The following is a 57,443-nucleotide window of genomic DNA, read 5'->3' on the forward strand; positions in this document are numbered from 1 at the left end:
TCCGACTGCTTTTGCAATTTGTTTAAATGTTTCTGTCATTTCTGCAAAGTGATCGTTATTGCTTGTTGATGGATCGAACATAACTGTAGGAGCGATTTGCTCTAATTCGTTTTTAATTGCTTTACCACGGAATGAAGCTGTGATAATTAAATCTGGTTTTAGACGGCTGATTTCCTCTAAGTTTGGTTGTTGACGAGTCCCAACATCTACAACATCCTTACTCGGTTTTGTTTCTGTATTTACCCATTTATTATAATTCTTAATGTCTGCCATCCCTACTGGCTGAACACCAAGTGCTAATAAGTCTTCTGAATATACCCACTCAAGTACAACAACTTTTTTCGCTGGTTTATCTAACTTCGTTTCCCCTTCAGCGTGTTTAATTGTTATAGCTTGATTTTTATTGTCCGCTTTTGTTTCTTTTTTCTCCTCTTTTTGCTGCCCGCATCCAACAGCGAATAGAAGAACTACTATGAAAATACTGAGAATTCTCTTCATCTTCTGCCCCCAAATAAAATGTTTTATTTGCAATATGTACGATAATGAAAATCGTTATCAATTACAACAACCAAATCATACTATGAGGGTATTTTAAGTGTCAATATTTTTTAAAAATTTCGACTAAGAATAACGATTTATACGGATTTTAATATATCATATTGAAATGCATACGTGTATCAAGGTTGAAGGAGCTGAAATTCCTTTCATGAGGAAGGCGAAAGTACAAGCGAAAGGAGAGCGTATTGCATGTAATATTTATTAGAATGTAAGGAAAAAACTTTGTTTATAAAAGGTTTATCCTAGAGCGGGTAGTTGATAAGGAAAATAAAAACTGATTTTTATTAGAAGGATATTTTTAATTAGTGGGTTGTACTTAAAAGATTGAACACGGGGGAGGGGTCAACATGTCTTTATGGAGTAATAATGCAAATGGATATTGTGGATGTAATAATCAAAATGGTTTACATGTTGATTCGTGCTGTTTTAGTTGCGATGGGACAGTTCCTAAGATTGGTCCAACAGGTCCAACGGGAGTAACGGGAGCAACAGGAACGACAGGTGACACAGGAGCGACAGGTGACACGGGAGCAACGGGAGTAACGGGAGCAACAGGAACGACAGGTGACACAGGAGCGACAGGTGACACGGGAGCAACGGGAGCAACGGGAGCAACGGGAGTAACGGGAGCAACAGGTCCAACAGGTCCAACGGGAGTAACAGGAGCAACGGGAGCAACAGGTCCAACGGGAGCAACAGGAGCAACAGGAGCAACGGGGGCAATGGGAGTAACGGGAGTAACGGGAGCAACGGGAGCAACAGGAGCAACAGGAGCAACGGGGGCAACGGGAGTAACGGGAGCGACAGGAGATACAGGAGCAACGGGAGTAACAGGTACAAGTATAACTGCGACGTATGCATTTGCGAATAATACATCGGGTACGGCAATATCAGTATTACTCGGTGGGACAAATGTCCCACTTCCAAATAATCAGAATATCGGTCCAGGAATTACAGTTTCGGGAGGGAACACAGTATTTACGGCCGCAAATGCGGGGAATTATTATATTTCATATACAATTAATATAACAGCTTCATTATTAGTTAGTTCGCGAATTACAATTAATGGGGCACCGCTTGCTGGGACTATCAACTCTCCTGCGTTAGCAACGACTTCATTTAGTGCAACGATTATTACGACTCTTGCAGCGGGGAGTGCAATTAGTTTACAGTTGTTTGGATTGTTAGCTGTTGCAACATTATCAACGACTACACCTGGTGCAGTTTTAACGATTATAAGATTAAGCTAATTAACGATAACTCTCTTATTCTTTTAAAATTAAGAGAGTTTATACATATAATAAGAAGTTAATGAAGTAAAGCATAGTTATATGAAAGTCAGAATATTATGATTGTAACGCTGTTCTGACTATAATATAATGAAAACAATCATCATGAATGAACATTCATTTATTTTAACAAGTATTGGAAGGGGGAATGAGAGTGGAAAAACCTTGGTTGCAGAGTTATCCAGAGGAAATCCCAGGGACGATTTCATATGATATTCAGCCACTTCATGGATATTTAGAGAAAATGGCTTCTCGTTATCCAGAAAAGAAAGCGCTTCACTTTTTAGGTAAAGATGTTACATTTTCAGATTTCCATGACAAGGTGAAGAAATTTGCAAATTACCTTCAAAGGCTTGGTGTTGAAAAAGGTGATAGAGTTGCGATTATGCTACCAAATTGTCCGCAATCTGTAATAGGTTATTATGGTACATTGCTTGCGGGGGGAATTGTCGTACAAACGAATCCTCTTTATACAGAAAGAGAGCTTGAGTATCAACTTCATGACTCAGGGGCAAAAGTTATTCTTTGTCTTGATTTGGTGTTTCCTAGAGTTACTAACGTTCAAAAGGCTACAAGGCTTGAGCACATTATCGTAACTCGTATTGCAGATTTTTTACCTTTCCCTAAAAATTTACTTTATCCATTTGTACAAAAAAAGCAAACAAATCTTGTTGTGAATGTGTCGGAAAGCGAAACAATTCATCTATGGAAATCAGTAGAAAGGGAAAGTAATGCTGGTGTTGAAGTTCCCTGTGATCCTGAAAACGATCTGGCTCTTTTGCAGTATACAGGTGGAACGACAGGATTTCCAAAAGGGGTTATGTTAACGCATAAAAATCTCGTTTCGAACACTTTAATGGGAGCGCATTGGTTATATAATTGTAAAGAAGGAGAAGAAGTGATTCTTGGTGTTCTTCCGTTTTTTCATGTGTACGGCATGACAGCTGTAATGAATTTGAGTATTATGCAAGGATATAAAATGGTTCTTATTCCAAAGTTTGATATGAAAATGGTTTTTGAAGCAATTAAGAAGCATAAAGTTACACTATTTCCAGGAGCACCAACTATTTATATTGCTCTTTTAAATAGCCCTCTTTTAAAAGAATACGATATTTCGTCTATTCAGGCTTGTATTAGTGGCTCTGCACCACTTCCGGTAGAAGTACAGGAAGAATTTGAGAGAGTTACAGGTGGTAAATTAGTAGAAGGTTATGGATTAACGGAGTCATCACCAGTTACACATGGGAATTTCTTGTGGGAAAAACGTGTGCCAGGAAGTATTGGTGTGCCATGGCCAGATACGGAGGCAATCATTATGTCACTTGAAACAGGAGAGGCATTACCTCCAGGTGAAATTGGTGAAATTGTTGTAAAGGGTCCGCAAATCATGAAAGGCTATTGGAATAAACCAGAGGAAACGGCAGCAGTACTGCAAGATGGCTGGCTCCATACAGGTGATGTAGGATACATGGATGAGGATGGATTTTTCTATGTGAAAGATCGTAAGAAAGATATGATTGTTGCTAGTGGTTTTAACGTATACCCTCGTGAAGTAGAAGAGGTATTATATGAATGTGAAAAGGTGCAAGAAGTAGTAACAATCGGTGTTCCTGATCCGTATCGAGGAGAAACTGTAAAAGCTTTTGTTGTTTTGAAAGAAGGCGCCGAATGTACTGAAGAAGAATTAGATCAGTTTGCACGTAAATATTTAGCAGCTTACAAAGTTCCGAAAGTATATGAGTTTCGAAGTGAGTTGCCAAAGACGACAGTCGGAAAAATTTTACGTCGTGTCCTAATAGATGAAGAGAAGAGAAAGAATGAGGATGAGCAAACGGGCTAAGGCCCTTTCTTTTTGAAAAAATAGGATTGACACTTTTCTAAATAGTCAGTATTATAAGAATATGAATGACTATTCATTCAGTCATCTTCTTGAAGGGGACAGTAAAGTGAAGAAAAATAGACCGAAATACAATCAAATTATTGATGCAGCAGTCATTGTGATTGCGGAGAATGGATACCATCAAGCGCAAGTTTCTAAAATTGCAAAGCAAGCTGGGGTAGCTGATGGCACGATTTATTTATATTTTAAAAATAAAGAAGATATATTAATATCCTTATTCCAAGAGAAGATGGGAGAATTTGTTGAAACAATTCGTCAAAAAACAGCAGGAATTGAAAGCGCTGTAGCGAAGTTATTCATGTTGGTAGAAACGCACTTCTTGCTGTTGTCGCAAAATGATCCTCTTGCTATTGTTACGCAATTAGAGCTAAGACAGTCCAATCAAGACTTGCGCCTTAAAATAAATGAAGTATTAAAGGGCTACTTACAAGTTATGGATGAGATTTTAGAAACAGGTATAAAGCAAGGTGAATTCCAGGCGGATTTAAATGTTCGCGTGGCAAGACAAATGATCTTTGGAACAGTGGATGAAGTTGTGACCAATTGGGTAATGAGCGATCATAAGTATGATCTGGTCGCACTTTCGAAAACGGTACATGGGCTACTTAGTGCAGCTTGTGGTTATCGTCAATAATGGGAGGGATCATGTTGAAATTCCTATCTGTAAAAGTTGAAGACCATATTGCGGTGGCGACGCTAAATCATGCGCCAGCTAATGCAATGTCTTCACAAGTTATGCATGACGTTACTGAATTAATCGATCAAGTGGAAAAGGATGATAACATTCGTGTTGTTGTTCTACATGGTGAAGGGCGTTTCTTCTCAGCAGGAGCAGATATTAAAGAATTTACATCTGTTACTGAAGCGAAGCAAGCGACAGAATTAGCACAGCTTGGACAAGTTACGTTTGAGCGTGTTGAAAAATGTTCAAAACCAGTTATTGCGGCAATTCATGGAGCGGCACTTGGCGGCGGCCTGGAGTTTGCTATGTCTTGCCACATGCGCTTTGTAACTGAAAGTACAAAGCTTGGTTTACCTGAATTAACACTTGGATTAATTCCTGGTTTTGCAGGTACACAGCGTTTACCGCGTTATGTTGGTAAAGCGAAAGCTTGTGAAATGATGTTAACAAGTACACCAATTACTGGTGCAGAAGCATTACAATGGGGGCTTGTTAACGGGGTATTTTCTGAGGAATCTATTTTAGAAGATACGCTTAAAATTGCAAAACAGATTGCTGGAAAAAGTCCAGCAACAACTCGTGCTGTGCTAGAGTTATTACAAACGACAAAATCTTCTCATTATTATGAAGGTGTACAGCGTGAATCACAGATTTTTGGTGAAGTGTTTACGAGTGAAGATGGAAGAGAAGGTGTAGCAGCGTTTTTAGAAAAACGTAAGCCTTCATTTAGTGGTAGGTAGTCCAATTATTTTTTTAATATAAATTAACAGAATTTTAAAATTGATAGAATCTTTCTGAAAAACAAGGGGGTAAATGGAATGAACATCTACGTACTCATGAAACGAACATTTGATACAGAAGAAAAAATCGTAATTAAAAACGGTGCAATTTATGATGGCGAAGCGGAATTCATCATCAACCCTTACGACGAATATGCGATTGAAGAAGCAATTCAAGTAAGAGATGCACAAGGTGGAGAGGTTACTGTTGTAACAGTTGGTGGCGAGGATAGTGAGAAAGAACTTCGTACTGCGTTAGCGATGGGCTGCGATAAAGCGGTATTAATCAATATTGAAGATGATGTTGAAAATGGTGATCAGTTCACGACAGCAAAAGTACTTGCTGAATATTTAAAAGATAAAGAAGTAGATTTAATTTTAGGCGGGAACGTTGCAATTGACGGTGCATCTGGACAAGTTGGTCCACGCGTGGCTGAAGCGTTAAACATTCCATACGTAACGACAATTACAAAGCTTGAAATTGACGGTACAAATGTGAAGATTGAACGTGATGTTGAAGGAGATACAGAAGTAATTGAAACATCATTACCAGTTTTAGTAACAGCACAACAAGGTTTAAATGAACCGCGTTATCCATCACTTCCAGGTATTATGAAAGCGAAGAAAAAGCCACTAGAAGAAGTAGAATTAGATGATTTAGATTTAGAAGAAGATGATGTGGAAGCAAAAACAAAAACAATTGAAATCTATTTGCCTCCGAAGAAAGATGCAGGAAAAGTGTTACAAGGCGAGCTGCAAGATCAAGTAAAAGAACTTGTATCGTTGCTCCATACAGAAGCGAAAGTAATCTAATAAAATACGAAATTATATATGCAGGAGGGAAAATCTATGGCTCGTAAAGTATTAGTAATGGGTGAAGTTCGTGATGGATCGCTACGTAACGTTTCATTTGAAGCGGTAGCAGCAGCAAAAACAATTGCAGAAGGCGGTGAAGTGGTAGGTCTTCTAGTTGGAGACAGCGTTGCCTCTTTTGCAAATGAATTGATTCATTACGGTGCAGATCGCGTTGTGACAGTTGAAAATGATAAATTAAAATCATATACGTCTGATGGTTATGCACAAGCGTTTTTAGCTGTATATGCTGAAGAAAATCCAGAAGGTATTGTATTTGGACATACAGCACTTGGTAAAGATTTATCACCAAAATTAGCAGCGAAGCTTGAAGCTGGTTTAGTTTCTGACGTAACTGCTTTAGAAGTTGAAGGTGGAAATGTTATCTTCACTCGTCCAATTTACTCTGGTAAAGCGTTCGAGAAGAAGATTGTAACAGACGGTATATTATTTGCGACAGTACGTCCAAATAACATTGCAACTCTTGAAAAAGATGAGTCTCGCAGCGGTGATGTATCTTCTATTACAGTTGATGTAAAAGATTTACGTACAATCATTCAAGATGTCGTCCGTAAAACTGCAGAAGGTGTTGATCTTTCTGAAGCGAAAGTTATTATTGCAGGTGGACGCGGTGTGAAGAGTGAAGAAGGATTTAAACCATTAAAAGAGTTAGCTGACGTGCTAGGCGGCGCTGTTGGGGCATCTCGTGGTGCTTGTGACGCTGAGTATTGTGATTACTCATTACAAATCGGTCAAACTGGTAAAGTTGTTACGCCAGACCTATACATTGCGTGCGGTATCTCTGGTGCGATTCAGCATTTAGCTGGTATGTCTAACTCAAAAATAATTGTTGCGATTAATAAAGATCCAGAAGCAAGTATCTTCAAAGTAGCTGACTATGGTATTGTTGGTGACCTATTTGAAGTTGTACCTCTTTTAACAGAAGAATTTAAAAAGTTAAAAGTGCATTCATGATTTGATTACCCTTGAGTTCTAAGTGAAGTACCCCTATATATAGAAAAAGGTGAGGGATCCCCTGTCTCTCACCTTTTTAGTATTTAATCCATATTTTTATATAGTATAAAGGAACATTTTTTTGTTACAATACATAACGATACATAATATTCGCCACGTATATAAGTTAATGTTATACTCTTGGTAGAATATACTTGAAGGAGGAAATAAAATGGCAATTGTAAATGCAAATGACCAAAGCTTCGCAGCTGAAACTGGCGAAGGTGTTGTATTATTAGATTTCTGGGCACCTTGGTGTGGACCTTGTAAAATGATCGCTCCTGTATTAGAAGAAATCGATGCAGAGTTAGGCGAGAAAGTAAAAGTAGTAAAAGTAGACGTTGATGAGAACCAAGAAACTGCTCGTCAATTCGAAGTAATGAGTATTCCAGCTCTTTTCGTATTAAAAGACGGTAAAGTAGTTGATCAAGCGTTAGGTTATAAACCGAAAGAAGCGTTAGTAGAATTAGTTGCTAAACACTTCTAAAATAAAGAAGCTACCATTTGGTAGCTTTTTTTATTTTCTTTTTTATAACCTTTCCGTTACAATAAAAGAACGTATGTTGGGTGTTTTGGCATAGTATGTTTTCATGTGAAAATAAAAATGCTAAGCATGTAGAAATGGAGGGTGACGAGTGCACGAACATTTGAAAGAGAAGTTGGCTATTTTACCAGATCAACCTGGTTGTTATTTAATGAAAGATAAGCAAGGAACGGTTATATATGTCGGTAAGGCAAAAGTACTAAAAAATCGTGTGCGCTCGTACTTTACTGGTTCGCATGATGGGAAAACCCTTCGACTTGTAGGAGAAATTGTTGACTTTGAATATATCGTAACCTCCTCAAATTTGGAGGCTCTTATTTTAGAGTTAAATTTAATTAAAAAATATGATCCAAAATATAATATTCAATTAAAAGATGATAAAACATATCCTTTCATTAAAATTACAGCTGAAAAACAGCCGCGCTTACTCATTACGCGAAATGTAAAAAAGGATAAAGGAAAGTATTTTGGTCCTTATCCAAATGCGCAATCAGCTCATGAAACAAAGAAATTATTAGATCGTATGTATCCGCTTCGTAAATGCTCAAATATGCCAGATAAAGTTTGCTTATATTATCATATGGGCCAATGTTTAGCACCTTGTGTGAAAGAAGTAACGGAAGAACAAAACAAAGAAATTGTAGATGAAATTATTAAGTTTTTAAATGGTGGACATAAAGAAGTTCGATCAGAATTAGAAACAAAGATGTATGAGGCTTCAGAGAAACTAGAATTTGAACGGGCGAAAGAGTTGCGCGATCAAATTGCTCATATTGATGCAATTATGGAAAAACAAAAAATGATTATGAGTGATTTAGTGGATCGTGACGTGTTTGGATATGCGGTTGATAAAGGATGGATGTGTGTTCAAGTTTTCTTTGTTAGAAAAGGAAAGTTAATTGAGCGTGATGTTTCTATGTTTCCAATATATGATGAACCAGAAGAGGGATTTTTAACGTTTATCGGTCAATTTTATGAAAACAGTAGTCACTTTAAACCGAAGGAAATTGTCGTTCCAGGAAGTATAGATTCAGAATTAGTAGAGCGCTTTTTAGAAGTTGAAGCGACACAGCCGAAACGTGGTAAGAAAAAAGACCTTGTAGAATTAGCAAATAAAAACGCAAAAATTGCACTAGAAGAGAAATTTTACTTAATTGAACGTGATGAAGAGCGGACGGTTAAAGCCATTGATAATTTAGGGAAGCAGCTTGGCATTGAAACCCCATATCGTATTGAAGCGTTTGATAACTCGAATATTCAAGGGACAAATCCCGTTTCCGCAATGATTGCTTTTATCGATGGGAAACCAGCAAAGAAAGAATATCGGAAATATAAAATTAAAACGGTTCAAGGTCCTGATGATTACGAATCTATGAGGGAAGTTGTAAGACGCCGTTATACGAGGGCGCTTAAAGAGAATTTACCTTTACCAGATTTAATCATTATTGATGGTGGAAAAGGCCACCTGGCCGCTACGAGTGATGTTCTGGAGAATGAACTCGGATTATATATTCCAATGGCAGGACTTGTAAAAGATGACAAACATAAAACATCACATTTAATCATTGGAGATCCGCCTGAACCTGTGATGCTTGAGAGGAATAGCCAAGAATTTTATTTATTGCAACGCATTCAAGATGAAGTGCATAGATTTGCAATTACATTCCATCGCCAGTTGCACGGGAAATCGATCATTCAATCAGCGTTGGATGATATTCCAGGAATCGGCGATAAACGAAAAAAGGTATTGTTAAAACATTTTGGCTCGTTAAAAAAGATGAAAGAAGCTTCCATAGCTGAATTTGTCGAAGCAGGTATGCCGAAAAATGTTGCAGAGACGATATATACTTATTTAACAGATAAGAAGACGTTGTAGTTTACAACGTCTTCTGTTTTTTGGTATAATTTCTGAAGATTTAAAATAAACGCATCTGAATGAATATACAAAAAAGTCAACTAAACTTATCTGTCTAGTTGACTGTAGGTAGATGCTACGCTTCAATGAGATCTTTAATATCCCATTTAACAAGAAATGTAATAGAGTCTGAACGTTTCTTTTGTTCTTCGTAGGACTCTGCAACGACGTTTCTTTGTCTTTGAATTTGCTCGGCGATAAATCCAGCTTCTAATTGATAAGAAGAATGTCTCTTTTGTTTTTGACGCTCAGTAATAAGTGTACCCTTAAGTTGGAATTGCATTTCACGACGTTTATGTTCAACGATGCTTAAAGTGCCCCAACCAGCTTTTTCAAAAAACTGAATGACTTCTTCAATTGTTTCTAGCGGATATTTTCTTGCAAGGTTTCTGCCGGACCAGTATAAAATACCGTCTAAATCGTTACCAATTAAATCAGTTAGTAATTCTTCACGTAGCAATTCATAAGCGAAGGCGTTCAATGAAACATCTTCTAAAGATGTTATATCGATTGTATTTTTGCTCACAATATTCCCCTCTTTCTATAGGGATTATTATATAACATTTTTCATTTATAAAAACAGATTTTTCTTTAGGGAAATCTGAATATCTAAGAAGAAAAAAAGAATTGGCAAATTATATGCAAATTATGTATACGTTTTCTTGACGCTTCGACAAAAATAGGGGTAAAATGAACTTGTTATCAAATTATGCTGAAATATTTCGAATAATTTTTTCAGTTTTTCTTATGCCAATAGTGAAAAAACATTATTGTTGTAAATTAATCTGAAAACAGCAGTCAAACATTCAAGGGGGTAATGGGGACATGAAAGGCCGCGAGTATACGTTTCGTAAGTGGCACTCATTAATGGGGGTCATCCCGGTTGGTGTCTTTTTGACGCAACATCTAATTGTAAACAACTTTGCAACAAGAGGAGCAGAGGCTTTTAACAAAGCTGCAGGCTTTATGGAGCTCCTTCCATTCCGGTATGCGCTAGAAATTTTCATCATCTTTTTACCTATACTGTACCATGCTATATATGGCTTATATATTGCATTTACAGCTAAGAACAATGCGGTATCTTACGGTTATTTCCGTAACTGGATGTTCGTCTTCCAACGAATTTCAGGTATCGTTACGCTGATCTTCATTTCTTGGCACGTCTGGGAAACTCGTATTCAAGCAATGTTAGGTAAAGAGGTAAACTATGATATGATGGCAGATATTTTAAACAACCCATTTATGTTTGGTTTCTATTTAGTTGGTGTTGTTTCAACAATTTTCCACTTTGCAAATGGACTATGGACATTCTGCATAAGCTGGGGAATTACAGTATCTCCACGTTCACAAAGAATCTCTACTTATGTAACATTAGCTATTTTCTTAGGTCTATCTTATGTAGGTGTGAGTGCATTATTAGCGTTCATCGATCCACAGCTAGCAAACCAGTAAGGAGTGGGAGAGCATGAAAGGGAAACTTATAGTAGTCGGCGGTGGCTTGGCCGGCTTAATGGCAACGATTAAAGCGGCAGAAGCAGGAGTAAATGTTGAACTATTTTCTTTAGTACCAGTAAAACGTTCACATTCTGTATGTGCCCAAGGTGGAATTAACGGTGCCGTAAATACGAAAGGTGAAGGGGATTCTCCATGGATCCACTTTGACGATACAATTTATGGTGGGGACTTCTTAGCGAACCAACCGCCAGTTAAAGCGATGTGTGAAGCAGCACCAGGTATTATTCATTTAATGGACCGCATGGGTGTTATGTTCAACCGTACGGAAGAAGGACTTCTTGATTTCCGTCGCTTTGGTGGAACACAACATCACCGTACAGCATTTGCTGGCGCAACAACTGGCCAACAATTACTATATGCATTAGATGAGCAAGTACGTCGTCATGAAGTAGCAGGACTTGTAACGAAATACGAAGGTTGGGATTTCTTACGAGCTGTTGTTGATGATGAAGGTGTGTGCCGAGGAATCGTCGCACAAGACTTACAAACTATGGAGATTAAAAGTTTCCAAGCTGATGCCGTGATTATGGCAACAGGGGGCCCTGGTATCATCTTTGGAAAATCAACTAACTCTATTATCAATACAGGTACAGCAGCATCTGCTGTATATCAACAAGGTGCATATTATGCGAACGGTGAGTTCATTCAAATCCATCCAACGGCAATTCCTGGAGACGATAAGTTACGTCTTATGAGTGAATCTGCACGTGGTGAAGGTGGGCGTGTTTGGACATATAAAGATGGTAAGCCATGGTACTTCTTAGAAGAAAAATATCCAGCTTACGGAAACCTTGTACCTCGTGATATTGCAACGCGTGAAATCTTTGATGTTTGCGTAGAGCAAAAACTAGGTATTAACGGTGAAAACATGGTATATCTAGATCTTTCTCATAAAGATCCGAAAGAGCTAGATATTAAACTTGGTGGAATTATTGAAATCTATGAGAAGTTTACAGGTGATGATCCTCGTAAACTACCAATGAAAATCTTCCCAGCGGTTCACTATTCAATGGGCGGACTATGGGTTGATTACAAACAGATGACAAGTATTCCAGGTTTATTTGCAGCAGGTGAGTGTGATTATTCTATGCACGGTGGTAACCGCCTTGGTGCGAACTCACTATTATCAGCAATTTACGGTGGTATGGTAGCAGGACCAAACGCAATTGAGTATATGAAAGGTCTTTCTAAATCATCTGATGCTGTTTCATCTACTGTATATGAGCAAAATGAATTAATCGAAACAGAGAAATTTAACAATATTTTAACGCTTGATGGTAATGAAAATGCATATGTTCTTCATAAAGAGCTTGGAGAATGGATGACAGATAACGTTACAGTAGTTCGTGAAAATAAAAAATTACTAGAAACAGATGCAAAAATTGAAGAGTTAATGGCTCGTTACAAACGTATTAACATTAACGATACTGCAAGATGGAGCAACCAAGGTGCTTCGTTTACACGCCAACTTGCAAATATGTTTGAGTTAGCACGTGTTATTACAATTGGGGCATATAACCGTAATGAAAGCCGCGGAGCTCATTACAAACCAGAATTCCCAAATCGTGATGATGCAAACTTCTTAAAAACTACGATGGCGAAATTTGAAGGAGAAGGAAATGCACCAGCATTCCATTACGAAGAAGTGGATGTTTCATTAATTAAACCACGTAAACGTGACTATTCTTCAAAACACGATGTAGCTGCTAAGGATGAAGAGAAGGGGGATAAACAACATGTCTGAGAAAACAATCCGCCTCATCATTACGAGACAAGATGGACCAGATGCACAAGAATTTGACCAAGAGTTTGAAATTCCGTATCGTCCAAATATGAATATTATTTCAGCGTTGATGGAAATTCGTCGTAATCCTGTTGATTCAAAAGGGAACCAAACGACTCCGATTGCATGGGATATGAACTGTTTAGAGGAAGTATGTGGTGCTTGTTCGATGGTGATTAACGGAAAACCACGTCAATCATGTACAGCTCTTATTGACCAGTTAGAACAACCAATTCGCTTAAAGCCGATGAAGACATTCCCAGTTGTACGTGACTTACAAGTTGATCGTAGCCGTATGTTTAACGCGTTAAAACGTGTTAAAGCTTGGATTCCAATCGATGGTACGTATGACCTAGGACCAGGACCAAGGATGCCAGAGAAAAAGCGCCAATGGGCATATGAACTTTCAAAATGTATGACATGTGGTGTTTGCTTAGAGTCATGTCCGAACGTAAACAGTAAATCTGATTTTATTGGACCAGCACCACTTTCACAAGCGCGTTTATTTAACTCGCATCCAACTGGTGAAATGCATAAAGCAGATCGCTTACGTGCAATTATGGGTGATGGAGGACTTGCAAACTGTGGTAACTCTCAAAACTGTGTGCAATCATGTCCGAAAGGTATTCCATTAACAACTTCAATTGCAGCATTAAACCGTGATACAACAATTCAATCGTTCAAAGATTTCTTTGGTAGCGACAATAACTATTAATAAATATTGCCTCTTCATGTTGAAGAGGCAATATTTATAACTTTATTTTTCTGTTTATTCTGTTTATCCCGCATTAACGGGCAGTAAAACTCCCACCCAAAAATTCAGGTGGAGCAAAGAAGCTAGGTGGGAGATCAACTGCCCGTAAACGCCCGATTGGTTCAACTAATAATCAGTGGGGGATGAACAAAACCCCCACTGATTAAAGTTTCACTTTATTTTAAGGGCGAAAAGGAGAGGTAGCAATGAAGAGGATTTCTTATATTGAAGACTTTGAGCAATGGGAAAGTGGTTTTTCATTTTATAATCCTGTCAAAGTTCGTTTTGGTGAAGTAGATATGTTTGGGCATGTAAATAATGTCGTTGCTTTTACGTATTTTGAAGAAGCACGTATCGCATTGTTTAAAGAACTTGGATTTATGCAAGAATGGACACATGAATCATCAGAGACGATGATAGTCGTCGCAGATCTACAATGCAATTTTATTAAACAACTTTATTTTGATGAGCAGTTGAAAGTATATGTAAAGGCAGGAACGGTTGGAAATTCCTCATTAGATTTACACTACATGGTCAAAAATACAGAAGGGGAAGTTTGTTTAGTTGGACGCGGTATGATGGTGCAAGCATCGAAGAAAACGGGAAGAGGCGAACCATGGCCTGAAGAATGGAAGGAGAAATTACTACAATAATAGAAGAGAAGACAAAAAATAAGAGAGCAAATCGCTCTCTTATTTTTTGTCTTCCATCGCTTCTTCTAATGTTAAATGATGCTTATATATGTATGTGGCATATGGATTACCAACGTAGCGTAAGTGCCACGGTTCGTATGAATACTCTGTCGTCTTCGTTTTATCCTCTAAATAACGAATGACAAATCCGAATTCATGGGCATGTTTTGCGACCCATTTTCCTTCTGCTGTCTCTCCGAAGATTGGTTCTAATTGAAATTTAGCAGATTTTGAGCTAATATCCATTGCTAGACCGGTTTGATGTTCACTTGTTCCAGGAATTGCACTGACTGAATTAGCTTCAGCTTTCCCTTGGCGTCTAACGTATGTATCATGCAATGATTTTTGGCGTTTGTATGAACGATAACCAGATACAGCTGTAAGTTCAAGTCCTTCTTTCTTTGCTGATTTGAACATATTTTCAAGCGCGTCTGCAGCATCTTTGCGTAGTAGTGTTTTTTCTTTATCTTTTGGACTAGTAAACGGTACGTTTGGTCTTGTTAAGTCTTCAGGTATGTATCCGTCTGGTAGTTTTCGATGTTTATTAACTAAGACAAGATTAGACTTTGGATTTGTTACAACTGAAAAATTATTGTCTAGTTTCTTTGCATTATTATTAGCTTTTGGAAAAGCAGGAATCTCTTCTTTTTGATGGTTACTATGTTTTTGACTTTCGACAGCCTTCGCCTCGTTTTGTAGTGGTGATTTAGAACCAAAGTAAGCGAAAGATGTGATACCGATTACAATAGTAGCGGCAGAAACAATTATTATCTTTTTCATAATGCCTTGTAATCACAGTCCTTTCTTAATAAAATATGTATCGTTTTTATTATAAGTCTAGTTTATTGAAAAAGAAATGTAAGAGTCATAACGTAATAGAAATGCAAAGAAAATGTCGTAAAATGTCAAAAAATGTGTGAAATTGTAGTATTTTTTTCATATAATTCATTTCTTATCTTTCATGAAATTAATTTATTGTGTAATATATACATATAAGAAGATGTAACGATTATCAAGAATAAAGGACTTCTTGTATAGACTAGGAGTGAATGGGAATGGATTTTGCAACAATTATTGGAATCATTTTAGGAGTAGTGGCGGTAGTAGTAGGAATGGTCGTCAAGGGTGCTGACATAATGGCCTTAATGAATCCTGCCGCGGCACTAATTATTTTTGTCGGTACATTTGCTGCAGTATGTATTGCATTTCCGATGAATCAACTAAAAAGATTTCCAAAATTATTTAAAGTTCTTTTTGGTTCAAATAAAAAAGATTTAAGCCATGAACAGTTACTAGAGTTATTTGTTCATTGGACTTCTGAGAGTAGAAAATACGGTATTTTGTCTTTAGAACAACAATTAGATAAAATCGAAGACGAGTTTCTTTTACGTGGTATGAAATTTGTGATTGATGGCGTATCCGCAGAAGATTTAGAACAAATTTTAGAAGCTGAATTAGAAGCAATTGAAGAAAGGCATGCAAAAGGAGCGGCAATTTTTTCTCAAGCTGGTACATATGCACCGACATTAGGGGTTTTAGGTGCTGTTATTGGTCTTGTAGCTGCACTTGGAAATTTAACTGATATTGAAAAGTTAGGACATGCTATTTCAGGTGCATTTATTGCAACGATTTTCGGTATCTTTTCAGGTTACGTGTTATGGCATCCATTTGCAAATAAATTAAAGCAAAAGTCTGCCGCTGAATTAGAGAAGAAACGTTTAATTATTGATTGTTTATTAATGTTACAAGAAGGTACATATCCATTTATTATGAAAAACCGCATTTTAGGTGCGCTTTCTGCAACTGAGCGTAAAAAGCTAGAAAAAGGAGCGGAAAAAAATGCGGAGTAGGAAGAATAGAAGAAGTAAAAAGAAAAAGCATGAAGAACACATTGATGAAACGTGGTTAATTCCGTATGCTGATATGCTAACGCTATTGTTTGCATTGTTTATAGTTTTATTTGCAATGAGTAGTATAGATGCTGCGAAATTTAAACAGATGGCAGTAGCTTTTCATAGTGAACTAGCAGGTGGAACAGGAAATAAAGAGTTTTTAAGTGATCAAAAGCCAAATGATGAAAAAGAATTATCAGCAAGTAGCCTTGAGGTGGAACAAGCAAGAAAACAAGAAGAAGCTGGAGCCGAAGAAAAAAAAGAAATGGCTGAGTTAAAAGCATTACAAAAAAAGATTGATCAATATATTAATGAGAACCAATTATCCTCTGCTTTCCAAACCAAATTAACTGAAAAGGGATTAATGGTGACAATACTAGAGAATGTGCTGTTTGATTCGGGGAAAGCCGATGTGAAATTAGAATCTTTAGGGATTGCAAAAGAGCTGTCTAACTTGCTTGTTTCAGCGTCACCTCGTGAAATTACAGTATCTGGTCATACGGATAATGTCCCGATTGCCAATGCGCAGTTTGCATCGAATTGGGAATTAAGTACGCAGCGTGCAGTTAATTTTATGCAGGTATTACTCCAAAATAAAGAATTACAACCAGAAAAATTTAGTACAATTGGTTACGGAGAATACCGTTCAATTGCTCCGAACGATACACAAGAAGGAAAGGCAAAGAATAGACGTGTGGAAGTGTTTATCTTGCCTTTAACAGATAATGGAAAATAAAAGAGGATGGCGAAAGCCATCCTCTTTTATTTTCCATCAAATGATTTTAAGTTGTCGCGACGGATTTTATCTTTTTCTGCATCTGATTTTTTGAAATTATAGTCATATAAAGCGCCTTCCCAATCACCGTACATTGGATTAGGGAAAATGATGAATTTCTCACCAAATTGTGCTTTTGATTCTTCCACTGTTTGATTACGATCGTTTACAGATTTTCCATCAAAACCAGTGAAATCAGATAAGTTATCGCCGAAGAATAAAACAATATCATGTGTTTGAGAAACGAGTTCACGGCGTTTTTCTTTTCCTTTTTCTTTCGGGTCTTGTAGTAATATATGTTCTTTCGTTGCTTGAGGAGCACCTACGCGCTCAAGGTTTTTAATAGTTGCATCTAGTTGGTTCGTTTTACGATTTGAGATGTAGTAAATATCTACACCTTTAGACTCTGTATATTTTAAGAAATCAATTGCGCCTGGAAGGGCTTCAGCTTCAGCCTTATTAATCCAATCGTCCCATTTGTAAGGATAGCCTTTTCCTGTTTTTACGCTCATAGCTTGATGAGGACTGTTATCTAAAACAGTTTCATCTAAATCAAGTACGATAGCAGGTTTTTTTTCTGTGCCTTTTGCAAGAGTTGCATCAAGCTTCAATTGACCGATATTGTACCCTTGGTAGTAAAGTGCTTTCGTTTCACCAGCTGTTTGATACCATAAATCAGCCATTAATTGCTGTTCTGTTAATTTTACTTTTTCTTCTTTTGCCACTGTTTTCTCTGGTGTTCCTGAACATGCTACAAGCGATGTAGATAGAACCGCTACAGATAATAAAGTGGTAATACCCCTCTTCATCTTCATATGTATCCTCCTTGATGTTAGAAAATCATCTTATATTATATATTAAAATATAAAAATTTTTTTATGAACATTTGCATATTGTCTTTTGTATATATAGTAGTTTGTCCTATAGTAGATAAGGTGAATAAAAAAGATGTGATACACAGTAAGTAGTTGAAGAAAAGGAATGTATGTAAGAAGATGGAATAAGGTTACTATATGTTGTTTTAAACAATCATATTATGAAAGTGAGAATGCTATTGAAGGGGAGGATATATACATTGAGTTTACAAATTCAAAACTTAACAAAAATATTCGGAGAATCTAAAGCAGTTAATGGTTTGCAAATCTCGTTACCGAAAGGTGAAGTGTTAGGGTTACTTGGCCGAAATGGTGCAGGGAAAACAACGACAATTAAAATGTTACTAGGTTTATTAACGCCAAATGAAGGTTCTATTACGTGGGATGGAAAATCATTTGGTGATAGCGGGGTAACAATTGGATATTTACCAGAAGAAAGAGGACTATATACAAAAAGTAGAGTAATAGATCAGTTGCGATATTTTGGTAGATTAGAAGGAATGACGAAAAAAGAAGTAGATCTTGCAATTGATCACTGGTTAGAGCGCTTAGCAATCCCAGAATATAAATTCAAAACAGCAGGAGAACTTTCGAAAGGGAACCAGCAAAAAATTCAATTGATTGCTGCTCTTCTTCATGATCCAGAACTTCTTATTTTGGATGAACCATTTAGCGGACTTGATCCAGTTAATGCTGGAATGTTGGCTAGTATTATTGGAGAACAAGTACAGAGCGGGAAGACAATTATTTTATCTAGTCACCGTATGGAGCAAGTAGAGGCTTTTTGCCAACATGTATGTATTTTAAAAAAAGGTGAAGCAGTCGTAGAAGGACAATTAAGTGATATTAAGAAAGAATACGGTTTTCGTAATTTAACAATCGAAGATACAAAAGAGAATGAAAAAGGATTAGAAGCTATACATGTTCCATATGAAAAACAACAAGGCCTTCTTTATGTGAAAGTACAAGGTGATGCAGAAGCTCTAAAGATTTTGCAACAATTGCAAGAACAAGGTGTTGGTTTACGACAATTTAAAATGTTAGAGCCGACGTTAAACGAAATCTTTGTAGAGAGGGCGAAATAAAGATGCGTAAATTTTCTCATGTATTTTCATTTTATTTTAAAGAAGCATTTTTATCTAAAAAATCATTAATTACGAGTGCGATTTTATTTTTAGTGGTGTTTGGGATTTTTGCATTTAATCATTTTACTTCAGGTGATGATAAAAATAAGGATAAAGATAAAATTGCAGTTGTAGTAGAGAGCTCCACATACAAAGTACAAAAAGAAGAGCTAAATAAGCTATTGCCATCAGCAAAAATAACGGTTGGTTCAAAGGATGATTTTGATAAACTGCATAAGCAAGTAGAAGAAGGCGATTTAGATGGTCTATTCCATGTGACGGAAAAGGATGGGGCTCCAGCGGTTACATATATGTATAATGGATTTCCAAGCCAAGCAACTTCTGCAATTATGGCAGGCTATTTAAAACAACAATATACGATGGTGACGATTGCAAAAAATAATGTTTCACCAGAAATTGCGCAGCAATTACAAGCAGAAATTCAAGTGAAGCAAGAAGCGATAAAAGATCGTACATCTTCTTTCGGAATTGCGTATTTCTTTACATTTGCTTTGTATATGTTTATTGTAGCTTTCGGAAATACAATCGCAATGAATATTGCATCTGAAAAGGCGTCACGTGTAATGGAAGTAATGCTTCCGAAAGTAAAGCCACTTACGATGATGTATGCGAAAATTTTAGCGGTTGTTTCAACGGCGTTATTGCAACTTGTAATATTAGCGTGTGGTTACCTTATTCCTTATTTGCTAGGTTGGGTCGATTTAGAAAGTGCCTCATTATTTGGTGTTCCAATTGACTTTACAAAATTAGATGCAAAGGTTATAAGCATGTTTCTTGTCTATTTCATTACGGGATATTTACTTTATGCGATGATGTACGCTGCGGCTGGAGCTGTTGTGTCTAAGACGGAGGATTTACAAGCCGTATCTTTCCCGGTAATGATTTTGATCATGGCTGCATTCTTCATTAGTATTAAATCATTAAGTGATCCGAATAGTACCATTGTTGTTGTAAGCTCGTATGTTCCGTTTTTCACACCGATGGTCACCTTCTCTCGGATTGTAGCCGGTGAAGCAGGTATGTTAGAGATTACGATAACATTAGTAATATTATTGGCGACAATTGGTATATTAAATGCTGTTACAAGTCGTATCTATGTAAACGGAGTAATGAATTACTCAGACAAAGTGAAATTCAAAGATTTAGCGAAGTTTATAAAGCGTCAATAAGGAGAGAAAAGCATGGTTTTCTAATGGAATCATGCTTTTTCTTTATGTATAAATTAAAAATAGTATATAATGATAAGAGTCGTCTTTTAATAGAATGAATAAAAAGGAGGGTGTGCAGATGGGAATTAGTAGTCGTTTTACAGTAGGTGTTCATATGTTAACGTTACTTGCGATAGATCGAAACTCTCGCTGTACCTCTGAATGGATTGCTGGTAGTGTGAATACAAATCCAGTTGTGATTCGTCGCATTACAGGAATGTTGAAGAGAGCAGGACTTGTTGATGTACAAGCTGGTAAAGGTGGTACGACACTTGCTCGTGATTTAGAAGAAATTACATTACTTGATGTATATAAAGCAGTGGAAGTTGTAGAAGAAGGACATCTATTTTCCTTCCATGAAAATCCCAACATTGAATGTCCAGTAGGAGCTAATATTCAATCAGTATTAGAAATTATTTTAATGCAAGCGCAAGAAGCGATGGAAAACGTACTTGCAAATGTAACGGTAGAGCAATTAGTTACAAATTTAAAATCGAAAATTAAAGAATAAAAAAGCGAGCATCCTCATAGTGAGGGCTCGCCTTTTTTTATTCAGAAATATTGAAAATTCTATTTTTCAGTATTTAAAATGAATTTACCAACAATAGCTGCTACGATACCACCAAGAATTGGTGCAACGATGAATACCCATAGTTGAGAAAGTGCTTCTCCGCCAGCGAATAAAGCTGGTGCGATACTACGAGCCGGGTTAACAGATGTTCCAGTTAAAGGAATACCTAATAAGTGAACTAAAACTAATGTAAAACCAATTACTAATCCAGCTAGAGAAGAACTTCCTTTTTTACCTGTTACAGCAACGATAACTAAAATGAATACGAAAGTTAAAATGAATTCAACTAGAAATGCTCCAGATAAACCAAGAGTTCCAAAACCATTTTGTCCTAAATTATCTAAAGGTGTTTTAGCAGAGCGTAAAATTGTTACTAACGTTGCAGTTCCTAATAAACCACCTAAAATTTGAGCTAATACATAATAACAAAGTTCCATAGCGTTCATTCTTTTGTTGATGAACATAGCTACTGATACCGCTGGGTTAATGTGACATCCAGAAATTGTTCCGATGCTATATGCCATAGCCACAATAGATAGACCGAAAGCCATAGCGATTCCTAATGTTCCAATTCCTTCAATTCCGCCACCAATGACAGCTACTCCAGTTCCGAATAATACAAGTACAAATGTACCAATAAATTCAGCGATTGCTTTTTTTAACATAATTTACCTCCTAATATTGCGCATGAAACGTATTATAACATAGGTTTTAGTATAAACAGCTAATGAAATACTATTCTGATAAGGCGAAATAGAGGGACAATAAAAATAGATATGGTTCTATGAAGAAGAACCATATCTATTTTTATGCCGATTTTTTTTGCTTAATAACTGGAACAGAACGGTTTAAAACGCTATTTACGACCATTCCTAACATGATAATAATCATCCCAATCAGTGACAGACCACTAGGGAATGAACCATTTAAGAAAATAATCTCACCAAGCACGGTAAAGACCATCGTTCCAGCTTGTGTTGCTTCAACAGCTCCAAGTAAAGCAAGATTGTCTTTTGCTAAATCAGTAGCAAAGAAAAATGTCATCGTCGCAATAACTCCAGAACATAGTGCTAACAAAAATCCTTGAAGCATTTGAGTTGATGATGGAATACCAGTAGTGGAAAATCCGTATATACCAAGTAAAAGCGTTATAGGAAGACTTCCAATTGCCATTCCTAATACACGTTGGAATGTATCAAGGCGCCCACCAACAAGTTCCATCATTTTTCGGTTGCCGAAGGGATATAAGAAAGCTGCTAAAACGACAGGTAAAAAGCCTGAAATGAACTGATTCATTGTAATGTGGCCTGCTGCAGTCGCTTGCATACAAATTACACCAAGTAAAATAAATAAAGCGACGTATAAACTGCGTAGTGGAATTTTTCCACGTACAAGTTTTGTACCTGATTGCGTTTCTATTTTAATGAAAAATAATGGTGATAAAAGCAAACCTGCTAATATAGTAACTTGCCAAGTTCCAGCAACGAGCCAAGCTGGAGAGAAGACAGCGGCGAAACTTAATAAAGAATAGAAACCAATCCCTGCAACGGAACCCCATCCGATCCATGCAAATGGATGTTTCTTTAACTCTACCCATAACCCCCTTAAGTTTTTGCGAAATAAAACGATAAGGAATAAAATAGGGAGAGCAAATAAAAAGCGGAAGGAAGCTGTCCAAGCCCAGCTTGTTCCAGATACATTCATCGCTCTATTAATAATAAAAGTTGCAGAAAAGAAGGCGGATGATAAAAGGCCTAATAATATTGCACGCATGAAGTGTAACACTCCTTTCGGAATTAAATAATTATGTATAGTATGATATACTTTAAATTAATAAAAGTAAACTATTTTATATTTTAAGGTGGTTTTATAGATGAAAGAAAATGAGGACATACAAACAAAAGAAGTGATTCAGCAAGTAGGTCAGTTATTACGACAAATTCGAAATGAACAAAAACTAAGTTTAGAAGAATTAGCCCAAAAGACGGGTGTGAGTAAATTAACGCTGGGAAAAATCGAAAGAGGAGAAACGAATCCGACGTTAGCTGTCATTTGGAAAATAACAAAAGGGTTATCAATTCCTTTATCGAGATTGATGGTTGTTGGAGAACCAGTAGCTGTTGCGCGCTGCGGAGAAGGGTTTGCAGTAGATGTAGGACAAGCATGGCACTTAGAAACGATGTTCCGTTACACGAAAGAAACGGGGATGGAAATGCACCGAGCATGTTTGAGAGCGAATAGTATATATGAACCTGAAGCTCATCATGAAGGAGCAATTGAGCTTGTAACAGTAATGAAAGGGAAAGTTTCTATTCAAGTTGAGAACGATGTGTACGAACTTAATGAGTTTGATTCCATTCAATTTGAAGCGAATAAGAAACATAGTTATAAAAATCAAGAGGATGAAGTGGCGGTATTACATTTAACGATGAAATATTCTTCATGAAAAAACGCCTATAGAAAAAGATTCTATAGGCGTTTTTTTCAATTTGTATGTTCTGTTTAAGTATAGTGAAAAGAATATTGTGAGTCAGGATAATATTAGTAAGAACGTGGCATAAGTAATAAACAAATAAAATAAACTAAAAACCCCGTCCCAAAACATAAAACAGCAATGACCCAAAGTATGCGAATGAGAGTAGAGCTAATATCAAAATATTCTCCTAAACCACCACATATACCAAATACCATTTTATCAGTTTCCGATTTACATAATCTTTTTGACATATAACGATCAACTCCTTTTTTATATGAAGCTACATACTTTTATTCTATATGGAAATTTATGAGAAGACTATGAGGTTGTATTACATTTTTTTAGAGAAACGATCATATTAATTGTCTTAATTTTCAGCTGATATTAAAATTATAGTAAGAGGTATGAGGCGATTTTTAATAAAGGGTGGGGAAATAGAGATGACAGTATATTGGTTGACTAATGTAATGGTTGAATCAAGGTATGCATATGAAGAAGGGGAAATTTCACGAACAGAAACAGAATTATGTAGTTTACTCATTGAAGATGGACGAATTAAAAAAATTATAGAAGGGATTGTTCAAGAGGAAGGGGTGGTAACTCTTGATGCCAATCGCTTATTAATTTTACCGTCCTTCGAAGAGATGCATATTCATATTGATAAAACATATTATAGTGGGCCTTGGAAAGCTTGTATGCCAGCAGAAAATATTTTCACACGTTTTAATGAAGAAAAAAGGATTTTGCCAAAGCAATTAGCAACTGCTCAAGACAGGGCGGAAAATATGCTAGAGTTATTGCTTCGAAATGGTGCAACGAATATTAGAACGCATTGTAATGTGGATCCGGTTATTGGACTTCGTAATTTAGAGGCAACGTTAGCGGCATTAGAAACATATAAAAATCGATTGTCTGGTAGAATAGTTGCATTTCCGCAACATGGATTATTGCGCAGTAATTCTGTACAACTTGTAAAAGATGCGATGCGTATGGGTGCGAATCTAGTCGGTGGAGTGGATCCAGCTACAGTGGATAATGATATCGAAAAATCATTACATACAATTATGGATATCGCAGTAGAATTTAATGCGGATGTTGATCTTCATTTGCATGATGCGAATAATCTGGGGACGTTTACGATGAAGAGGTTGGCAAGTCTAACAGAAGAAGCTGGATGGCAAGGGCGTGTAACAATTAGTCATGCGCTTGGACTTGGTGGTGTTACGGATAAAGAAGCTGAAGAAGTGGCAGAAAGACTAGCAGCCTTGAAGATTGATATTACTTCAACCGTGCCAATTGGTAAACAAGTAATCCCAATTCCGTTATTAGATAAAAAAGGTGTTAAAGTTTCATTAGGAAATGATAGTATTACAGATCATTGGTCGCCGTTTGGAACTGGCGATATGCTTCAAAAGGCAAATCGATTAGCAGAGCGTTTTGGATGGAGTGACGAAAGGTCTTTAGGAAAAGCCCTTCGCTTTATTACGGGAGGAAAAGAAACGTTAAACAATGAAGGGAAGCGAGCATGGCCGAATGTAGGAGATGAAGCGAGTTTTATTTTGACGAATGCAACATGTACAGCTGAAGCGGTAGCGCGTCAAACAGAGAAGCGTTTAGTCGTGCATAAAGGAAATATTGTTGTTGGAAGCTTAAATGAGGTGGAATTAAATAATCTTGTGTAGAAGAATTGTTTAAATGCCTTGAGGAGAGTTCTAATTGAGAATATAGAACTCTTCTTTTTTGTTATTACAATATATTTTTTATAGGAAAGCTAGAAGGGATGAAAATTTTGGATAATCAACATAACCAAAATCATATTATGGGAACTTTGCAATGGTTTATTTTTTTATTAGCAAACTCAATCGCACTACCAATTGTCGTTGGCGGATTATTTCATCTTACGACGGAAGAAGTGTTTTATTTAATGCAACGTACGTTTTTCGTAGTTGGTATATCTTCTTTTTTACAAGGATGGCTTGGACATAAACTGCCTATTGCGGATGGACCAGCTGGATCTTGGGTTGGTGTATTTACCGTACTTGCTTATGCTACCGTAGGGCAGGATCAATTACATAGTACATTGCAAATTTTAGAATTAGGAATGATAATCTCCGGTGTTATTTTAATAGGATTAGGTGTAACTGGTTTTATAGGACGTATTTTATTTTTATTTACGCCAGTTGTGACAGGAACGTTTTTACTTTTATTATGTTTACAATTAAGTGGTGTATTTTTAAAAGGAATGCTAGGAATTACAGCTACTATTTCTCAAATCGATGGATTTACAGCGATAATTGCGTTTAGTATATTTTTGTTCGTTATTATACTATCTAATTTTGGAAAAGGCTTTGTCAAAAGTTATGCAGTTTTAATAGGATTAATTAGCGGGTGGATTATTTTTCTTATTGCAGGAAAAGTGACGATTCCATCTCAAGTAACTCATTTTGTGCAACTTCCACATATATTTGCTTGGGGACTTCCAAAATGGAATACAGGTATGGCTGTATCAAGTTTCGTTATGGTATGTATTTTAGTTTCTAATACAGTGGCAGCTATTATAGCGATCAATCAAGCTACCATTCAAAAAGGGACCATTGAACAGAAACAGTTGAAGGATGGTACGTGGGTTGGAGGGATTTCACATATCATTTCTTCTGTATTTTCAACTGTAGGTGTCGTTCCGTTACCAGCGACGGCAGGATTTATACGCTTAACAAAACAAAAATATATACGATCGTTCTTAATGGCATGTGCGTTACTAGTCATAATGTCTCTTTTTCCAAGTATTATTCGTTACTTAGCGTCTTTACCATCCGCTGTCGCATCTGCAGTTTTAATGGCTTCGTTCGTACAGTTAATTGGAATTGGATTTAATAATATAAAACAAGTGGAGCTCAGCGAAAGGAATGTAACGATTTTAGGAGTTGCAGTATTATTTGGCAGCGGCGTTATGTTTTTACCGTCTGGAGCACTCCAATCATTGCCGTCTGTTATGCAATATATATTCGGGAATGGTTTATTTGTAGGTACAGTTGTAAGTATATTGCTAGAACAAATATGGCGTACTGGAAAGTAAGTGGATAAAAAGAGTATCCGCACTGTATAAAAGTCTAAAATAACATAGGAAATAAAGCCCATTTTCATTCACCACCTGCACATTTCGTTCATACAATATCTTGACTAAATAAACACCCAACTTACACATATACAGCTCTGGCTTAAGCAAGGAGGGTTATACCAGTTGAAGGAAAAAGCGTATCAATCTAAACCGTTACTCACAAAGAGAGAAAGAGAAGTATTTGAATTACTCGTTCAAGATAAAACGACGAAGGAAATTGCAGGTGAACTTTTTATAAGTGAAAAAACAGTACGCAATCACATTTCAAATGTGATGTGTAGTGTTTGCAAAAAATTGATTGTTAAAGGTTTAGAACGATTACTTGGAGAATCTATACTTTAGCAACTTTGTAGTAAGTAAAATTTAAAATTAATCAAACAATGATTAATTTCTTTTAAAGATACCGATAGTATAAGTATCTATACACCATGAAAAATAGTTACTATATGAAAATAATATAGTAATTTTAAGCGAAAATATGTAAAATAAATCCTAAGTTATGATACAATTTTGTTGTACATATAAATAATTTAGGAAATGGTGTTATATGAAAAGAGAGAGGATACATTCGTTTTATGCTTTTCATGGGACAGCAGAGAGTTGTTCAATTAATATTTTAGGGGACAAAAAGTTTGAAATAGGTACTCCTAGAGATGATCACTGGCTAGGACAAGGAATTTATTTTTTTAGGGAAGATTTACAACAAGCTTTTATATGGGCAAAGAATAAAGTTAGAAACCATGGGAAGTATCGTAATCAAAAACCAACCGTTATCGAAACAAGAGTGAGTATAGAGGAGTCTAAATTTTTAAATTTGGATACAAGAGACGGTATGGAAGAACTTGAAGAATTTATAGAATATCTCAAGAGTGAAAAAGTGCTTGTTGAAGCCGAATGGTCTGATGACCTTCCAGCTAAGATTAGATGTTTTGTTTTATCTTTATTACCGGAAGAAATTTGGATGATTCAGAGGACATTTAATGTGGAACGCTCTAAATATAAAGATTCCACTGTGTTGAAGAGTATGGACATAGGTCTACAAGGTGTTCAACTATGTGTAAGAAATCATGATGCTATTTTAACTGATAGTATGAGTTTAATACCTATGGATACGACTGGTATCCATAGAAAGAAACGTAAGAGCCCGAGGGCTTTTGGAGCTTGATAAGAGAAAAGGAGGAATTGTAATGAAATTCTCTTTGGACAAAAAAAAGGCGGCTGAATTAGCGAAACAATTAGGTTTGAAATTGAACTTTGAATCAGAAGAATCAGGAATTAAAATTAAAAAGAATGAAGTTGAAGAAATACTTGATTTTAATGATTTTTTTCCTGAATTAGAGGGTGATTTTAATAGCTTTGTTACTAAAGATCAAGGTGTTCTAAAGGACGTCCAAAATAAAATCTTAGTACATTCAGTTAAGGTAACTGAATCTAAAGTGAGTTTACCTAAAAACTCTAAAAGAATCGCACAAAATTTCGGGAATGCAGCATAAAAGGAGTAATAAATTATGAATGCAGTTTTACAATTCAGAGATTATCATGTATTAGAATCTCAATATAAATCTAATCCGTTTAGTGAGTATGAAGAGGAAAATACGCACCCTAATATATCCTATAAGGTAGATACTAACCCTAGTAATATAAACCAAGCAGTAGTAAGAGTGGGAATTGAACTAGGTGACAAAAAATTAAAAGAGACAAGTTTTTATGTGAAAGCTAAAGTTGCAGGTGTATTTGAGATTGCTGATGTAGAGACAGAAATGTCAGACGATCAAGTTATCTCTTTTTATAAAGTTAATGCTATAGCGATCTTGTTCCCTTATCTAAGAAGTCTAATATCTGATTTGACGAGTAAAGGTAGCGATTCACCTATAATATTTCCAACACTTAACATAGCTTCACTAATTAGTGAAGGAATGGCTCATGAAGAAGAGTAATATCTACATATCAAATATGAATAGTATAGTAAAGCAATGAGGGTATAGTTTGTGATCTTCATTGTTTTTATTTTGTATAAAACATCTTTATAACCTTAAAAAAGCGAAGGGTAGTCCTAGTATGTTAAGTGCATATATTGGTGATGAGGTGATGGTTCATGACATCAAAAATATCCCCACTTAAACTAGGCAATGAAATATACGGTACGATAAAAATTGAAGTAGCGTTTCTGGAAGCTTTAGAATTATATTTTATAAAACAGCAAGACAAAAAAACTCCTAGTTAATCAGGAGTTTTTTGTTTTACTGAAGAGAATAACATAATAGTAATGGTTATTCAGTTTTATAGATCCATACATACTCTTCGCCTATATAGGCATCCCAATATTTCCATTGCCAAGCCGGGGGAGGTGTATCTTGATAATATAATTGATAAAAGATATTTAACCACTTTAGGGAATAATGGTTAATTTTTAAAGAATGGTATAACGTACTGGGAATCGAAAAAGCCTCCTGATACCCACCACTACCTTTACTTGAATGGTGGTAAATATGAAAATATTCATCTAGAGATAACTTTTTTAAATCTACATTGTAGAAAAGGAATCCATAGTTTTTGGCTGTTTCAAAAAAATCGATAAGGGATTTGACGTCTGGATATTTTTTTGTTTTTATTCCATTGCTTAATGTGATAAGTTTCATTTGCTTAGTACCTCCTAAAAAAGAAGAAAATTGTATTCTAACAATCACCCCATATGAAGTTACGAAAATAAAGAAGTCATTATATTTAATGATTGATTAGTACAATTAATTGATTATAGATTGTCACGTATCGATTACCAATTAGAATTGTATGTTCTGGAGATCCGTAAAAAACATTTTTACTTCCGTACTTCTTACTCAGGGAATGAACAATTTCTTGCATAGTTTGCGTTAGGTCATCTTGATTGTATGAAATACCAGCTTCTTGAAACATGTCTTCAATAGAGTCAATGTAATCATCCCCAATAAAAGTGCCACCATCTTCAAATTGGATGTGTATCCAATCTATATAACTTTCAACCACTTGTACCAGTTCTTTTTTCATGTATATTCAGCTCCTTAATTAGAAAAAAGAGAACCTCTTTTTATAAAGGTTCTCCTTTTTTTGTAAATTTATTCATATTTATAAAACTAATTCATAATAATGAATAAAGGGTAGACAAGTTGTTCATAATGAGAGTAGGAAAATTATTGAGATTGCTGATAAAGTTCTAAACCTTTCTCGATATGAGACAAAAAGTAATTTGCTAATTCTGGGGTTTCATCATGAGTTTTTTGTAATACTTGGCATAATCGTCGTAAACGAAAATCAAGTTCATGGTTTTGGGAATCTGTTTCCTGGGTGAGAGTAGGGAACAGATTCAGTTCTTTTTGTATGTGTTCTAGAAATGTAAGTGAAACAGTATCAGTTTTCATTGTTTCTAAATTACTGAGGTAGCCTGGTGAAACATGTAATGTTGCTGCAAGCTCATTTAATGTAATTCCTTTGTGCTTTCGCAATGTTCGAATGGTTTGCCCGAGATGTTGTAACAAGTAAATGCCTCCCTTAGATTTTTTAAACAAATGTTATATTTTTAAAAGTATATGCAGTAGGGAAAGAAAACAGACTTTTTATAAATGACTTTTATGAAAATGAAATAGTGGAAGGAGTGAGGTTTTTGAAAGATACAGAAGCGATGGGGTATATTGTAATGGGAGTAAGTAGGATGGGATATGGATTAGATGTTATATTTCAGGTGATGGATCTAGCTCAATTGGTGTTAAATCAAACATTAAAAGAAGAGTTGTGGAATGAAGATGTATTAGAGGTAGTTGGAAAATTAGTACATGAAATAGAGATAAATGAAGACGAGTTAAGATCTGAAATGTACTGGAGTTTTGATATTCACACAGAAAGCGAAGCGGGTATCATTTATAAAAAATTTATGGATTTAAGAAAGAACGAATCAAAGTTAACGAGATAACAATAGTGAGATTATGTAAACGGGATTTAGCTTGGAGGAGAGCTAAATCCTTTTTTGTTTTTAATATTACTTTTGTGTAGTTATATCTGTTATATGACATTCATAAAATTGTTAGAGACAGGAGGTGAGGTGGAATATGACAAGGTGGATTAATGTTCAAGAAGCGATGAAGATTTTAGAAGAAAACTATATAAAGGTAAGTTATAAAACATTTACAGATTGGCTTCGGAAGTTAGAAATTGCAGCAGTTCCATCAGATAATCGGAAGGAGGGATGGAGTATTCGTGAAGAAGATTTATTTGAGTTTATTGATAAGAAACGTCCAGGATTACGTCAAATTTTGCAGGAATATCAGCATCTCATTCAAGATATAACCGATGTAAAACAACAAGTACAAGCTATATTTCATAATAAGAAAGAAGGAGAAGCCGAATACATGGAAGGAAGAGAAAATAAAACAAATAATCATATTGATTTTTTATATGACATGTTGCACATGATGAATGAGGAGATAGAAGAATTAAAGATACAGAATCAATTGATGAAAGAAACATATGAACAAGCCGCAGGAGAATATAATTCATTACAAAAAAAAATGAAAAAACTTGATGCAGTTATTAGAAAAAGAAAACAACCAAACAGTATAGTTAAAGATATGATTCAGAATTTAGATGAAGGAACATTTCGCGGATTATTAAAAGCGAAATTTAAACGGCTTTTTCCTGAGCGTACATACCCGTTTAAAGAGGAAGAGGAACTACAAGTGTATCAAGAGTTTTGTAACCTGGTATTTCCAAAAGAAGATAAACATCTGGGGATAGTAAAGAAAGGAGATGAGTATATTTATCTACGAACAGGTGAGAGCTCTACACAAGTGAATCGTCTTTATAATAAAGTAATTGAAAAGCTATTGAAGGATATGTAAAAGAGAGCCATTTTAGAAAGTAGGCTCTCTTTTTATATAAGATAGTATTCATTTTTATAAAATTATTTCACATAAATGAATAAAGGGTATTTGTTTGGTAATAATGACCATTAAATGATTATTCCTTTTGAAATAATATTAATCCTTGTTCAATATGAGAAATAAAATAATTGGCTAACTCGGGATTAGTATCATGTAGTGTTTTTAGTAGTTCGCACATGCGATCTAAACGAAAATGTAATTCATGGTGAGGAGAAGTTGTGTGATTTAGTGAAGGGAATAAATCGAATTCTTCATTGAGTTTTGAAAGTAATGTTAAAGAGATAGTATCTGTCTTTTGAGTTTCAAGGTTACTTAAATATCCGGGTGAGACTTCTATTTGTTCGGCAAATGTTTGCAGAGAAATCCCTTTTTGTTTTCGTAAATTGCGAATGGTTTGTCCTAATTGAGTAATCAATATTAATTCCTCCAATGTTATTTATTTTGAAAGGAGATGAATCTAATGACTGTACAAAAGAAACTGCAACTTAGATCTGTTTCATATATTCATGATCCTGAAGCGGCACAAAAATGGTTTCAATTATATGTTGAACTTTTAGTAGAAGTGATGAAACAAAATGATTCTATGGACAAGCTAGATTAGCATATATTGTAAGCACAACAAAATGGAAGGACTGGTTGTATTGAAAAAGACAGTTGCCTATTATCGTAGTTCTTCTAAAAAGCAAGAACACTCTGTTAGGATGCAGCAATATTATGCAAAGGCATATTGCAGAGATCACTATATGAAACTGGATTACGAATACAAAGATCCATATGTATCAGCTCGAATTGTACATATGAATCAACGTTCAGGTTTGCGAAATTTAATGGAAGCCATTCGAAATGACGAAATTGAACATTTAATTTTATATAAGAGAGATCGGTTAGCAAGAAACGTAATTGAATATATGGAAATTTACGAACTCCTTCAAGAGAAACAGATAAAAGTTCATTTCACGACTGTTGGAGAACCTGAACTGGAATACACACCTATGAACCGTTATTTAGAAGTTATTATGGCTGGATTTGCACAACATGAAGGTGAACAAATTAATAAACGGTTTGATGCGATGCGTCAGAGTAAGTTTGATGCAGGAAAAGCAGTGAGTCGGCTTCCGTATGGTTTCGAAAATAATAAAAAAACAAAAGAAATTGAAATGATACAAGATGAAATTGATATTGTGATGTTTATTTTTAATGAATTTTTGGATGATACATGTACATCTTTGCAACAAATAAAAGATAGTTTGGATGCGAAAGGCTTTAAGAAACGAAAAGGAACTCCTTGGGCACTGCAAGATATTAGACGTACACTGGAAAATTCATTTTATATGGGTGTGTACAGTATTCGATTGAAAGGAGTTCAACAAGAACAACAGTTAGAAGGTACGATACCAATTGAACCGCATCAATGGGAAGCAGCACAAGAAAAACTAAATCGAATATTAAATAAGCGTGGTTCTACACAAATGAAAAAGGAATTTGTTAAGGATGATATTCTGTATCGTCTGGAAGGACTCCTGCAATGTTCCTATTGCAAGAAACAATTAGAGGGTGTTGTCAAACGGCGAGGAGATATATTTTTAATAGGGTATCAATGCAAAGAACATGGGTTGTACATTGATAAGGAATATATCGAACAAAAAGCGTTTGAACAGATGAAATGTTTTTTTCTCAATTTGAGAGAAAAGGATTTTGATTGTTTATTTCAGCGCTACTATAAAAAAAATGTAAAAGAAATGGAGCGAATTATACAGGCGCATGCACAACGTTTAGATAAAAAGAAAAAAACAGTACACACAAAAGTACAAAGGTGGTTAACGGAAAAGAAAGATAACAAGTTGCACAAAGAGTTACTTGGTTCTTATCAGCATTTTCAGGATCATAAATGTGAAAAAGAAGAGTTAGAATTAAAGCTTAATGTATTAAAAAAAATACCTAGTGTATTGAAAGATTTGCAAGATAATATTGATGAGAAATTGGCATTAGATTCTTTACCAGGTTATAAAGGTGTGGAGTTGTTTCAAGATTTGATTTTTACTGTAATTGTAGATAAGCACGGTTATGAAATTATTTTTAAACATCCATTTTTACATTATCAAGAGGTGCATACATGTGAGGACAGTTCGTGATGTTTTAGAGAAAGGGAAAAAGGGTGCTTTTTATGCTAGGGTTTCATCCGATCGTCAAACGATCGCTGCCCAAAGACATCATGTATATGAGTTTATCAAAAATTATGAATGTGAAATCGTGGAGGAGTACGTAGACCATGGGAAATCAGCATTTAAAAAGAGATTAATACAACGTCCGCAGATGATGGCGTTATTGCGAGATGTGGAACAAGGAAAATATGATTTCGTGATTACGTATGCGGATGATCGTCTGGCGCGATCTGAAATTGAACATGCACAAATTCGATTACTTATGAAGGGAGTAGATACAGATGTTATATTAACGAGTACGGCAGAACTCTATACAGAACGTGATATTATTACACAATTAATTAGAGAAGGTGGAACTCGTTATGAAGTAGAAAGAATTAGTGCTCGTACAAAAGATGCATATAACCAAAGAACTGACTATGGTGAATGGATGGGAGGACCGGTTCCGTTTGGGTATGAGCAGGATGAAAAAACAAAAAAGTTTTCCATTTTGAAAGACGAAAGAGAAATTGTATTAAAGATATATCAGCTATATCAAAGTGGGGAAGGCTTTGCAGATATTGCAAAAAAATTAAATGAACAAAAGGAAAAAACGAATACTATGGTTTGGAGGAAAGAAAGGGTAAAACAAATTTTGACCAATCCAATCTATGCAGGATATGTTACATCTGGGAGATTAAAATCTGGATCAGGAAATAGTATTGAAGACTTATCAAAATGGAAGATGGCGCAATGTAAAGAAATTCCGCCTATTATGACCCAAGAAGAGTGGTTCGCTACTTTTCATTTGTTTGAGAAAAAAAGAAATAAAGAATTACCTCCTAAACAATTTAAAACAGAATATGTTCTACGCGATTTAATTTATTGTAAAAAATGTGATAATCCTCTTTTACCTAAAAATCAAGAAACTACAGGGGGCAATGGCAAGAAGTATGGAATGAAAAAATATATGTGTTCAAATAAAACGTGTAAGACCTGGTTTCCAACAGAAGAGCTACATACATTAGTTTTTGACAGTGTTATGAAAGAGGTTACAGATAAAGTCATTTCCAAATCCCAAACAGAACTTATGTATGAGATTGAACAAGGTTTAGAAAAAGATATAAAGCGGATTCAAAAAGAAATTCAACGCTTGAAACAACAGGTGAATGATTCCCTTGTTTGGATTAAAGATGCAGAAAGAGAAATAGATGAGTTATATAACCGAAAGAAAAGATTAGTGGAAGCCGATCCGGAAATTGACCCATTATTAGATGTAATGCTTGATTACCGTGTGCATTTGTTGCATGAAATTAAGGGGTCAGAAGAATTGATTGCAAAAAAAGAAGCAGAAGTGAAACGTATTGAAGAAGTAGATTCAAATCAAAGAGTTTTAGAGAAAAATGTATTACAGGCATTCCAAATAGAATTTGCTAATATACAAACAGATGTTAAAAAAGTTCGTCAATTTTTAGTGTACTTGATTGATAAAATTATAATTGATCAGAATGGGAACACAGAATATATTTTAAAAATAAATTTAGAACAATAAAAAGCAACTCGAATATTGGAGCTGCTTTTTATTGTTCTCTAATATCAAAAATATGGACAAGTCACATTTAGTATCTAGAAATATGCTAGTTTCAAAGAATGAATTTTTCTCGGTGAAAAGGTGAAGGTATTATAACAAGGAAAAAGTTTGTTCGGTAAAAGAGTAGTAATGGTATACCACTACTACTTCTTTACCGAGTGATTTTTTTAAAAAGTAGGACAAGATTCCGTTATATATAAGGTTTGTCCTTTTACTTGTAAATAAAGAATATTCAGGATATTCCTTTCTCGGTGTAAGGGTGAATATGTCTTTTGGTCATTCGGCACTGAGGTGAAATATAAATTGATTAATTTTCAAAGTTTGATAGCGAATTTTGAAATAGGAACAGTATTAATGTTGGAGAAACAAGAATCTGGTGGGGGGAATTAAGCATCATTAAAGAGAATTTTCTTATTTAAATTAATTATGGTTGTTATGTAATATGTGTGTTATGAAGCATTTATTTTTACAAGGTTCATATAAAGCTTGTTATTTTATCTGTGTCATATTTAATTAGTTATGTTAAAAAGTAAATAGAATAACTACCCCTAAAAAAATAGCCATTGATATATCGATGGCTATTTTTTAGTATTCGTATTTTAAAATGTATTAAGCGCTAGGCATCGGTGTTGGGGTTGCGTTTATACCTTCTTTCTTATATTGCTTGTCGATGTATTCACGAATTTCTAAAGTAGAGGCTCCATTTTGTTTCATTAAAACGGCTTGAAAAGCAATATCTACACAAGCAGCTTGACTCATTGCATGTGATTCCCATGTAACTTCACCGTTCTCTTTAATTTCACGGATAAAACAATCTTTATTGCTTTTATGGTCGGAGTTTTCGTCACACCCACAGTAACAAGGAATCCATTTTAATAGTTCGGTGTCTTTTCCTACCATTCCATAAATTTGAGAGACTTGTCCATTTGTGGTTGACGATAAAAAAGAAGGCAGAGTTTCTATATTAGCTGTTGTTTCTAGAGTATCACCTTTAAAATGTTCACCTTTATTTTTTTGTTCTTGTAACTGATTTTGTGTTTTGTCTTTCTTAACAGGTGATGAATCATTAATGGAACTACACCCTATTAATAGGCTTGCTAATAAAACTACAGGTATGATCTTTGACATCATACTGTCTCCTCTCTGTAGAAATTCCTTTATAGGTAATGCTTCGATTCACATATTGTTATTATATTAATTCGTTTTTGTTCTCGTTAACAACATAAACAAAGTAATCATACAAAAAGCAATTAAAGCTAAAAATGGGATTGTGATAAAACCTAGCCAATTAATGTAATCAACATTACAAGGGACACCTTGAACGCATGGGTTTATCTCTGAAAAACCAGGGATTTTTTGTATTGCGTAGTGATACAGTGAAATACTTCCACCAATAATAGAAATCGGTAATACATATTTTTTAATGTTCTTTTCATTATAGAACGTGGCAATGCCTAAAATAATACAAAGTGGATACATCATAATTCGTTGGAACCAACACAATTCACATGGTATGAATCCAAGAATCTCACTAAAAAATAGACTGCCCAGTGTAGCAATCATTGAAACAATCCATGCCATATATAAGGTGTAATTACGCCATTCAAAATTTTTTTTTGTTGTATTCATTATTTCTTTTCCTTCAATGCTTTTTCAATTAAATTTTTGATTTGTTCATAATCATAAGGATCAGATAACATTGTTCCATTTACAACAATGCTCGGTGTTTGTTCTACACCGTAGTCTTGTGTTAGTTTCTCATCTTTGTTCACTTCTTCTTGTTCTGTTTGTTTTTTCAAATCTTCTTCGAGTTGAGTAGTATTAATACTTGGTGTATATGTTTTTGCAATTTCTAATAGTTTTTCGGGAGTAATCCATGGAGCATCGTGATTTTCTGGCTGTGCGTTAAATAATTCTTTATGGAAGCTCCAATATGCTTGTGGGTCTTGTTTATAAACAGATTCAGCAGCTAAAGCAGACAATTTAGATTCTGTTCCGTGGAACAAAACATTTACATATGAAAATTTAACTTTCCCTGTATCGATATAGTCTTTTTGGAGCTGAGGGAAGATACGTTCACCCCATGCTTTACAAGCAGGACACTTAAAGTCGCCAAACTCAATAACAGAGACTGGTGCATCTTCTTTTCCTAAAGTAGGTTGCTTACCTATTGAAGGTAAATTTTTTATCACTTTATTTGTAGCAACTTTTTCTTCTTTATTTAAGACGACGAAAGCTGTAACTGCAGCGAAAATGATTAATGTGGTAATTAACAATAATTTCATGTGAGAGCCTTGTTTTTTCTTCATGTAAACACCTCGAATTTTTAGAGTTTAATAGGAACATAATAAGAAGCTTTTTAGTTATCGAATTCGTTTAATATCACGGATGATATCTTCATATGGTGTGTTTTGAAGACCTGAATATTTCTTTACAACTTTTCCATCTTTGTCTACGAGATAGAAGCTCGTACCATGTATAACTTGTGAGTTATTTTCTGGTTTGGTTACAAGGGTTTGGAAGTTCTTTTTTGCAAACTTTTCAATGTCTGGTCGTGTATATCCTGTTAGGAAATGAGTTCTCTTCGTATCCATTTCATAGACTTTCATAAATTCTGTTATTTTTTCAGTTGTGTCTACTTCGGGATCTACACTGAATGATACAAACTCTACATCTTTAATTCCTTCCTCATGCAACATCTTTTGAAGTTTTGCCATATTAGCTGTCATAGGTGGACAAACTGTTTGACAACTTGTAAAGATAAAATCAACTACCCAAACTTTTTCTTTTAACTCAGATGATCCAAACTTTTTCCCATTCTGATCTGTAAATGCAAACTTTTCTACATCCCAATCGAGTGAATCTCTTAGTTTATTATCACTACATGCTCCTAGAATCGTAATTATGGAAATAAGCATAAGTAATCCAATTACACGCATTTTTTTCATATGTATACCCTTTCAAAATATATTTAAGGTACGGAGCTACTAGGTAGCCCCGAATCTTATTATTTGCTTCGTAATAAGCGCATACTGTTAAGGATTACAATAAGCGCAGCCCCTGTATCACTTAGTACAGCCATCCAAAGAGTAAGCCAACCTGGGAAGATAAAGGCAAGGGCAATAAATTTAATAATCAATGAGAACCATATATTTTGTTTAATGATGTGCAATGCTTTTCGACTTAGTTTCATTGTATAAGGAAGTTTTTCAAGATTGTCTGCCATCAATACAATATCTGCCGTTTCCATTGCTGTGTCAGTTCCTGCACCGCCCATAGCAATCCCTAGGTTTGCGGTAGCTAGGGCAGGGGCATCATTAATACCGTCACCAATCATAGCTACAGTTTTTCCTTCAGATTGAAGTTGTTTTACAGAATGAACTTTATCTTCTGGAAGTAAGTTAGCAAAATAACGATCTACTTTTGCTTTCTGTGCAATGTGTTCAGCTGTTCCTTCATTGTCTCCTGTTAACATAACAGTTTCCTGAATACCCGCTCGTTTTAATTCTTGAATTGTTCCAAAAGTAGTAGAACGAATGGAATCTGCTACTGAAATCATTCCTAAAATGACTTTGTTCGTTCCAACAAGTATCACGGTTTGACCAATTCTTTGCATCTCCCGAATCGGGTCGTTCCACATTTGAAGCGAAACTCCAAAATCTTCATATAATGCTTTATTCCCAGCATAGTATGTTTCTCCATCTATTGTTACTTGCGCACCTTTTCCTACGATGGCGCGGAAGTCCGTTCCACTTTGGATAGAAGTTTGATGTTCTTTCGCGTAAGCCGTAATTGCTTTTGCAATTGGATGGTTAGAGTATTCTTCAATTGTTGCTGCAATTGATAATAACTCATCTTCAGTACAATCCACGCTTCGTACATGCATTACTTTTGGTTTTCCTTCGGTCAATGTACCTGTTTTATCAAATGCAATAGCATTTAATGAACCTGCGATTTCTAGAGCGGTACCACCTTTAATGAGTACACCGTTTCTTGCTGCATTTCCAATTGCAGATACGATAGCAACTGGAGTAGAGATAACTAAAGCACAAGGGCATGCGACAACAAGTAGTTCCAATCCTTTATAAATCCATTCCATCCAAGCACCCATACCAAGAAGGGGAGGGATAATCATGACACCAATTGCTAATACAAAAACGATAGGGGTATAGATTTTCGCGAAACGATCTACAAATGCTTCTGTGGGTGCTTTCTTTTCTTGTGCTTCTTCTACAAGGTGAATAATTCGAGATAACGTAGTATCTTCAACGAGTTTAGTTACTGTAATCTCAAGTGAACCTTCTTCATTGATCGTTCCTGCATATACAGAATCGCCAATCTGTTTATCAATTGGGATAGACTCACCAGTTATCGGTGCTTGGTTTACAGTAGAAGTGCCTCCTATAACTGTGCCGTCTAATGGGATTTTTTCACCAGGCTTTACAACAATCGTTGTATTCACTGCGATATCATCTACGGATTTTTTTATAAGTTCAGTTCCTACTTTTACCCAAGCTTCTGATGGTGCTAAATCAATTAATCCACGAATGGATTCTCGCGTACGTTCAATAGACTTATTTTGTAGTGTTGCTCCTAATGCAAATAACCAAACAACTGTTGCGCCTTCTAGCCATTGACCAATTAAAGCAGCACCAATTGCAGCCGAAATCATAAGGACATTCATATCAAGTGATTTACTTCTGATTGCATAAAAGGCACTTTTGGCAGGTTTATAACCACCAATTCCAATGCTCGCCGCATAGAGAAGTGTAATAAGAAGAGGAGATATGTTTGTAAAACTTCCTCCAAATCCTAAAGCTAAAAATAACCCTGAGAGAATCAAAGTTGTATTTTTTGATTTTGAAACAGGTGTTGATCCTCTTCGAGCTCCAGCTAGTGACGCTTCAAAGCCTGCATTAGATACTTCTTTTATAATGTCATCTACATCTCGATCATGACGAATATGCATTTTTCCAGTAGCGAAGTTTACTCGAACTTCCTCTACGCCAGAAACATTTTGGAGATGCTTTTCAATTGTTAAGGCACATGCACCGCAATCCATACCTTCCACAAGGTATGTTTGTGCGCCATCTCCTGATATTTTCTGAGTATCAAGAAGAGATGACGGGTCTTCGCATGAGCTGTCACTACAACAAGAAGATTTTGATGTCACTGGTTCTTTTTGTAGGGCTAATTCAGATGAACAACAGGAAGAGCTATTTTCTGTTTTTATAGAATCGTTGTTACCACTGCAACAAGAGGTTTCCTTAGTAACAGGGATAATTGGAATCTCTTTTTTAGAGGAACAACATGACGATGTTTCTTTTTTAGTTTCTTCTACTGTTTCGTTTTCACCGCTACAACAAGAAGTTTCTTTAGTAATAGGAACAATCGGAATCTCTTTTTTCGAAGAGCAACATGACGATGTTTCTTTTTTAATTTCTTCTTTTGCAGTTTTGCTTTCACCGCTGCAACAAGAGGTTTCCTTAGCAATAGGAATAATCGGAATCTCTTTTTTCGAAGAACAACATGATGATGTTTCTTTTGCTGTTTCTTCTTTTGCAGGTGCTATGGAAGAATCTTGACAGCAATTCGCTTGTTTTTCGTGCTCTTTCTTATCTTTCATGACAGTTCTCTCCTTTTTGAGATAAACAAGCATCGTTTTTATCACATGACGCTACTTCGTTTTGTACTTCATGAAAGACAACATCGAACATTGTGAGTAACTGTTCAATTTGTGTATTGCGTAAGGAATAGTAGACATATTTTCCTTCTTGTCTACCTAAGATGATACCGCATCCTTTTAAGCAGTTTAGATGTTGAGATATGTTTGACTGATTTCCTTGTATGATTTCTACAATTTCAGATACTGTTTTTTCACCATCCATCATACATTGAAGAATTTGTAATCTTGTTTTATCAGCAAAGCCACGCATGAACTTGGCTTTCACATCTAAATCATTTGAGTTGCACAATTGTATCCTCTCCATTCGTATTAGTAGTAACTAATATGTTTATTCTTTATTCATATTAGCATTGGCTAATATATGTGTCAAAAAAATTTAAAAAAGTCTGAAAAATATAATCTTCGCTATCTTTAACTATGAAGAGATAAGGGGAAATTGGATGAAAATTCCTTGAAGTAGAAAAAGGTAATGCTATAATGAATGAAAATATATGAACATATGAACAATTATTCATATGATAAACTTGAAAAGTAAGTAATGGGGGTGAATGCGTGTTAGATGTTATTGTAATTGGTGCTGGGCAAGCAGGGTTAAGCATGGGCTACTACTTGAAAAAAGAAGGCTACAATTTTGTAATACTTGAGGGAGAAAAAAGAATTGGAGATTCGTGGAGAAACAGATATGACTCTTTGGTTCTATTTACACCTAAATCGTATAGTTCATTGCCAGGGATGAAATTAGAAGGAGATAAAAATGCGTTTCCTACAAAAGATGAAATTGCAGATTATCTTGAAACATATACTGTTCATTTTTCGTTACCAGTACAGTTGGAAACGACTGTATATAAAGTACAAAAAACAGAAAATACATTTGAAGTAGCTACCGATAAAGGAGTATTTCTTTCTAAACATGTCATTATCGCATCTGGTGCTTTTCAGAAACCTTTTATTCCTTCAATTTCTCAACACCTCTCACAAGAGGTATTTCAAATCCATTCTTCTCAATATCAATCACCAAAGAAAATTCCGGATGGTCCTGTCCTTGTAATAGGAGGAGGAAACTCTGGTACGCAAATTGCGACTGAGCTTGCAGAGAGTCGAGATGTAACGATTGCTATTAGTCACCCATTTAAATTTTTACCACTCAAAATCATAGGGAAAAGCGTCTTTCATTGGTTAGAAAAGATGGGTCTCTTATATGCAGGAACAAATACAAAGCGCGGATTATGGTTTCGAAAACAAAGTGATCCTATTTTTGGTTTTGAATTAAAAAAATTAATTCGCGAAGAGAATGTTGAAGTTAAATCAAGAGTGACACAAATACGTGAAAGAGAAGTCACCTTCGATGATCACAGTAAGATAAATGTGCAAAATATTATTTGGTCAACGGGTTTTGTTCCTGACTACAAATGGATAGATATAGAAGAAATTTTAGATGGAAAAGGTTTTCCTATTCATAAAAGGGGTGTGAGTCCAATTCAAGGATTATATTATATTGGATTACCGTGGCAACATCAAAGAGGATCAGCGCTTATTTGTGGAGTAGGAAGAGATGCGGAGTTTTTATATTCAATTATAAAAGGGACATTTAAATAATGTTACTAATTCAAACAGGGAAGGTAGCTGCTTTGGCTGCCTTTTTTATTTGTATAAGAAATTCATTTTGATAAATTACTTTTATAAAAATGAATTTTATACCTTGTTAAAGACATACTAATGTTGAAACAAGTTGTTTCAATATTAGTAATGAAAAAACAGTAAGGTATCATATCTTTTAGAAAAGGCGAAAAAGTGTAAAATGTAAAATTCGGTGGTCTAGTGGTTCGGAGATGGGAAGGTGAAAAGATTGGAATCATATGCAGTTTATGTTCGTGTATCAACTGATCGAGATGAACAAGTTTCATCTGTCGAAAACCAAATAGATATCTGCCGAAATTGGTTAGAACGAAATGGATTTAAGTGGGATGAAAAACGTGTTTTTAAAGATGAAGGAATAAGTGGGACTTTATTTGTAGACCGACCTTCTATTCAATTGCTATTGCAAAAGGCAAAGGCAAAAGAAATTGATATGGTTGTTTTTAAATCCATTTCTCGTTTGGCGCGTGATCTAAAGGACTCATTAGAAATTAGGGAGGTATTTCTGGCTCATAATGTCCGAATTATTTCTGTGGAAGAGGGTTATGATTCCGTAAAAGCAGGGAAAAATGATATGGCATTTGAGTTATGGTCTTTATTTTCGGCTCAATATAGTAGAACTCTGTCCTCTAGTATTACCGCAGCTTTGGCGGTTAAGGTGAGAAGGGGGGAGCATATTGGGAAAGTTCCGTATGGATACAATCGTGAAAATCAAAAATTGGTGATTAATGAGGAAGAAGCCCAAGTTGTCCAAATGATGTATAAATGGTATCTCGAAGGTTGGGGATATAAAAAGATAACAAATGAATTAAATCGATTGGGTATAAAGTCGAAAACTAAAAAGAACTGGCAAATGACATCAGTTCAAAGAATCCTTCAAAGTTCGATTTATAAAGGAACCTTTATTTTAAATCAATATACTTCAGTAAAAGTTGGTGGCAAGAAAAAACAAATTCGAAACCCAAAAGAAAAATGGTTTGTTTTTCCTAACCATCACCCTAAGATTGTTGAAGAAGAGATATGGAATCAAGCAAATCGAAAAAAAAATAAAACAAATAAAACGAAAATCACAGCTTGGAATGAATTTCGCAATCTAGCAAAATGCGCGGTCTGTGGTTCTAATATGGTAATTGTACAGTCTCACTTAAAAAAGAAAAGTGGAGAGCGAACAGAATGGAAATATTTAAAGTGTTCTCAATATCGTCGGGCAGGAAAGCATGGTTGTGTAAATCATGTGCCGATTCAATATGGGGATTTTCGTCAGTTTATCATAAATTTACTAGTGGAAAAAGGAGGGTCTGTGACTTTAAAGCTTCAAAGTAATGTCGAAAAGGGGCAAGAGAAAAAGATAAAAAAGTTACAACAGCTTATGAGTACAAATCAGCAAAAGAAAAAAGCATTACTAGATTTGTATTTAGAAGAACTTATTAATAAAGAGGAATTTGAAAAAAAACGGAACGATCTTGAAGCGGAAATAATCAAAGCGGATCATGAATTACTGGTGATACAAAATGGTAATCATGCTCAAATGGATATCCAAACGATAAAACAAGCTTTTGAGCAGTTACAAAAGCAAGAGCAAGATTTGATTTATGTATTTCAAGCGTTAATCAAAAAAATAAATATTCACCAAGATGGGACAGTGGATATTACTTATACATTTGAGATGCATAAAAATTATGAGGAATCTTGATTATTATAATATGTTTTATTTGATTTTCGATAATGCCCACTATTCCTGTAATCTGCTATACTATATTCATAATAAAATAAATAAATCTACATGGGGAATTGGAGGGCATTTTGTGGGGAAAAATTTGATAAATTATGTAGTGTATCCAATTATAGTATTGGTTGTTGGATATTTTATAACAAATAATTTTATGACTGAAAAATCTAATGTAGTTTATACACTTTCTGAAAACATTCCATTGACTTCAAATAATGATACGCAAGAGACAGTACAACAACTAGAAGTGAAAAATATTGGAAATGCACCTGCTAAAGGCTTAAAAATACAAGTTAATAAGCATTTGTCAGGGTATCGCGTTATACCAAATTCTCAAGAAGATAAGCATAAGGTCTATGAAGATAAGGGGTTTGAACTCGCTTATCCGGAATTATCAGTGGATGGAAGTTTGAAATTGGTGATACAATCTACAGGAATTACAAAAGCAGATTTGAGTGTGAAATATGAGAAGGGCAATGTGAAAAATGCTTTAAGTAAAGATACATCGTACACTTCACTTGTTTCATTTGGAATATTATTGATATATATTGGTTTTATGTTGTTAGCATTTAGAAATATTTGGCTAGATAAGTTAGGATCTGATGCTACATTTAAATCAATAGATTTGTTGAAAAGAAAAAGACCTTTTTATGCTAAACAGGAAAAATGGATTAAAATAAGAAAAGAGGCTATTCAAAGACTTATATTGAAGGATAGGTATAGTTACAGTATTTCTTCATCTAATATGAATGATTTGTTTGCTTATCGTTTATTGGATAATAAAATAGATTTTTTAGATGAAAATGAGCATCGAGAATATAAATCCGAAGCAATTAATGCTTTGGAGGAAAAAATAAATGATAAGATAAATAGGTATTTTAGTCACCAAGATTTAAATAAATTACTTGAATTAATGGAAACCCAAAAACCAGAAGATTTTCCAAATGGGGAATGGGATTCATATAAAAAGAAAATAAGTAAAAAGTACATGTTGTTGAAAAAAGAGAAAAACTTTTACAGGTTAGAAGATATAGTTATAGAGTTACAAACGGACAAACCTGATCTTATTTTTACTGAAGACTGGGATGGATATATAACAATGATGAGAGCTAAATATTTCTATATGTTTGTAGACAAAATGACTATGTCAACAGAAGTTGTTGATTTTTATAATAGTTGTCAATTCTATTTATTAGAAGACACTTCTCGAGATCGTATAAAAAGGGTCGCTACAGATTTGGAAGTTCAGAGATTGACGGATTTTTCTGACGCCAATATTTTAAAAGAGGTGATTGAGTTAGAATCTCACCCTCTAATTAAAGAATACACTTTGAAGCGTATCCAACAAAAGGCAGTACACTATAGAGATGCCCAAAAGTTATATGATGAAAATCAACAAAAAAATGAGTTGTTGAATCAAACAGAGAATGAGTATGTACAAAAGCAACAAGAATTGGACGGTATAATGAAAGTTGTTAAAAGGCAGTTAGAGATTATTAATGAATTACTGCGTGACCCTAAAAGTATTGACCGGATTGAAGAATATGATAATCCTTTTGCAAAAGGGAATTTTGAAAACTTACAAAAAGTTGCCGACATGTTATCAGTACAAGAAAGTTCGCAGGTTTAATGAGCTTATTGATATTTGCAAACACTATGCATCTCAAATGCAATGCAAAAGCTAGGAGTTAAAGGACGTTCACAAGCAGTTGTTGAGCTTCTTCGTATGGGAGAGCTCGAGCTATAAAAAGAAAGCCGACTTTTATATGAAGAGTCGGCTATTTTTCTGTTTGTTTCATGTGCTATATGAATGATAAGAATGTTTCATACATAAATAGGTAGTAAGGAGGGGATATGTTGAAAAGGATATTGTTAGTTTCAACAAGCGCTCATGATATGAATGGACACCCGACTGGTTTATGGCTTGAAGAGCTCGCAGCTCCGTATAATTTATTTAAAAAGGCTAAGTTCGATGTTGATCTTGTATCTATAGAAGGTGGAAGGGTACCTATTGATAGAGTGTCTATTCCGAATGGCATACCTCGTGAATTTAAGTATATCGCTTCTTTATTGCAAAATACGAAGCCGATTTCGAAGGCTCATTTTTTAGATTATGATGCAGTTTTATTTGGTGGTGGACACGGGGCTATTGTGGATTTTCCAGGTAATCCATATGTAGCGAATTTGATTGAGAACATGTACAACAATAACCGGATTGTAGCGGCTGTTTGTCACGGAGTAAGTTCTTTGGTCGGTGTGAAAAATAAAGATGGCTCGTTTTTTGTTGCGGGTAAGCGTATAACAGGTTATACAAATGATGAAGAAACAGCTGTGCATTTAGAAAATCGAGTTCCATTTTTGCTAGAAAGTAAGTTGAAAGAAGAAGGGGCATTATTTTATGTAGCACCTAATTTCACGCCACATGTAGTAGTAGATGGACATTTAATTACAGGGCAAAATCCGCAGTCTAGTATGGAAATAGGGAAAGCTATAAAAAGAGCTGTAAATAAATTATAGAAAAGGTGCCCGCTACTAACAAAGGTAGCGGGTACTTTTTATGTATAGCGTAGATTGAAATTGTAATAAACTAAAAAGACGTAATGAGTATAATAACTTCATTTATAAACATTCATGAATTTGCTATACTATTTTGTATGAACAAAAGGGGAGGCTCTTTTAAATGAGAAAAGTAGCGTGTGCAAATACGTATATTAATAAAATAAAGCCCGTTATTCGAAAGACGAGTTTTAGCCAATTAAAAATAGATGAAATTGCGAAATATATGGATATTAGTAAAGCTACTTTATATAAACGTTTTTCTTCGAAAGATGAGATTATTGAGGCGGTAGTAGAGGATTTTATAAATTATCTTCTTGAAGGAGATGCGGATAATCAAGATGAAAGTATGTCGTTTACAGAACGTTTCCAAAAGACGTTTATCCATTCTTTAAAATGTGTGACGTATATTTCGGATGTCTTTTTACAAGATTTGAAAGAAGCGTATCCGCATTTGTCGGATCAATTAGTCGCTGCACAACAAAATCGCAATCATAATTTGCAAATGTTTTTTGAGTCGGGTATGGAACAAGGTTACTTTAATAAAATGAATGCGCAACTATTTATGGTGCAAGATGATGTGATGTTAAGACGCATTATAGATCATACTTTTTGTATTCAGTACGATATTACGTTAAAGCAAGCGATACTTGATTTCTACAATTTGAAGAAATACCAACTGTTTAAACCGGAATTTTTAGATGCAGTTGATGATTCTGAAATTGAAAAAGAAATTATAGCTAATTTACAAATGATTTCGTAAAAAAGCAGATTTCCTTTGCTAGAGGGAAATCTGCTTTTTTAGTACATATTATTTTTGCAACTGTTTTAATACTAATTCAGCTACTGGACCACCTGAAGCAGGGTTTTGACCAGTAATTACACGATTATCTTCTACAGCGTAAGCTTCCCAAGGTTGCGCAGCTTTTTCGTAAAGTCCCCCATATTTAACGAGTTCATCTTCTGTTAAAAATGGAACGAATTGATCTAATTCAGCTAGTTTCTCTTCTTCATTTGAGAATCCTGTTACTTTTTTATCGTTAATTAAACGATCCCCGTTACTTAATGTGATATGGAATAAACCAGCAGCTCCGTGACAAACAGAGGAAACAATTCCGCCATTTTCATAAATGTTGCGGCTAATATTTTGAAGTTCTTTGTTTTCTGGGAAGTCCCAAATAACTCCGTGACCACCCGCGTAATAAATAACAGCGTAGTCTTCTTGATTCACTTCACTCGGTTTCATGGTAGAACCGAGGCGATTCATAAATTCTTTCTTTTGATACCATTCCCAATCGATGCTCTCCGCCATCGCTAAACTATGCGGATCAATCGGTGTATAGCCGCCTTGTGGACTGACATAATCTACTTCGTAACCAGCTTCTTCTACTTTTTTAACGAAATGGACAGCTTCACCAAGCCAAAGCCCGGTAGCTCTATTTAAATTTGGGTATTTTTCTATGCTCGTTAATACAACTAACATTTTTTTCTTCATCATAATCCTCCTGTAGTGTTTCTTCTATATAAAAGTTCTTTATTTACTTAGTTTTATTAAGTTAGAAATTGTAAATTTGAATAACCATGTCAGTCCCCCTTATACCGGATTCGAAATTAGTGTATAACAATTTTTGAACAAAGTAAACTAAAAAGACTAAATCAGTTTACTTTGTGTATTTTTCGTTGACAAACTGTAATGCTGAAACTATGATAGTTCCATGAATATCGAACAACATACATGTTTCGTTTCGAATTCAGTTTGTCGCGCGATAAATTATCATCTTTTATACATTTGATGAAGTTGTTTAGTAGTGATAGAAGAACTAAACCACTTTATTTTTCATTTACATTTACTACAATCAGAAGAGGTGTTACACATGGGGAAAGATATAAGTGACCATTCAAAATGGTTTGTTTTCACATTATGTTTTATCGTTTTATTAGGACCTATGAATGCGGTTTTATTTAATGTAGCGTTAGAGGGTATTGCTAATGATTTATCAATTAGTCAATCGAAAGTTAGTTGGGTTGTAGTAGGGTATTCTTTAGTTGTCGGTATTGGTTCGATGGTATATGGGAAACTAGCGGATCGTTACAGTGTAAAAAAACTATTAATTATCTCAATAATCATATTTGTAGTTGGGTCCATTATTGGATTTGTAAATCAATCTTATGCGATTGTCATTTTCGCAAGATTAGTGCAGGCGAGCGGAGGAGCTGCATTTATTGCGCTTAGTATGATTGCAGTGGCGAAATTAGTTGCTCCTGCTAAGAAGCCTGGTGCATTAGCGATGATTAGTTCTTCTATTGCATTAGCAATAGGTATTGGTCCTTTAGTTGGCGGGGCTATTACAAATACATTAGGGTGGCCATATTTATTTTTATTTATGGTTATTTCAGTAGTTGGGATTTTCTTGCTTATAAAATTTATGCCAGAAGAAGCGCAGCATACGGATGAAGCGTTTCATTTTGATTACATTGGAGCGGCGTTATTATTTGCATTCATTACGACTGTTTTATTAGGTGTCAATATTAATAGTTGGCTATTTGTGTTATCGGTAGCTTTCTTATTTTTATTCACGGTTCGTATGAAGAACGCGGAGCATCCATTTATTGATATTGAGTTATTTTCGAACAAACCATTTCTTCGTTTAATAGCGGTCGGGTTTATAATTAATGTGGCGTTATGTGCTAGTCTATTATTATTGCCATTACTGTTAGGAAGAGTGCACGGATTGTCGCCATTCGTTATCGGAATTGCATTGTTTGTTGCATCACTCTTTGGTATTGTATCTAGTTTTATTACGGGAAAGATTGTCCCGTCGTTTGGGAATGTAAGAATGATTTATGTAGCGTCTGTAGTTATGATCGTTGGCTTTTTAATTTTAGGGCTTATTCCGAACGGGAACTTAATCATTATTTTAGTGGCGGTTATTTTAACATTTATGAGTTATTCAGCTATTCAAGTATCATTAAACACATTTATACCGAAAACATTACATCCAGCTAAAGTTGGAGTTGGTCTTGGTTTATATAATTTAATTAACTTTTTCGGTATGGCATTTGGACCAGCTGTAGTGAGCAAGGTTATGGAATCTACAAATAGTTATCGTTTGAATTTTATTTTAATCATCATTTTAATTTCTGCTCATTTCTTCTTATTAATAGGAATGTCTTCTTTCCAAAAAAAGATGGAGCAATAAAGTGAAACTTTAATTAGTGGGGGGCATCCCCCGCTAATTATTAGCCCACACTAATCGGGCTTTTATGGAAAGCTCGATCCCCTATCTAACTTCTTTGCTTTCGCTGAATTTTGAGGTGGGGGTCTTACTGTCCGGTAAATAGCGGGGTAAATACGCACTTTATATAGAAGAAACCGACTTTCATATAGAAGGTCGGTTATTTTTCTGCCTTGCAAATTATGAAAAAAAGGAGCAAAATAAAAAAGGTCCTAGTCTATACAGGTACAAATGAAAATTTTCATACAGAAGCAGTTTAAGTGAGCGAACTTAAAGTGTGTAAAATATAATGATAAAATAAGATGATGAATGAGAAAATGGGTGATTAAGTTGAATAGAGCGATCGGTGTTATTGATTCAGGAGTGGGCGGTTTAACAGTAGCGAAGGAATTAATTCGTCAGTTGCCGAAAGAGCGTATTATATATTTAGGGGATACAGCACGTTGCCCTTATGGTCCGCGTTCTCGTGAAGAAGTGCGTCAATTTACGTGGGAAATGACGGAGCATTTATTAGATTTAAATATCAAAATGTTAGTGATTGCGTGTAATACAGCAACTGCGGTTGTGTTGGAAGAAATGCAGAAACAGTTGCCAATTCCGGTAGTTGGAGTTATTCATCCAGGATCACGTACAGCTTTAAAAGTGACGAATACGTATCATGTTGGGATTATTGGAACGATTGGAACAGTAAAAAGTGGTGCCTATGAAGAGGCGCTAAAATCTATTAATAACCGTGTTATGGTAGAAAGTTTAGCGTGCCCACCATTCGTTGAGCTTGTAGAGAGTGGGAATTTCGAAAGTGAAATGGCGTATGAAGTTGTAAGAGAAACATTGCAACCGTTGAAAAGTACTGACATTGATACACTTATTTTAGGGTGTACACATTATCCGATTTTAGGTCCTGTTATAAAAAAGGTAATGGGAGATCAAGTGCAATTAATTAGTTCGGGTGATGAAACAGCGCGTGAAGTAAGTACAATTTTATACCATAGTAAAATGTTGAATGAGGGAGAGGAACAAAGTGATCACCTCTTCTTAACGACTGGTAAAATAGGTCTGTTTAAAGAAATTGCATCAAAGTGGTTCGGTCAGCCGATTGAAAATGTGAAGCATATTAATTTAGAAACAGAATAATAGTAGATTCATATAAGAGAACTCCTGAGAAATCAGGGGTTTTTTCTGTGTAAGTAGCTATAGCTTGTTCTAAAATATGAAACAGCTCGTATACATAATAGTACAAACTTAGATTTTAGGGGGGAATGGCATGCCTAAATCCACTTTTAAATGGGTTGTTGGTGCTACTGTGAGTGCGATTTTATTATCAGGGTGTGGCTTATTAAATCAAGAGAAAGCAACAGAACAAATTGATCCACCGAAAAAAGTTACGTATACAGAAGGTGAAAAGAAAGAAACAGCTAAAAAAGATAAACAAGGGCAAACAGTAAATAGAGAGTTATACCTCGTTGATAAAAATGGATATGTCGTACCGCAAACTATTGCAATGCCTACTCCGAAAGCGAATGAAGTTGTAAAGCAAACGTTAGAGTATCTTGTGAAAGATGGACCAGTAACAAATTTATTGCCAAATGGATTTCGAGCAGTCCTTCCAGCGAATACGACGATGACCTTGGATTTGAAAAAGGGTGGGACAGCAGTAATTGATTTCTCTAAAGAAATGAAAAATTATTCAAAGGAAGAAGAGCGTCAAATTGTTGAATCAGTGGCGTGGACTTTGACTCAATTTACAGAAATAAAACAAGTGCAGTTCCAAATAAATGGTGAAAAGTTAGCGAAGATGCCTGTTGCGGGTACACCGCTTGGTGAAGGTGTAAGTCGTGCGAATGGAATTAACTTTGATGATGAACAAGTAGCAGATGTAACGCATACAAAACCGGTTACACTTTACTTTATGGCGCAAAATAATAATAAGCAGCAATATTACGTACCGGTAACAAGACGCGTTGCAGAAGGAAAAGAAAATGATTACGCGGCAATTGTGGATGAGCTTGTAAAAGGTCCGATTCAAGGGTCGCTATTAAATGATTTTAATCCAGGAGCTAAGCTTATTACGAACCCGAAACTGGAGAACGGAAATATTACATTAAACTTTAATGAAAATATATTTGCGAACCAAGACAAGAGTGTAATTTCAAATTACGTATTGAAGTCGTTAGTCTTATCTTTAACGGAAAAACAAGGTGTGAAAAATGTTTCTATTGAAGTGAATGGGAAAGCGAATTTGATGGATGAGAAAGGTGAAAAGTTAACAAAACCTGTTAATCGTCCACAAAACGTGAATACAGGTAGTTTTTAATCGCGAATAATTTGATATACTTATGTAAGAAAGGGGAATTGCTTTTTGAGTTCCCCTTCTTTTATTGTTATACATATCGTACATTTAAATTTGGCTATACTAATGAGAGTAGTTATGAGGAGGTTATTTTTATGCGAGTAGATGGTAGAGGACAAGCAGAGCTACGCCATATACATATTCATACAAATTATTTAAAACATCCAGAGGGATCGGTACTAATTGAAGTCGGGGATACAAAGGTGATTTGTTCAGCGACAATTGAAGAGCGTGTACCGCCGTTTATGCGTGGAGAAGGAAAAGGCTGGGTAACAGCAGAATACTCAATGATTCCACGTGCGACAGAGCAACGTACAATCAGGGAGTCAAGTAAAGGGAAAGTAACAGGGCGTACAATGGAAATCCAGCGTTTAATTGGACGAGCATTACGTGCGGTTGTTGATTTAGAAGCGCTTGGCGAAAGAACGGTTTGGATTGACTGTGATGTAATTCAAGCGGATGGCGGAACGAGAACAGCTTCAATTACAGGTGCCTATGTAGCGATGGTATTAGCTTTTGAAAAGTTATTGCAAGCAGACAAAGTATCTAAAATTCCTGTAAAAGATTATTTAGCGGCAACGTCAGTAGGTGTTGTTGAAGAACAAGGTGTCGTTTTAGATTTAAATTATGCCGAAGATTCTAAAGCAGACGTTGATATGAACGTTATTATGACTGGAAAAGGTCAGTTTGTTGAAGTACAAGGAACTGGAGAAGAAGCGACGTTTAGCAGAGCAGAATTAAATGAACTACTTGATGCTGCGGAACAAGGGATCTTCCAACTTGTTGAAAAGCAAAAAGAAGCGTTAGGTGACATCGTATCTCATATAGAGTAGAGGTGGAAAATATGAAGCAAGTTGTTGTAGCGACGAAAAATCTTGGGAAAGTACGTGAGTTTGCTGAGTTATTTGAGAGATTTGACTTAGAAGTGAAATCTTTACACGATTTTCCTCATATTGAAGAAGTCGAAGAAACTGGTGAAACATTTGAAGAAAACGCAATTTTGAAAGCGGACAGTCTTAGTAGACAGTTGAATTCCATCGTAATTGCGGATGACTCTGGTCTTATTGTAGATGCCTTAAACGGGAAACCAGGTGTATATTCAGCTCGTTTTGCTGGAGAGCCGAAAGATGACCAAGCGAATATCGATAAAGTGTTGCAAGAGTTAACTGACATCGATTTAGAAAAACGTACAGCTCGTTTTTACTGTGCGCTAGCGGTTGCTTTCCCTGAAGCAGATAAAGAGCCTGTTATTGTAAACGGAACGTGTGAAGGAAAAATCTTAGAACAGCGCCGCGGGGAAAATGGTTTTGGATACGATCCGATTTTTTATGTGGAAGAATATAAAAAAGCAATGGCTGAGTTAAGCTCAGATGAGAAAAATGCCATTAGCCACCGCGGACGCGCTCTTCGTAAATTAGAAGAGAAAATCCCAGAATGGTTTTTAGAAGAATAAGGGAGAGAAATTGATGAAAGCTTTAATCGTAAGCGATAGTCATAGCTCTGTGAAGGAATTACAGCAGTTAAAAGAGAAATATGAAGGGAAAGTAGATATCATGATTCATTGTGGTGATTCAGAGCTAACGCCTGCTCACGAAGAGCTACAAGGTTTTCATGTTGTAAAAGGGAATTGTGATTATGCTAACTTTCAAGATGAAATTGTAACTGATGTAGATGGAATTCGTTTCTTAGTTGTACACGGTCATCGTCATAATGTGAAAATGACGTTACAAACGTTAGCGTATCATGCAGAAGAAGTAGGAGCACAAGTAGCGTGCTTTGGACATTCTCATGTATTAGGGGCAGAATTACTTGATGGGATTTTATTTATTAATCCAGGAAGTATTTTGCTCCCGCGCTCTCGTGTGGAAAAGACATTCGCTTTATTAGAAATGGATGAAAATCATATAGAAGTCCGTTTTGAAACATTAGACGGACAGCTAGTTGAACAAGCAGTTTTTAAAAGAGGATAATAAAAATTATCCTCTTTTAAAAAAGTGTTGACTTTATAAGTAGTTATGAATATAATAAATATTGTCGATAGGGCAACGTCGCTAACGAAGAAAAATAAAATAATATATGCGGGTGTAGTTTAGTGGTAAAACAAGAGCCTTCCAAGCTCTGGTCGAGAGTTCGATTCTCTTCACCCGCTCCATGTCCCAGTAGCTCAGCCGGATAGAGCATACGCCTTCTAAGCGTACGGTCGGGAGTTCGAATCTCTCCTGGGACGCTAAAAAAACCTTGTTATCTTTTGATGACAAGGTTTTTTGTTTATCTAAAAATTGATTTGTGTGTAAATGGTGGAAGATTATTATAATATAATATACGATAATAATTATATAGAAAAAATAAAAGCAAAATACATATCGTTGATTAAACGGCTTAGCCGACGATAGTTGTTATGAGATAAATAATGGAATACAATTGTGCGTCTTTATTTCGGTAGAATGCATCCGCCGTGCGAAATTTTTCCGCAGCTCTTTCTAGTTCGTTAGCTATTTTATCGAATTCTGTTAAAACAGTGAACATATCGACATATACGTTATCGGCAACGAAGACTCGCACGATGCGGACGATCAGAAGAAAGTACGATTAATGAACTTGGCGGATCGAACGTTGCACAATCAATTCAAAGGATATGATATCCCCTATAATGCGATATCCGAATTCAGCGTATACTTAGTAATCGTTTATAACGATACAAACAAAATGCAGCGGCAAGGAATCGCATCATTTAGCGTAACTGGCGTCAGATCATTCAAATCCAAAGAAAATAACGTTTCTAGTACGATTGTGCAGCCGTTATCGGAACTTATCCCCGGCAGTGTGTTACAATTAATAGAAGCGGAAAGCGAGGATCTCCAATTGACTGGACGTGTGATTGATTGGACAGTTTAAGAAGGTTGTATAAAAAAGGGAGATGGCGCAAATATGGCGAGATCAAAAGAAAATGATTTAACGGAGAAATTGGCAGAAGGTCAACAAAAATATGGTGACGGCAACTTTACAGTACAGAACATCGGTGATGAAACTAACCCGAATTGGACTGTCGTAAAAAATGTGAGGAAGGGATCGGCAGGTATTCGCGAAGAGGAAGATATATTAAGACTGCAATCAAAATATATAAAATAGTGCGGAAAGGTACGCCGAGATTCGCATTTTAAGACGATTATTTTTTATTCCGTGGATAAGGGGATTCATCTAAATACGTCAGAATTTTCGATAGGGAATCGATAGAACAAAAAGGCATTCAATATTGGTGTAGAACTACTATATAGCGTATAATATTTTTTAACAAAAATGGTCAATTGACCGCACAAATGAACGTTCAGTAAGCGATGAAAGAATCGTTTATATATCGGTAATTGACGGGTCGGGAGTTCGAATCTCTCCTGGGACGCTAAGAAAACCTTGTTATCTTTTGATAACAAGGTTTTTTGTTTGTTTTAAATTAGTTATTAATAAACTTTTCAAAGACAAAACCGTAATCTTTCACGTTATACTGTTTCTTCGTATCAACGAGCCAATTAAAAGCGATCTCGTTCATCTCTTTAAATTGTTCTGCTAAATTTACTTGTGCGTTTGAAATACGGCTGAAAGCATTAGATGCCATATCTAGACTTTTATGTGCATACTGCAGTGTAATGTCGTTGTCGTATGAAATTTCTTCTATTTTAAGTAGAGCCTTATATAAATCTTTTAATTCTTCAATATGTTTTTTATGAACATCAATTGAGTAATGCTCATCGCCCATTTGAAACTTAATTTCTACATCTAAATCAATCGTTCCCGCAGTTTCAAGTGCTACGTTTTTAATTTGATACTTACTATAGCTAAAGCGGCGCAGTGTACGTTTTTTACTTGTCGCACTTGTACCATCTAGGTGGATTAACCCTTTGTTTGTAAAGCAATATTCATCTGATTTTGATTTAATTAGAAAATAAATTTTCTCTCCATCTTCATGCATCACGTAATCATCAGCATCGACCTTATCGTAATCTTTCGGTGTGATGACAGAACCTACATCGCTTAAACCCAAAACATCAGCTGCCATTTTTTTGAACATATATAATCCCCCTTGTAAATTAAATTCTTAATTGTACAAAAATATATTAACATGATTTTAAACTTATTTTTGAAATCTTACAATTCTGTAAGGTAACTGTAAGGAAGTTCGATGGTAACAAATTACTAATCCTCTATAATGAAGGTAACAACGATAAAAGAAGGAGGAAGAAATGATGAAGGGATTAATCGTAACGGGCTTAACAGTTGCTTTTGGATTTGTAGCGTATGAGAAATTAACGTATGTAGTTGATGTTGTAAAACATTTAATCGCCTAGAAAAAACTACCATGAGAGGGAAAGGGAATGAGTGAATGAATGGAATGGTTATTTGGAATTATAGGTACTTGTAGTGTAGTATTATTGTTCTTTGTCCCGAGTGGTATACTTAGTTCGACAACGAGTTTGTTCTTCTTAAGTTTGTTTGCTTGTACGATGCTTATTATTATGTTTTTAATGAAGCGAAGTAAACCAATCTTCTACTTTAGCATGATTGTTATGGCAATTATTGTTCTCCAAATTATTACCCTTGTTATATACCCCACAATTATAAATGCTTTCCATTAATGATGAATCCTCTGCTTCTGTTGCTGAGGGTTTTTGTTTGTGGAAAATGAATTTCATTTAAAAGGTTGTTGATTTTTTAATATAAAAATTAAATATTCCTATATTTCAAACGAATGGTTTTGGAATGTTGTGTTCTCATTACGCATTTGATATATTTACTTTGAAGATAATTAAAATCTAGAAAAAGAGGCGAACGTATGGATAAAAAAGAAAATACGGTCGTATTGTTTCCGCAACTATCAGAACGCTATATTGATGAAGGTTTTTTAGCGTTGAAAGAGCGGAAATTCGAAGATGCATTGCGCTGCTTTGAAATATTACGTCAGTATAATGCGGAAACGGAACAAACAGAATTAGCTTCAGTTATTTGTTTGTTAGAATTAAAGCATATGGAAGAAGCGAAAGACAAATGTGAGCAGTTGCTTGAAACGGGAGCTGTATTATTTGGTGACATTCTTGAAACGTATGTGACGATTTTAGTTCAAACAAATGATTATGAAGGTGTTATTGAAATTGTCGAAAAGGTTTTGCAAACGAAAGACATAATGCCCGAGCAAAAGGAAAAATTAGCGCAGCTCGCTTTATTTGCAGAAGGTATGCTAAATGAGGAAGACGCGTCGCTAGTTGATTCGAATTTTGAGTTA

The 57,443-nt window shown here is 35.3% G+C and carries 65 protein-coding genes, 2 tRNA genes and 1 pseudogene (2 of these 68 cut by a window edge); 48 read left to right on the forward strand and 20 right to left on the reverse strand.

The features are described from left to right. Nucleotides 1-498, reverse strand: partial view of an ABC transporter substrate-binding protein gene (locus Q3V31_RS13705; protein ID WP_000821933.1) — the 5' portion only. Its footprint begins 477 nt before the window's first position; only the first 498 of its 975 coding nucleotides appear in the window; the start codon lies at nt 496-498; its stop codon lies off the left edge, out of view. Nucleotides 499-905: 407 nt separating this feature from the next. On the opposite strand from Q3V31_RS13705, the gene Q3V31_RS13710 reads away from it, so the two are divergent. The 8 genes from Q3V31_RS13710 (at nt 906) to uvrC (ending at nt 9,494) form a co-directional block, all read left to right on the forward strand. Beyond that, complete coding sequence (locus Q3V31_RS13710; protein ID WP_329765426.1) at nt 906-1,808, forward strand: BclA C-terminal domain-containing protein; 903 nt, start codon at nt 906-908, stop codon at nt 1,806-1,808. A 193-nt stretch (nt 1,809-2,001) separates the two neighbouring features. Beyond that, complete coding sequence (locus tag Q3V31_RS13715; protein WP_000414750.1) at nt 2,002-3,687, forward strand: long-chain-fatty-acid--CoA ligase; 1,686 nt, start codon at nt 2,002-2,004, stop codon at nt 3,685-3,687. Nucleotides 3,688-3,793: 106 nt separating this feature from the next. After that, nucleotides 3,794-4,381, forward strand: a complete 588-nt coding sequence (locus Q3V31_RS13720; RefSeq protein ID WP_000742219.1) for a fatty acid metabolism transcriptional regulator FadR — start codon at nt 3,794-3,796, stop codon at nt 4,379-4,381. A gap of 11 nt (nt 4,382-4,392) precedes the next feature. Further along, the gene (locus Q3V31_RS13725) at nt 4,393-5,169 is read left to right on the forward strand and encodes an enoyl-CoA hydratase (protein ID WP_002088868.1); all 777 of its coding nucleotides are present in this window, start codon (nt 4,393-4,395) and stop codon (nt 5,167-5,169) included. Between the two features lie 78 nt (nt 5,170-5,247). Further along, nucleotides 5,248-6,021, forward strand: coding sequence for an electron transfer flavoprotein subunit beta (gene etfB, locus Q3V31_RS13730; RefSeq protein WP_001029036.1), 774 nt, complete (start codon nt 5,248-5,250; stop codon nt 6,019-6,021). A gap of 36 nt (nt 6,022-6,057) precedes the next feature. After that, a complete protein-coding gene (gene etfA, locus Q3V31_RS13735) occupies nt 6,058-7,035 on the forward strand; it encodes an electron transfer flavoprotein subunit alpha (RefSeq protein ID WP_000101965.1) in 978 nt (325 codons plus the stop codon). A 211-nt stretch (nt 7,036-7,246) separates the two neighbouring features. Next, nucleotides 7,247-7,561 (forward strand): thioredoxin, encoded by a 315-nt coding sequence (gene trxA / locus Q3V31_RS13740; protein ID WP_001018940.1) that lies wholly within the window; start codon nt 7,247-7,249, stop codon nt 7,559-7,561. Nucleotides 7,562-7,709: 148 nt separating this feature from the next. Beyond that, the gene (uvrC, locus tag Q3V31_RS13745) at nt 7,710-9,494 is read left to right on the forward strand and encodes an excinuclease ABC subunit C (protein WP_000544288.1); all 1,785 of its coding nucleotides are present in this window, start codon (nt 7,710-7,712) and stop codon (nt 9,492-9,494) included. 115 nt (nt 9,495-9,609) lie between these two features. Here uvrC and Q3V31_RS13750 read toward each other — a convergent pair whose 3' ends face one another. Beyond that, nucleotides 9,610-10,059, reverse strand: coding sequence for a YslB family protein (locus Q3V31_RS13750; protein WP_000042216.1), 450 nt, complete (start codon nt 10,057-10,059; stop codon nt 9,610-9,612). A gap of 299 nt (nt 10,060-10,358) precedes the next feature. Between Q3V31_RS13750 and sdhC the strand changes: the two genes are divergently transcribed. From sdhC to Q3V31_RS13770, 4 genes are all read left to right on the forward strand, one after another. Beyond that, on the forward strand, nt 10,359-10,985 hold the full coding sequence (sdhC, locus tag Q3V31_RS13755) for a succinate dehydrogenase cytochrome B558 (protein ID WP_000678357.1): 627 nt from the start codon (nt 10,359-10,361) through the stop codon (nt 10,983-10,985). A 13-nt stretch (nt 10,986-10,998) separates the two neighbouring features. Next, nucleotides 10,999-12,792: a succinate dehydrogenase flavoprotein subunit gene (gene sdhA / locus Q3V31_RS13760; RefSeq protein WP_000676748.1), complete on the forward strand. Its 1,794-nt coding sequence runs from the start codon at nt 10,999-11,001 to the stop codon at nt 12,790-12,792. Continuing rightward, complete coding sequence (gene sdhB / locus Q3V31_RS13765) at nt 12,785-13,546, forward strand: succinate dehydrogenase iron-sulfur subunit (RefSeq protein ID WP_001291830.1); 762 nt, start codon at nt 12,785-12,787, stop codon at nt 13,544-13,546. The genes sdhA and sdhB overlap by 8 nt, the downstream gene beginning before the upstream one ends. Before the next feature lie 245 nt (nt 13,547-13,791). Continuing rightward, nucleotides 13,792-14,238: an acyl-CoA thioesterase gene (locus tag Q3V31_RS13770; RefSeq protein ID WP_000822744.1), complete on the forward strand. Its 447-nt coding sequence runs from the start codon at nt 13,792-13,794 to the stop codon at nt 14,236-14,238. Between the two features lie 39 nt (nt 14,239-14,277). On the opposite strand, the gene Q3V31_RS13775 is transcribed toward Q3V31_RS13770, so the two are convergent. Continuing rightward, on the reverse strand, nt 14,278-15,057 hold the full coding sequence (locus Q3V31_RS13775) for a M15 family metallopeptidase (RefSeq protein ID WP_000720269.1): 780 nt from the start codon (nt 15,055-15,057) through the stop codon (nt 14,278-14,280). 275 nt (nt 15,058-15,332) lie between these two features. On the opposite strand from Q3V31_RS13775, the gene motA reads away from it, so the two are divergent. After that, nucleotides 15,333-16,127, forward strand: a complete 795-nt coding sequence (gene motA / locus Q3V31_RS13780; RefSeq protein WP_000344850.1) for a flagellar motor stator protein MotA — start codon at nt 15,333-15,335, stop codon at nt 16,125-16,127. Continuing rightward, nucleotides 16,117-16,905 (forward strand): flagellar motor protein MotB, encoded by a 789-nt coding sequence (gene motB, locus Q3V31_RS13785; RefSeq protein ID WP_329765431.1) that lies wholly within the window; start codon nt 16,117-16,119, stop codon nt 16,903-16,905. Before motA ends, motB begins: the two co-directional genes overlap by 11 nt. A gap of 26 nt (nt 16,906-16,931) precedes the next feature. Here the strand turns inward: motB and Q3V31_RS13790 are convergent, their stop codons facing one another. Then, a complete protein-coding gene (locus Q3V31_RS13790; protein ID WP_000782770.1) occupies nt 16,932-17,759 on the reverse strand; it encodes a 5'-nucleotidase, lipoprotein e(P4) family in 828 nt (275 codons plus the stop codon). 260 nt (nt 17,760-18,019) lie between these two features. Here Q3V31_RS13790 and Q3V31_RS13795 point away from each other — a divergent pair, with 260 nt between their 5' ends. From Q3V31_RS13795 to Q3V31_RS13805, 3 genes are all read left to right on the forward strand, one after another. After that, on the forward strand, nt 18,020-18,904 hold the full coding sequence (locus Q3V31_RS13795; RefSeq protein WP_000058102.1) for an ABC transporter ATP-binding protein: 885 nt from the start codon (nt 18,020-18,022) through the stop codon (nt 18,902-18,904). A 2-nt stretch (nt 18,905-18,906) separates the two neighbouring features. Next, nucleotides 18,907-20,133 (forward strand): ABC transporter permease, encoded by a 1,227-nt coding sequence (locus tag Q3V31_RS13800; RefSeq protein ID WP_001224957.1) that lies wholly within the window; start codon nt 18,907-18,909, stop codon nt 20,131-20,133. A 118-nt stretch (nt 20,134-20,251) separates the two neighbouring features. Next, nucleotides 20,252-20,683 (forward strand): Rrf2 family transcriptional regulator, encoded by a 432-nt coding sequence (locus Q3V31_RS13805; protein WP_000512996.1) that lies wholly within the window; start codon nt 20,252-20,254, stop codon nt 20,681-20,683. Between the two features lie 59 nt (nt 20,684-20,742). Here the strand turns inward: Q3V31_RS13805 and Q3V31_RS13810 are convergent, their stop codons facing one another. Together Q3V31_RS13810 and Q3V31_RS13815 are read right to left on the reverse strand one after the other, a co-directional pair. Next, complete coding sequence (locus tag Q3V31_RS13810) at nt 20,743-21,408, reverse strand: MIP/aquaporin family protein (RefSeq protein WP_000913204.1); 666 nt, start codon at nt 21,406-21,408, stop codon at nt 20,743-20,745. A 142-nt stretch (nt 21,409-21,550) separates the two neighbouring features. Continuing rightward, entirely contained in the window at nt 21,551-22,516 is a 966-nt protein-coding gene (locus Q3V31_RS13815; protein ID WP_001201661.1) for a DMT family transporter, read from the reverse strand. A gap of 100 nt (nt 22,517-22,616) precedes the next feature. Between Q3V31_RS13815 and Q3V31_RS13820 the strand changes: the two genes are divergently transcribed. After that, entirely contained in the window at nt 22,617-23,189 is a 573-nt protein-coding gene (locus Q3V31_RS13820) for a helix-turn-helix domain-containing protein (protein WP_000661918.1), read from the forward strand. Nucleotides 23,190-23,284: 95 nt separating this feature from the next. Here Q3V31_RS13820 and Q3V31_RS13825 read toward each other — a convergent pair whose 3' ends face one another. Next, a complete protein-coding gene (locus Q3V31_RS13825) occupies nt 23,285-23,470 on the reverse strand; it encodes a PspC domain-containing protein (RefSeq protein ID WP_000044338.1) in 186 nt (61 codons plus the stop codon). A 189-nt stretch (nt 23,471-23,659) separates the two neighbouring features. Here Q3V31_RS13825 and Q3V31_RS13830 point away from each other — a divergent pair, with 189 nt between their 5' ends. The 7 genes from Q3V31_RS13830 (at nt 23,660) to Q3V31_RS13860 (ending at nt 28,561) form a co-directional block, all read left to right on the forward strand. Continuing rightward, on the forward strand, nt 23,660-24,901 hold the full coding sequence (locus Q3V31_RS13830) for an amidohydrolase family protein (RefSeq protein WP_016130297.1): 1,242 nt from the start codon (nt 23,660-23,662) through the stop codon (nt 24,899-24,901). A gap of 98 nt (nt 24,902-24,999) precedes the next feature. After that, nucleotides 25,000-26,295, forward strand: a complete 1,296-nt coding sequence (locus Q3V31_RS13835; protein ID WP_000697132.1) for a purine/pyrimidine permease — start codon at nt 25,000-25,002, stop codon at nt 26,293-26,295. Between the two features lie 165 nt (nt 26,296-26,460). Beyond that, nucleotides 26,461-26,679, forward strand: coding sequence for a helix-turn-helix domain-containing protein (locus tag Q3V31_RS13840; RefSeq protein WP_329765434.1), 219 nt, complete (start codon nt 26,461-26,463; stop codon nt 26,677-26,679). A 205-nt stretch (nt 26,680-26,884) separates the two neighbouring features. Then, nucleotides 26,885-27,502 (forward strand): hypothetical protein, encoded by a 618-nt coding sequence (locus Q3V31_RS13845; RefSeq protein WP_329765435.1) that lies wholly within the window; start codon nt 26,885-26,887, stop codon nt 27,500-27,502. A 22-nt stretch (nt 27,503-27,524) separates the two neighbouring features. Next, the gene (locus Q3V31_RS13850; RefSeq protein WP_329765437.1) at nt 27,525-27,830 is read left to right on the forward strand and encodes a hypothetical protein; all 306 of its coding nucleotides are present in this window, start codon (nt 27,525-27,527) and stop codon (nt 27,828-27,830) included. A gap of 15 nt (nt 27,831-27,845) precedes the next feature. Beyond that, complete coding sequence (locus tag Q3V31_RS13855; protein ID WP_329765438.1) at nt 27,846-28,274, forward strand: protein-export chaperone SecB; 429 nt, start codon at nt 27,846-27,848, stop codon at nt 28,272-28,274. A 158-nt stretch (nt 28,275-28,432) separates the two neighbouring features. Next, on the forward strand, nt 28,433-28,561 hold the full coding sequence (locus tag Q3V31_RS13860) for a hypothetical protein (protein WP_329765439.1): 129 nt from the start codon (nt 28,433-28,435) through the stop codon (nt 28,559-28,561). 46 nt (nt 28,562-28,607) lie between these two features. On the opposite strand, the gene Q3V31_RS13865 is transcribed toward Q3V31_RS13860, so the two are convergent. The 3 genes from Q3V31_RS13865 to Q3V31_RS13875 all read right to left on the reverse strand — a co-directional run bounded on the left by Q3V31_RS13865 (nt 28,608) and on the right by Q3V31_RS13875 (nt 29,849). Continuing rightward, the gene (locus Q3V31_RS13865) at nt 28,608-28,976 is read right to left on the reverse strand and encodes a protein kinase family protein (protein ID WP_098164567.1); all 369 of its coding nucleotides are present in this window, start codon (nt 28,974-28,976) and stop codon (nt 28,608-28,610) included. An 85-nt stretch (nt 28,977-29,061) separates the two neighbouring features. Next, a complete protein-coding gene (locus tag Q3V31_RS13870; protein WP_329765440.1) occupies nt 29,062-29,361 on the reverse strand; it encodes a hypothetical protein in 300 nt (99 codons plus the stop codon). Between the two features lie 143 nt (nt 29,362-29,504). After that, nucleotides 29,505-29,849, reverse strand: coding sequence for a helix-turn-helix domain-containing protein (locus tag Q3V31_RS13875; RefSeq protein ID WP_098220899.1), 345 nt, complete (start codon nt 29,847-29,849; stop codon nt 29,505-29,507). 116 nt (nt 29,850-29,965) lie between these two features. On the opposite strand from Q3V31_RS13875, the gene Q3V31_RS13880 reads away from it, so the two are divergent. Continuing rightward, nucleotides 29,966-30,280 (forward strand): hypothetical protein, encoded by a 315-nt coding sequence (locus Q3V31_RS13880; protein WP_329765441.1) that lies wholly within the window; start codon nt 29,966-29,968, stop codon nt 30,278-30,280. Between the two features lie 136 nt (nt 30,281-30,416). Continuing rightward, nucleotides 30,417-31,205, forward strand: a complete 789-nt coding sequence (locus Q3V31_RS13885; RefSeq protein ID WP_329765442.1) for a DNA-binding protein — start codon at nt 30,417-30,419, stop codon at nt 31,203-31,205. Between the two features lie 118 nt (nt 31,206-31,323). Here the strand turns inward: Q3V31_RS13885 and Q3V31_RS13890 are convergent, their stop codons facing one another. Beyond that, nucleotides 31,324-31,662 carry a helix-turn-helix domain-containing protein gene (locus Q3V31_RS13890; protein WP_151527082.1) on the reverse strand — a complete coding sequence of 113 codons (339 nt, stop codon included), beginning with the start codon at nt 31,660-31,662 and terminating at the stop codon, nt 31,324-31,326. Between the two features lie 45 nt (nt 31,663-31,707). Here Q3V31_RS13890 and Q3V31_RS13895 point away from each other — a divergent pair, with 45 nt between their 5' ends. The 3 genes from Q3V31_RS13895 to Q3V31_RS13905 are packed head-to-tail and all read left to right on the forward strand — an operon-like array spanning nt 31,708 to nt 34,940. Then, the gene (locus tag Q3V31_RS13895) at nt 31,708-31,848 is read left to right on the forward strand and encodes a hypothetical protein (RefSeq protein WP_329765443.1); all 141 of its coding nucleotides are present in this window, start codon (nt 31,708-31,710) and stop codon (nt 31,846-31,848) included. Between the two features lie 40 nt (nt 31,849-31,888). Then, the gene (locus tag Q3V31_RS13900; RefSeq protein WP_329765444.1) at nt 31,889-33,379 is read left to right on the forward strand and encodes a recombinase family protein; all 1,491 of its coding nucleotides are present in this window, start codon (nt 31,889-31,891) and stop codon (nt 33,377-33,379) included. Continuing rightward, nucleotides 33,363-34,940, forward strand: coding sequence for a recombinase family protein (locus Q3V31_RS13905; protein ID WP_329765446.1), 1,578 nt, complete (start codon nt 33,363-33,365; stop codon nt 34,938-34,940). The genes Q3V31_RS13900 and Q3V31_RS13905 overlap by 17 nt, the downstream gene beginning before the upstream one ends. A gap of 648 nt (nt 34,941-35,588) precedes the next feature. Here Q3V31_RS13905 and Q3V31_RS13910 read toward each other — a convergent pair. The 6 genes from Q3V31_RS13910 to Q3V31_RS13935 all read right to left on the reverse strand — a co-directional run bounded on the left by Q3V31_RS13910 (nt 35,589) and on the right by Q3V31_RS13935 (nt 40,954). After that, entirely contained in the window at nt 35,589-36,107 is a 519-nt protein-coding gene (locus Q3V31_RS13910) for a PCYCGC motif-containing (lipo)protein (RefSeq protein WP_329765447.1), read from the reverse strand. A 66-nt stretch (nt 36,108-36,173) separates the two neighbouring features. Beyond that, entirely contained in the window at nt 36,174-36,611 is a 438-nt protein-coding gene (locus Q3V31_RS13915; RefSeq protein ID WP_098220906.1) for a disulfide oxidoreductase, read from the reverse strand. Beyond that, nucleotides 36,608-37,288, reverse strand: a complete 681-nt coding sequence (locus Q3V31_RS13920; RefSeq protein WP_329765448.1) for a DsbA family protein — start codon at nt 37,286-37,288, stop codon at nt 36,608-36,610. The genes Q3V31_RS13915 and Q3V31_RS13920 overlap by 4 nt, the downstream gene beginning before the upstream one ends. A 54-nt stretch (nt 37,289-37,342) precedes the next feature. Then, nucleotides 37,343-37,927 (reverse strand): SCO family protein, encoded by a 585-nt coding sequence (locus tag Q3V31_RS13925; RefSeq protein ID WP_329765449.1) that lies wholly within the window; start codon nt 37,925-37,927, stop codon nt 37,343-37,345. Between the two features lie 59 nt (nt 37,928-37,986). After that, on the reverse strand, nt 37,987-40,605 hold the full coding sequence (locus tag Q3V31_RS13930) for a heavy metal translocating P-type ATPase (protein WP_329765450.1): 2,619 nt from the start codon (nt 40,603-40,605) through the stop codon (nt 37,987-37,989). Next, a complete protein-coding gene (locus Q3V31_RS13935; RefSeq protein ID WP_098220910.1) occupies nt 40,595-40,954 on the reverse strand; it encodes an ArsR/SmtB family transcription factor in 360 nt (119 codons plus the stop codon). The genes Q3V31_RS13930 and Q3V31_RS13935 overlap by 11 nt, the downstream gene beginning before the upstream one ends. 263 nt (nt 40,955-41,217) lie before the next feature. Between Q3V31_RS13935 and Q3V31_RS13940 the strand changes: the two genes are divergently transcribed. From Q3V31_RS13940 to Q3V31_RS13965, 6 genes and pseudogenes are all read left to right on the forward strand, one after another. After that, complete coding sequence (locus Q3V31_RS13940) at nt 41,218-42,261, forward strand: flavin-containing monooxygenase (protein ID WP_329765451.1); 1,044 nt, start codon at nt 41,218-41,220, stop codon at nt 42,259-42,261. A 241-nt stretch (nt 42,262-42,502) separates the two neighbouring features. Beyond that, entirely contained in the window at nt 42,503-43,993 is a 1,491-nt protein-coding gene (locus Q3V31_RS13945; protein WP_329765452.1) for a recombinase family protein, read from the forward strand. A 112-nt stretch (nt 43,994-44,105) separates the two neighbouring features. After that, on the forward strand, nt 44,106-45,659 hold the full coding sequence (locus Q3V31_RS13950) for a hypothetical protein (protein WP_329765453.1): 1,554 nt from the start codon (nt 44,106-44,108) through the stop codon (nt 45,657-45,659). A gap of 30 nt (nt 45,660-45,689) precedes the next feature. Then, nucleotides 45,690-45,776, forward strand: a pseudogene (gerE, locus tag Q3V31_RS13955) (spore germination transcription factor GerE); the annotation flags it as partial. A 107-nt stretch (nt 45,777-45,883) separates the two neighbouring features. After that, complete coding sequence (locus tag Q3V31_RS13960) at nt 45,884-46,546, forward strand: type 1 glutamine amidotransferase domain-containing protein (RefSeq protein WP_002078400.1); 663 nt, start codon at nt 45,884-45,886, stop codon at nt 46,544-46,546. Between the two features lie 163 nt (nt 46,547-46,709). After that, nucleotides 46,710-47,348, forward strand: a complete 639-nt coding sequence (locus Q3V31_RS13965) for a TetR/AcrR family transcriptional regulator (RefSeq protein WP_001233015.1) — start codon at nt 46,710-46,712, stop codon at nt 47,346-47,348. Between the two features lie 48 nt (nt 47,349-47,396). Here the strand turns inward: Q3V31_RS13965 and Q3V31_RS13970 are convergent, their stop codons facing one another. Then, a complete protein-coding gene (locus Q3V31_RS13970; RefSeq protein WP_000728497.1) occupies nt 47,397-48,080 on the reverse strand; it encodes a type 1 glutamine amidotransferase domain-containing protein in 684 nt (227 codons plus the stop codon). A 379-nt stretch (nt 48,081-48,459) separates the two neighbouring features. Between Q3V31_RS13970 and Q3V31_RS13975 the strand changes: the two genes are divergently transcribed. From Q3V31_RS13975 to Q3V31_RS14010, 8 genes are all read left to right on the forward strand, one after another. Further along, nucleotides 48,460-49,785 carry an MFS transporter gene (locus tag Q3V31_RS13975; RefSeq protein ID WP_000513859.1) on the forward strand — a complete coding sequence of 442 codons (1,326 nt, stop codon included), beginning with the start codon at nt 48,460-48,462 and terminating at the stop codon, nt 49,783-49,785. A gap of 357 nt (nt 49,786-50,142) precedes the next feature. Continuing rightward, complete coding sequence (gene racE / locus Q3V31_RS13980) at nt 50,143-50,955, forward strand: glutamate racemase (RefSeq protein WP_002015338.1); 813 nt, start codon at nt 50,143-50,145, stop codon at nt 50,953-50,955. A gap of 130 nt (nt 50,956-51,085) precedes the next feature. Beyond that, nucleotides 51,086-52,135, forward strand: coding sequence for a GerMN domain-containing protein (locus Q3V31_RS13985; RefSeq protein WP_001126739.1), 1,050 nt, complete (start codon nt 51,086-51,088; stop codon nt 52,133-52,135). A gap of 131 nt (nt 52,136-52,266) precedes the next feature. After that, the gene (gene rph / locus Q3V31_RS13990; protein ID WP_001261778.1) at nt 52,267-53,004 is read left to right on the forward strand and encodes a ribonuclease PH; all 738 of its coding nucleotides are present in this window, start codon (nt 52,267-52,269) and stop codon (nt 53,002-53,004) included. A gap of 11 nt (nt 53,005-53,015) precedes the next feature. Then, on the forward strand, nt 53,016-53,624 hold the full coding sequence (locus Q3V31_RS13995) for an XTP/dITP diphosphatase (RefSeq protein WP_002143277.1): 609 nt from the start codon (nt 53,016-53,018) through the stop codon (nt 53,622-53,624). Nucleotides 53,625-53,637: 13 nt separating this feature from the next. Next, the gene (locus Q3V31_RS14000) at nt 53,638-54,141 is read left to right on the forward strand and encodes a metallophosphoesterase (protein ID WP_000645490.1); all 504 of its coding nucleotides are present in this window, start codon (nt 53,638-53,640) and stop codon (nt 54,139-54,141) included. 108 nt (nt 54,142-54,249) lie between these two features. After that, nucleotides 54,250-54,323: transfer RNA gene (locus Q3V31_RS14005), tRNA-Gly, on the forward strand. Nucleotide 54,324: 1 nt separating this feature from the next. Beyond that, a tRNA-Arg gene (locus Q3V31_RS14010) sits at nt 54,325-54,398 on the forward strand. 152 nt (nt 54,399-54,550) lie between these two features. Here Q3V31_RS14010 and Q3V31_RS14015 read toward each other — a convergent pair. Continuing rightward, complete coding sequence (locus Q3V31_RS14015; protein WP_071735218.1) at nt 54,551-54,733, reverse strand: hypothetical protein; 183 nt, start codon at nt 54,731-54,733, stop codon at nt 54,551-54,553. 30 nt (nt 54,734-54,763) lie between these two features. On the opposite strand from Q3V31_RS14015, the gene Q3V31_RS14020 reads away from it, so the two are divergent. After that, nucleotides 54,764-55,066: a hypothetical protein gene (locus Q3V31_RS14020; protein ID WP_240514166.1), complete on the forward strand. Its 303-nt coding sequence runs from the start codon at nt 54,764-54,766 to the stop codon at nt 55,064-55,066. 33 nt (nt 55,067-55,099) lie between these two features. Further along, nucleotides 55,100-55,300, forward strand: a complete 201-nt coding sequence (locus Q3V31_RS14025; protein WP_000124357.1) for a hypothetical protein — start codon at nt 55,100-55,102, stop codon at nt 55,298-55,300. Between the two features lie 319 nt (nt 55,301-55,619). On the opposite strand, the gene Q3V31_RS14030 is transcribed toward Q3V31_RS14025, so the two are convergent. Beyond that, nucleotides 55,620-56,234 (reverse strand): PH domain-containing protein, encoded by a 615-nt coding sequence (locus Q3V31_RS14030; protein WP_000473869.1) that lies wholly within the window; start codon nt 56,232-56,234, stop codon nt 55,620-55,622. A 316-nt stretch (nt 56,235-56,550) separates the two neighbouring features. On the opposite strand from Q3V31_RS14030, the gene Q3V31_RS14035 reads away from it, so the two are divergent. Together Q3V31_RS14035 and Q3V31_RS14040 are read left to right on the forward strand one after the other, a co-directional pair. Next, a complete protein-coding gene (locus Q3V31_RS14035) occupies nt 56,551-56,799 on the forward strand; it encodes a hypothetical protein (RefSeq protein ID WP_002094402.1) in 249 nt (82 codons plus the stop codon). A 197-nt stretch (nt 56,800-56,996) separates the two neighbouring features. Further along, a protein-coding gene (locus Q3V31_RS14040) for a hypothetical protein (RefSeq protein ID WP_000358260.1) crosses the window boundary here: on the forward strand, nt 56,997-57,443 show its beginning. Its footprint extends 552 nt past the window's final position; the window shows 447 of its 999 coding nt (coding positions 1-447); the start codon lies at nt 56,997-56,999; the stop codon falls past the right edge of the window.

The organism is Bacillus nitratireducens (assembly GCF_036320425.1).
GTDB lineage: Bacteria > Bacillota > Bacilli > Bacillales > Bacillaceae_G > Bacillus_A > Bacillus_A nitratireducens.

Excerpts from the sequence above, each read along its gene's own strand:
- Q3V31_RS13850 (WP_329765437.1), top strand. The coding sequence starts at position 27,525 with ATGAAATTCTCTTTGGACAAAAAAAAGGCGGCTGAATTAGCGAAACAA.
- sdhA (WP_000676748.1), top strand. The coding sequence starts at position 10,999 with ATGAAAGGGAAACTTATAGTAGTCGGCGGTGGCTTGGCCGGCTTAATG.
- Q3V31_RS13835 (WP_000697132.1), top strand. The coding sequence starts at position 25,000 with ATGAAAATTTTGGATAATCAACATAACCAAAATCATATTATGGGAACT.
- Q3V31_RS13995 (WP_002143277.1), top strand. The coding sequence starts at position 53,016 with ATGAAGCAAGTTGTTGTAGCGACGAAAAATCTTGGGAAAGTACGTGAG.
- Q3V31_RS13870 (WP_329765440.1), bottom strand. The coding sequence starts at position 29,361 with ATGAAAAAAGAACTGGTACAAGTGGTTGAAAGTTATATAGATTGGATA.
- Q3V31_RS13855 (WP_329765438.1), top strand. The coding sequence starts at position 27,846 with ATGAATGCAGTTTTACAATTCAGAGATTATCATGTATTAGAATCTCAA.
- Q3V31_RS13825 (WP_000044338.1), bottom strand. The coding sequence starts at position 23,470 with ATGTCAAAAAGATTATGTAAATCGGAAACTGATAAAATGGTATTTGGT.
- Q3V31_RS13985 (WP_001126739.1), top strand. The coding sequence starts at position 51,086 with ATGCCTAAATCCACTTTTAAATGGGTTGTTGGTGCTACTGTGAGTGCG.
- Q3V31_RS14020 (WP_240514166.1), top strand. The coding sequence starts at position 54,764 with ATGAACTTGGCGGATCGAACGTTGCACAATCAATTCAAAGGATATGAT.
- Q3V31_RS13815 (WP_001201661.1), bottom strand. The coding sequence starts at position 22,516 with ATGCGTGCAATATTATTAGGCCTTTTATCATCCGCCTTCTTTTCTGCA.
- sdhB (WP_001291830.1), top strand. The coding sequence starts at position 12,785 with ATGTCTGAGAAAACAATCCGCCTCATCATTACGAGACAAGATGGACCA.
- Q3V31_RS13810 (WP_000913204.1), bottom strand. The coding sequence starts at position 21,408 with ATGTTAAAAAAAGCAATCGCTGAATTTATTGGTACATTTGTACTTGTA.
- Q3V31_RS13800 (WP_001224957.1), top strand. The coding sequence starts at position 18,907 with ATGCGTAAATTTTCTCATGTATTTTCATTTTATTTTAAAGAAGCATTT.
- rph (WP_001261778.1), top strand. The coding sequence starts at position 52,267 with ATGCGAGTAGATGGTAGAGGACAAGCAGAGCTACGCCATATACATATT.
- Q3V31_RS13865 (WP_098164567.1), bottom strand. The coding sequence starts at position 28,976 with ATGAAACTTATCACATTAAGCAATGGAATAAAAACAAAAAAATATCCA.
- Q3V31_RS13885 (WP_329765442.1), top strand. The coding sequence starts at position 30,417 with ATGACAAGGTGGATTAATGTTCAAGAAGCGATGAAGATTTTAGAAGAA.
- Q3V31_RS13920 (WP_329765448.1), bottom strand. The coding sequence starts at position 37,288 with ATGAAGAAAAAACAAGGCTCTCACATGAAATTATTGTTAATTACCACA.
- Q3V31_RS13725 (WP_002088868.1), top strand. The coding sequence starts at position 4,393 with ATGTTGAAATTCCTATCTGTAAAAGTTGAAGACCATATTGCGGTGGCG.
- Q3V31_RS13805 (WP_000512996.1), top strand. The coding sequence starts at position 20,252 with ATGGGAATTAGTAGTCGTTTTACAGTAGGTGTTCATATGTTAACGTTA.
- motA (WP_000344850.1), top strand. The coding sequence starts at position 15,333 with ATGGATTTTGCAACAATTATTGGAATCATTTTAGGAGTAGTGGCGGTA.
- Q3V31_RS14000 (WP_000645490.1), top strand. The coding sequence starts at position 53,638 with ATGAAAGCTTTAATCGTAAGCGATAGTCATAGCTCTGTGAAGGAATTA.
- etfB (WP_001029036.1), top strand. The coding sequence starts at position 5,248 with ATGAACATCTACGTACTCATGAAACGAACATTTGATACAGAAGAAAAA.
- Q3V31_RS13965 (WP_001233015.1), top strand. The coding sequence starts at position 46,710 with ATGAGAAAAGTAGCGTGTGCAAATACGTATATTAATAAAATAAAGCCC.
- Q3V31_RS13930 (WP_329765450.1), bottom strand. The coding sequence starts at position 40,605 with ATGAAAGATAAGAAAGAGCACGAAAAACAAGCGAATTGCTGTCAAGAT.
- Q3V31_RS13960 (WP_002078400.1), top strand. The coding sequence starts at position 45,884 with ATGTTGAAAAGGATATTGTTAGTTTCAACAAGCGCTCATGATATGAAT.
- Q3V31_RS13975 (WP_000513859.1), top strand. The coding sequence starts at position 48,460 with ATGGGGAAAGATATAAGTGACCATTCAAAATGGTTTGTTTTCACATTA.
- Q3V31_RS13790 (WP_000782770.1), bottom strand. The coding sequence starts at position 17,759 with ATGAAGATGAAGAGGGGTATTACCACTTTATTATCTGTAGCGGTTCTA.
- sdhC (WP_000678357.1), top strand. The coding sequence starts at position 10,359 with ATGAAAGGCCGCGAGTATACGTTTCGTAAGTGGCACTCATTAATGGGG.
- Q3V31_RS13775 (WP_000720269.1), bottom strand. The coding sequence starts at position 15,057 with ATGAAAAAGATAATAATTGTTTCTGCCGCTACTATTGTAATCGGTATC.
- Q3V31_RS13820 (WP_000661918.1), top strand. The coding sequence starts at position 22,617 with ATGAAAGAAAATGAGGACATACAAACAAAAGAAGTGATTCAGCAAGTA.
- Q3V31_RS13910 (WP_329765447.1), bottom strand. The coding sequence starts at position 36,107 with ATGTCAAAGATCATACCTGTAGTTTTATTAGCAAGCCTATTAATAGGG.
- Q3V31_RS13895 (WP_329765443.1), top strand. The coding sequence starts at position 31,708 with ATGACTGTACAAAAGAAACTGCAACTTAGATCTGTTTCATATATTCAT.
- Q3V31_RS13845 (WP_329765435.1), top strand. The coding sequence starts at position 26,885 with ATGAAAAGAGAGAGGATACATTCGTTTTATGCTTTTCATGGGACAGCA.
- Q3V31_RS14030 (WP_000473869.1), bottom strand. The coding sequence starts at position 56,234 with ATGTTCAAAAAAATGGCAGCTGATGTTTTGGGTTTAAGCGATGTAGGT.
- motB (WP_329765431.1), top strand. The coding sequence starts at position 16,117 with ATGCGGAGTAGGAAGAATAGAAGAAGTAAAAAGAAAAAGCATGAAGAA.
- Q3V31_RS14035 (WP_002094402.1), top strand. The coding sequence starts at position 56,551 with ATGGAATGGTTATTTGGAATTATAGGTACTTGTAGTGTAGTATTATTG.
- Q3V31_RS13970 (WP_000728497.1), bottom strand. The coding sequence starts at position 48,080 with ATGAAGAAAAAAATGTTAGTTGTATTAACGAGCATAGAAAAATACCCA.
- Q3V31_RS13770 (WP_000822744.1), top strand. The coding sequence starts at position 13,792 with ATGAAGAGGATTTCTTATATTGAAGACTTTGAGCAATGGGAAAGTGGT.
- Q3V31_RS13710 (WP_329765426.1), top strand. The coding sequence starts at position 906 with ATGTCTTTATGGAGTAATAATGCAAATGGATATTGTGGATGTAATAAT.
- Q3V31_RS13925 (WP_329765449.1), bottom strand. The coding sequence starts at position 37,927 with ATGAAAAAAATGCGTGTAATTGGATTACTTATGCTTATTTCCATAATT.
- Q3V31_RS13860 (WP_329765439.1), top strand. The coding sequence starts at position 28,433 with ATGACATCAAAAATATCCCCACTTAAACTAGGCAATGAAATATACGGT.
- Q3V31_RS14025 (WP_000124357.1), top strand. The coding sequence starts at position 55,100 with ATGGCGAGATCAAAAGAAAATGATTTAACGGAGAAATTGGCAGAAGGT.
- trxA (WP_001018940.1), top strand. The coding sequence starts at position 7,247 with ATGGCAATTGTAAATGCAAATGACCAAAGCTTCGCAGCTGAAACTGGC.
- Q3V31_RS13830 (WP_016130297.1), top strand. The coding sequence starts at position 23,660 with ATGACAGTATATTGGTTGACTAATGTAATGGTTGAATCAAGGTATGCA.
- etfA (WP_000101965.1), top strand. The coding sequence starts at position 6,058 with ATGGCTCGTAAAGTATTAGTAATGGGTGAAGTTCGTGATGGATCGCTA.